Consider the following 54,445-nt stretch of genomic DNA (forward strand, 5'->3'; position numbering starts at 1 on the left):
GCCTGACCTGAGTTACTGGGCCAACGGAGCTGGCGGTGGTGGCGGCGGCTACGTGACCGGCAATGTTGCGGTTACGCCGGGACAGACTTTGACCGTGACGGTGGGGCAAGGCGGCGCGGCGGCAAGGACTGCCCGAGCACTTGATCCCAACGGTACTTTCGGTGGAGGTGGTCCAGGCGGCTCAGCCTCGGGGACTGCGCCAGCCCCGACAGGGGCCAGTGGCGGCGGCTTCTCAGCGGTGTGGACAGGGACGGGCCGGGGCACACCTCAACTGGTTGCCGGCGGCGGCGGTGGATCTTCTCCGGGGGCCGACTACATCGCTGGCGGCGGCGGGGGCGCCACTGGCGGGGCGGGAGATACAGGCAACACCGGTCAAGGGGGCACCCAGACCGCCGGGGGCGCGGCGGCTACCAAGGGTACTGTGGCCGCATGCGGTGCAGCGGCTACCGCTGGCACTTCCTACAAGGGTGGCACGGGTGCAGGCAACACATCTCTCAACACGGGCACGGGCGGCAACTATGGAGAAGGCGGCGGTGGCGGCGGTGGTGGCTACTTTGGTGGTGGAGGTGGCAGTTGCCAGAGCAACCTCAGTACGCAGAACAACGGCGGCGGCGGTGGCGGCTCCAGCTTCACGGGCGGGGCGGCTGTGTCTGCGCTCTCGGCTAGCACGTCGCCAGGCGCAAATTCGGCTTTAGCTGGCGGCGGCGGTGCTGCTGGCAACAGCAGCGATAGTCTCAATGGCGGAGCTGGCCAGGGTGGCAATTCCGGCGATGGCGCCAATGGTCGCGTGGTGATTCAGTTCAACACGACGCCTGCCAGCGCCTATACCTACTGGGACAACTCCACCACCATCGACGGCGCCGTGGGCGGCGGGGGGCCGGGGACCTGGGATTCAACCACGCTCAACTGGACCATTAGCAGTGGTCTGCTGAATGGCGCTTGGTCGGGCGGGACTAATATTGCCAATTTCGGCGGAAGCACCGGTGGCACGGTGAGCGTGAGCGGGACGCAAAGCATCGGTGGCCTGAATTTCACGACCACTGGCTATACGCTGACGGGTGGCACATTGAGCCTGGCAGGGACAACAAACACCATCAGCACCGCTGGAACAGCCAGTATCGGTTCAGTGATATCAGGCGGTAGTTCAAATTCGCTGGCTTTTGCCGGACCGGGCACTACCACGCTGACTGCCACGAATACTTATTCAGGCGCAACCGCAGTCAACGCTGGCACGCTGAACATCGCTGCGCCTACTGACGTCGGCAATGGAGCTGGCTTCCTCAGCAAGCAGTTCACGGTGGGCAGTAATGCAAATTTGACGTTTACCGCTACCAATCGCCTCAACATCGGATATGGCGGCGCAACGACCATCACGCTAGGAAACGGTTCCACAATGGACGTGACCGGCACAGATGGAAACGGTGGTATTCCTTTGGTCAGCGCGCTGACCATTGGTAGCCAGTCCGGTGCGTCCTCGACCTTCAAGTCGACGTCGCAAATCGGCATGAATTTGAATGGTCAAACGTTGACCTTGGATACTGCATCTGGTTCGACGTTGACGACTAGCGCGCAGCTCTGGAACATTTCTCCGCTCGTCAAGTCCGGTGCGGGAACGGCGGTACTGACGGCCAGTAACTCGTACCAAGGTACGACGACCATCAATGCCGGGACCCTGCAAATTGCCGGTGCAGGGTCATTGGCAAGTGGGGCAGGCAATCCATACAGTGCCAATATCGCAAACAACGGGACATTGCAGTATTCGAGCAGCGCCAACCAGACGCTTTCGGGTGTGATCAGTGGAACTGGCTCGCTGATCAAGGACACGAGCAGCAGTTCGACGCTCACGCTGACCGCCAACAGCACTTACGCGGGTGGCACCACGGTCGCCGCCGGTACATTGCGCATCGACAGAACGACCAACGGCTGCGACAACTCTGGCACTTCTTCCTTGGGGACGGGCGTCGTCACCATCGAATCCGGCGCCATTCTGGACGTCAATCCTACGACCACTGGCGGCAGTGCTGACAATTCGCTAGGGTGTGCCTTCACCTATCCGAGCACTGGGCCTTCTCAATACATCGTCCGGGGAACGCTCAAGCAGAACGCCGCGCAAACGGCGCAGATGGCGCCCATCGTCCTGGATGGCGGCGACTTGTCTTCGTATAACGCCGTGGCGGCGAACGCTTTGACCTGGGGGGTCTACGCTTTGAAGAGCGTCACCGTTTCGAAGGACAGCACGATCAGCGCACTGAATGTGGTGAACAGCCAAAGCGGAGGTGTGACCTACTCGGTGCCTTCAGGCCTCACGCTGAAGGTGACTGGCTACCTTGGGACTAGCGCCTCTGAATCGGCAATGACGCTTTCGGGCGGCGGAACGATGGTGTTCTATGGTCCAAACAACACGGCTACCAAAGCCATCACAGTGAGCGATGGCAAGCTGCAAGTGGGCAATGGCGGGACCACGGGCGACATCAGCTCTCACGCCAGCGTAGCACTGGCCACCAACACGGCCAACCTGAGCTTCAAGCGCAGCGACAACTACACCTTCGGTAAAGCCATCGGCGGCTCGGGCAACGTGAGCCAGGACGGCAGCGGCACCACCACGCTGACGGTTGTCAACACCTACAGCGGCACGACCAGCGTGAATGCGGGTGTCCTGACCATCGGGGTGACCAACGGGCTCAACAAGAACAGTGCCGTGACGGTCGCCTCTGGCGCCAAGCTCACCCTGGGCACCAACATCAGCCTGGAGCTGTCCAACGGCCTGAGTGCCGAGGCAGGCACCCTGGTGCTCAATGGCGGCACGCTCACGCTCTCGGGCGGCACCAACAACATCGGCGCGGTCACGGGCTCGGGCACCATCGTCGTGGGAGCGGGCGCCACGGTGAACCTGAAGGCACCCCTCGCCAACACCGGCGTCAACATCCAGATGGCGGGCGGCCTGCTGAGCCTGACCGGCCTGACCCACAGCCTGGGCACACTGACGCAGACCGTCAGCAGCAGCATCGACTTCGCGGGCAGCGGCAAGCTCACTGTGGCCAACATCGGCGCGACCTTCACGGGCACCCTCACCGCGACCAACTGGACGAGCACCACAGGCAACTTCTACGCCTCGGCCGTCAACGGCGGCCCGGCACGCAACACAGCGGCCTTGGCGCCGTTGAACCAGATCCAGCTGGGCACCAGTGGCAACGCCGCGCTGACGTACTGGGCGACCGGCACGCCCGGCGAGTTGCGCGCATCCAGCGGCAGCTTCACCTACTGGGACAAGATCGCCGGCAACAACCAGATCGACGGCGGTGCCGGCACCTGGGATGGCACCCTCCCCAACTGGGCCAACAGCACCGGCTCGTTCAACGGCACATGGGCCGGGGGAACCAGCGTGGCGACCTTCGGCGGCACCGCAGGCGACATCGTGATCCTGGGGGACAACTACAGCCCCAGCATCGGAGGCCTGACGTTCAGCACGGGGGGCTACACCATCGCCCGCAACGTCAGTACCAGCGGAACCCTGTCCCTGGCGAGCAACGCCACCGTGACGCTGCCCGGCAGCGGCACGACGGCGATCAACGTGCCCATCAGCGGCGCATTCAGCATCACCACGGCAGGGACGGGAACGCTGACCCTGGGCGCCACCAATACCTTCTCAGGGGGGCTCACCATTCCCAATGGTGTTTCCGTCATCAGCACCGCGGTCCTCATGGACCCTGCGAGCCCCCTGACGCTGAGCGCTGGCGGGACGCTGTCATTCAACAACAGCGGATACAACGTGTACAGCGCGCCGTGGAACGTTGCTGGGACGCTGGAGTACAACGGTGCGTCGACTTCGACCATTGCCACGTACATCTCGAACATCACCTTCAACCAGGCGACGGTCAACGTGACCGGCAGTTCGACGATGCCGAGCGGCGCGCTACCTGGCAGTGGCAACTACAACGACCGTCTGGTTCTGAAGGGGACGGTTGCAGGCACGGGGCAGGCCAATGTGCGCAACTACGGAACGCTGTGGATCGAGAACGGGACGACCAACAACAAGCTGGCCGTTGCCGTTGACGGCACCAGCCGCCTGTCCTTCTATGGCAGCGGCAACATGTACATGGGCAGCCTGTCCGGCGCTGGCACGATGGGCGTGGGGGACACCGGCGCAGGGACGCCGAATATCTCGGTCGGCAACGACAACGGCAGCACTACCTTCTCGGGCGTGTTGACCAATGCCGCATGGCTCAGCAACAACACCAGCAACTGGGGCCTGACAAAGGCTGGGACCGGAACGTTCACGCTGACGGGCAGCAACACCTACACAGGCTCCAGCACGATCAGTGGCGGGACGTTGCAGATCGGCGGCGCTGGCTCGCTGGGTTGGAATGGCACCAGCGGCGCCTATGCCGGTGCGATCACCAACAACGCCACCCTGCAGTACTCCAGCACCGCCAACCAGACGCTGTCGGGCACCATCACTGGCACTGGCTCGCTGGTCAAGGACACGGGCGGCAGCGCGACCCTGACACTGAGCAGCACGGGCAACACCTACAACGGCGGCACCACCGTCAACGCCGGCACCCTGGCGCTGGGCGCGGACAACGCTTTGCCTGGGGCGGGTGCCGTCACGGTCGGCAACAACGCCACGCTGGCAATGGCTGGTTTCAATCAGACCCTCACCGGCAACCTGACCGTCAACGGCACGCTGGACATGGGCAGCACGGGCACCAACACCCTCACGCTCAACGGCGGCACCCATAGCATCGCCGCCATCGCCGGCAAAGGCACCATCAAGCTCACCGGCGGCGCCACCCTGACGCTGGGCGGCACGCCCGGCATCAGCAACAGCAATGTCAACATCCAGCTCGACGGCGGCACCCTGGCGCTGGGCGGCAAGACCCACAGCCTGGGCACCCTGACGCAGACGGCCACCAGCACGGTGGACTTCGCAGGTGGCAACAGCAGCCTGACGGTGGCCACGCTCGGCAGCCTGGGCACGGGCCTGACGCTCACGGCCAGCAACTGGACGCAGGGCACCACCCGCTTCTACGCCACGGCCGTCACCGGCAGTCCGGCAAAGAACCAGGTCGGTCTGGCGCCCATGAACCAGATCCAGCTGGGCAGCAATGCCGCCACGGCCACCTACTGGTCCGGCACCGGCAACGAACTGCTGCCCATGACCACGGGCACCTACACCTACTGGGACACCAACGCCAGCAACACCACCGTCGATGGCGGTAGCGGCAACTGGGACGGCAGCACCCTCAACTGGACCACCAGCAGCGGTACGCCGCGCGGCACCTGGGCCGGCGGCACCGAGACGGCCTACTTCAATGGCTCGGCGGGCTCCGTCACGCTTGCCAACAGCTACGCGGCCAACATCGGCGGCCTGAACTTCGGCACCTACGGCTACACCATCAATGCGAATGCCGGGGGTCTGTTGATGCTGACCAAGGACGCCACGATCACCGTCAACTCGTCAAGAGGCCAGGCCGTGGCGATCAATGCGCCCATCCAAGGCAACTTCGGCGTCACGGTGACCGGCGGCGGGACCTTGCAGCTGTCCTCGCCGAACAACAGCTACACCGGAGGAACCACGCTCAGCAATGCGGGCATCGACCTCGTGGGTCCGGCGATCGCCTGTTCGAGCAGCAGCACGAGCACGCCCCTGGGCAAAGGCACGCTCTCAATCGGCTCGAATTCCGGCATCTGGCTCGGCACCGACAACCAGCTCGGCTGCCCTGCCTCCGCGGGCACGGGGGTCACGGGTGTTGTCATCCAATCCGGTGGGGGCGTCAACACGACGGCTGCGGCTTCGACCGAAATGCCTGCCTTGACGTTGAACGGTGGATCGCTCATGTCGCTCAATACCGTGTCCGGCACGGGCGTCACGAACGGCGTCTACAGGATGTCGGGCGACGTGCAGGTGACGGCCGACAGCGCGATCAGCGCCGCCAACGTCAACAACGTCAAGGCCGGCGGCACAACCTACAACGTGCTTTCGGGCACCAAGCTGACCATCGGCAGCACGGGCTACTTCGGATACGGCACCGGCCCTGGCCAGGGCGACACCGGCTTCATCCTGACCGGCGGCGGCACGATGGTGTTCTCCGGCGCGAGCAACACCGCTACCGGCCCCATCCAGGTGACCAATGGCACGCTGCAGGTCGGCGACAGCGGCAGCACCGGCGACATCGCCTCGCATGCCAGCGTGAGCTTGGGCAACAGCGGCGTGCTGAGCTTCAAGCGCAGCGACGCCTACAGCTTCGCCAAGGTGATCAGCGGCTCGGGCACGGTGAGCCAGGACGGCGGCGGTACCACCACTCTGAGCGGCGCCAACACCTACACCGGCAACACCAGCGTCAACAGCGGCACGCTGCTGGTGACGGGCAGCACCGCCAGCGGCAGCGCCGTGAGCGTGGCCGGCAGCGCCACGCTGGGCGGTACGGGCACGGTGGCGGGCACCGTGACGGTCTCGGGCACGCTCAGCCCCGGCGCTGCGGCGGGCGCAGCAGGCACCCTCACCACGGGCGCCCTCACGCTGGGCAGCACTGCCACGCTGCGCATGGACCTGGCCGCGCCGGGCACCACCGGTGGTGGCGTCAACGACCTGGTCAACGTGGCGGGCAACGTCACCCTGGGCGGCAACCTCGTCATCAACAAGCTCAGCGGCTTCAGTACCACTGGCAGCTACACCCTGCTCAGCTACAGCGGCACGCGCACCGGCACCTTCTCGGCCAACAACCTGGCGGCCATCGGCTACCAGGGCGTGATCCAGTACGACGATGTCAACAAGAAGGTGGTGCTGGTGGCGATTCCGCGCGTGAAGATCACCGAGGTCAGCAACGGCGCCACCGGCACCTTCAGCTTCGTCATGACGGGCCTGGACACCGCCAGCGCCAGCCTCACGACCACCGCTGCCGGCACGGGCGTGAGCAGCAGCACCTTCAACGGCAGCGTCGGCACCCAGGTGGTCATCAACCAGACCATCCCCAGCGGCTGGCCCGCCACGCCCAGCAGCATCAGCTGCGTGGACGCCAACGGCGCCAGCACCGGCAACGGCACGGGCGCCCTGGGCACCGTCTCGGGCGTTCAGGTCACCCTCGGGACTGCGCAGATGGTCGCCGGTGCGGACATCACCTGTACCTTCACCAACACCCGCAACGGCATTTCCGGGGTGGTGTTCAACGACGGCGGTGCCCCGAGCAGCGGCACCAACACCGGCACGCCCAACGACGGGCTGCAGAACGGCGCGGAATCGGGCGTCGGTGGCATCACGGTCAATCTGACCAGCTGCAGCGGCACCACCTACGCCAGCACCACCACCGACGGCAATGGCGCCTTCGGCCTGAGCATCCCGACGGCGCAGATCGGCCAGACGGTGTGCGTGCAGCCGGTGCTGCCGGCCAACACCCTGGCCACCGGCGCCAACGCGGCCGGCACGGTGCTGCCCGACGGCAGCGCCACCAGCGTGGGCGGGGTGGGCTACACCTACACCCGGGCCAGCCAGCAGGCGAGCTTCACGGCCCCCGCCTCGGGCACGGTGGCGCTGAGCTTCGGGCAGGTGCCGGCCAGCACGCTGAGCCCGGCGACCAGCGCGCGGCAGACGCTGCCCGGCGTGAAGGCGGTGCACACGCACAGCTTCACCGCCGGCACGGGCGGCAGCCTGCAGGTGCAACTGGGCACCGCCACGGCCAACCCGGCCACGGTCACGGGCTGGAGCGAGATCGCCTACCTGGACACGGGCTGCACCGGCACCGTTCAGGCCAATGCCACGCGGCTGTACCCCTCGGGCACGCCGCTGACGGTGACGCAGGGCCAGGTGGTGTGCTTCGTGGTGCAGGAGCAGGTGCCCGTGCAGGCGGGCACGGGCAACAGCAACGCCGTGCCGGTGACGGCGGCGCTGACCTTCACCAACGCCGCGCCGACCCTGAGCGCGAGCTACACGGCGACGGACTCGACGACGGTGAGCAACTCGGCGCTGCAGCTGACCAAGGAAGTGCGCAACGTGACGCAGGGCGTGACGACCTTCGGCACGAACAACCAGGCGAAGTCGGGTGAAGTGCTGGAGTACCGGATCACGTACACCAACACGGCCCCGTCGCCGCTCAGCAGCCTGGTGATCAACGATTCGACGCCGACGTACACGAGCTTCGTGAGCGCGAAGACGGACACGACCCCGGCTAGCCTGACGGCGTGCACGAAGGTGACGCCGGCGAACGTGGCGCCGGCCCCGGTGGTGGGCTGCGACGTGGCCCAGGCCGCGGGCGGCACGGGGGCACTGAGCTGGACCTTCACGGGCGCGCTCAATGGCGGCGGCACGGGGGCTGTGCTGTTCCAGGTGAAGGTGGACTGAGGGCGCGGCGTCCGCCGCCGACTGGCTTGGAGCCGGTCGGCGGCTTCTTGCCGGCTCGCCAGCGCCTTGGCGGCATGTCCGGCAGAACTTTGATGGATCCGCATGGGAGCCTCCATGGACGCGTCAGGGACCTCGGCCAACGAATGCGCCGCCCTGGATCGCCTGCATGGCGGGCGACATCACAACCTTGATCCATGCAGTCGCGAACTTGATCCGGGAAGTGAGGAACTTCACACGAAACGCCGGTTTAGGCAGCCACAGCTCCCCGAGTCGGGCGAAGGGCTCGGATACCGTACCGCGATCACGAGTGCGGGGGCTCACAGGCGAGCAACGTGGCGATCAAGGACGCCACCTTGTCCCTTTCCGCGTCGCATCGGGCCGGCGCGACGCCACGCGGGCCGCCCGGGCGAGCCGCAACCTGCGGCCCCCTGCCGATGCCCTGCCACGGCCGCCGGAGTGCGACCTCCCGCAGCCGACTGGCGAGAGGGCAGTCCAGCGAAGCGGATCGATCACGGAACGATGAAGAAGACAAACCACCATTCGGCATTGCAGGATGAGCCGAAGCCGGTGCTGCACAGGGATGGTCAAGGAGAAGGCGGCAAGGTGCCCTGGCGTGCCGTGCTGGCCCATGTCGTGCTGGTGGCGGTGCTGCTGCTTCTGGCGCTGGTGCAGCCGGCCGGTGCGACCACCATTCCGGTCATCAGCTGCAACTCGACCGGGTACCTCTTCAACACGGCCTACAGCGGCAACCCTGCCGGTCCGCCCAAGGCCTCGGGCACGCGCGACACCTACTGGCAGGTGAATGCATCCGCCCGCGACGCGGCGTCGCCCTACACCGTCGACAGTTCCCAATGGGTGGATGCCTATGTGGTGAGCCAGCGGGCCGGTTGGGCGACCTCGCCGTTCAACAACGCGGACTGGATCGCGCACAACACCGATGGCTCCAGCCCCGCGACCTATCGGCGCTACACCTATTGGTACCGGTATCTCTTCGACCTGGACTCCCAGCTGGACCCGTCGGCGTTCTACATGAAGCTCAGCTTCTTCGCGGACGATTCGCTGGGATCGGTGTATGTCAACGGTGTGGCGCAGGCGAGCCCCAACATCCCGGACAACATCGACGGCAACAACTACTCGCCCGGGCAGGGCGCCACCCTCGTGCTGGACAACAGCTGGAAGGTGGGCCGCAACGAGATCCTGGTGCGCATCGCCGATCGCGGCGGCTGGTCGGGCTTCCTGGTGCAGTACGACAGCCAGTCGTCGACCATCTGTTCGACGCGCACCACGGTCAATGCCGTCAGCAATGGCGGCACGAGCACCTTTGGCTACACGGGCACCAACGGCATCGCGAGCCAGTCCGTGTCCACGACGGCGCCGGGCACGAGTGCCGCCGGCCCGATGCAGACGCTGACCGCCGTCAACGACAAGACCACGCTCACCCAGGCCACGACGCCACCGGGCTTCCGGCTCAGCGCCATCGCTTGCACCGGCCAGGCGGCGGGCGCGACGATGGCCTACAACACAGGCGCGACCACCGACGCCGCGGGCACGCCGGCCCGATCGGCGCAGTTCTCGTTCGCGGGCAATGGCCGGGCCGTTTCCTGCACCTTCACCAACCAGGCGGTGGGCGACGGCGGCGCGTACTGGGACGGCAATGGGGCGGCCAACAACAGCAACGTGGCCGGCGGCGCCGGAACCTGGAACGCGACCAACACCAACTGGACGGACGCCAACGGCGCCCAGAACGGCGCATGGGCCGCCAACGGGCTGGCCGTCTTCACGGGCACGGGCGGGGCGGTCAATGTCACGGCGGCGCAGACCATCGGCGGGCTGGCGTTCCGCGGCAGCAGCTACAGCCTGGGCGGCTCGGCGCTGACGGGTGGGCTCGCCACCAACACGCTGACCGCCGATGCCGGCGTGAGTGCCACGGTGGGCAACGAACTGGCCGGTGGCAACGCCTTCGACAAGACCGGCACGGGCACGATCCGCCTCACGGGCCGCAGCAGCTTCACGGGCCCGCTCACGGTGAAGGCGGGCACGCTGGTGCTGGCAAATGGCAGCCAGGCCGTGACGCCCGCCAGCGGTTCCATCGCGGTGAACAGCGGCGGCACGCTGGCCTTCGGGACCAGTGACAACTGGGGTGTGCACACCACGACCTCCTCCGCTGCGATCAAGGTCAACGCGGGCGGCACGCTCGACTCCGGCGGCTACTACAACACCCTATGGAACCTGGCGCTGAACGGCGGCACTGTGGCCGCCAATGGCGGCATCAGCGCGTCCTATGGCGCCTTCGGCCTGGCGGGCACGGTCAGCGCGACGGGCGGCGCCTCCAGCATCACGGCGAGCGGCGCCAATGCCAGCATCGCGCTGGGCTCCAGCGCGGGCGCATCCACCACCTTCAGCGTGGTCGACAGCACCGACAGCCTGTCGATCGCAGCGCCGCTGCAGAACTTCGCGGGCACCACGGCGGCGGCCATGGTCAAGGCCGGCGCGGGCACGCTGACCCTGAGTGGTGCCAGCACCTACACCGGCAGCACCACGGTCAATGCCGGCAAGCTCTCGCTGGGCGCGAACGGTGCGCTGCCGTCGGCGAGCGCCGTGACGGTGAATGGCGGCACGCTGGACCTGGGCGCCTACAGCCAGACGCTTTCGGCGGGGCTGACCGTGGGCAGTGCCGGCACGCTGTCGATGGCGGGCGGCACGTTGACGCTCTCCGGGGGCAGCAGCAGCATCGGCAGCATCAGCGGCAGCGGTACGCTCAAGGTGGGTGCGGGCGCCACCCTCACCTTGACCAAGGCGCTGGTCAACAGCGGCATCAACATCGTGATGGATGGCGGCAAGCTCACGCTGGGTACGTTCTCGCACAGCCTCGGTGTGCTGTCGCTGACCTCGGCCGACAGCATCATCGACTTCACCGGGGCCAGCCTCAGCGTCGCCACGCTCGGGCCGATCGCAGCGGGAAAGACGCTGACGGCCAGCAACTGGACCGCCGGCACCACGCCCTTCGTGGCTGCAGGCGTGAACGGCAATCCCGCGCGGAACCAGACCGGGCTGGCCACGCTGAGCCAGGTGAAGCTGGGCAGCAATCCGGCCGGCGCGACCTACTGGGCCGGCACGGCCGGCGCTGCCGGCGCACTGATGGCGGCCGGGACCTTGAACAACTGGGACATCACCCCTGGCAACAACCAGATCGACGCCGGCGCCGGAACCTGGGACGGCATCAGCGTCAACTGGGCCAACAGCGATGGCACCGCCAATGGCACCTGGGTTGGGGGAACGGGCACCGCCGTCTTCGGCGGCACGCTGGCGGCGCCGGCCACGGTCGCGGTGTCCGGCACGCAGAGCATCGGCGGGCTCACGTTCAATGCCTCCGGTTATACGCTGGGCGGCGGCATCCTGAATCTGGCCGACACCACCAACACCGTGGGCACTTCAGGCGCGGCGGTCACGGCCACCATCGGCGCCGTCATCGCCGGCGGCACGGGCAACGCCCTGGTGTTTGCCGGCCCGGGCACCACCACGCTCACGGCCAAGAACACCTTCACCGGGCCCACCACGGTGAACGGCGGCACCCTGGTGCTGGCCAACACCGCCAATGCGGTCACGCCGACGGGCAACACGATCACGGTCAACAGCGGCGGTACGCTGGCATTCGGCGCCACGGGCAGCTGGGGCATCGATGCCGCCACCACGGCTTCCGTCGTGCTCAACGGTGGCCGGATGAGCGCCAATGGCTACTACACGACGCTCAAGGACCTCGTGCTCAAGGATGCGACGGTCGACGCCAATGGCGGCGCCAATGCGACGTATGGCGCGTTCGGACTGCCGGGCACGGTCACGGCCACCGGCCAGTCGGTCATCAACGCCAGCGGTCCCTTCGCCACGATCAACCTGGGCTCGGGCCTGGTCCAGACGACGACCTTCAGCCTGCCTGGGGCGGCCGACAGCCTGGTGATCGCGGCGCCTCTGCGCAACTACCAGAACGCCCTGAGCGTCACGCTCAGCAAGACCGGCGCCGGCACGCTCACCCTGACCGGCGCGAACACCTTCACCGGCCCCATCGGGCTGTCCGCGGGGGTCCTCCGGATCGGCGGCGCCGGCACCCTGGGCGCTGGTGCGGTCTACAACGGCAGCATCACCAACGACGGGACGCTGCAGTATTCGAGCAGTGCCAACCAGACCCTCTCGGGCAACCTTCTGGGTGCGGGCGCGCTCGTCAAGGACACGGGCAGCGGCACGCTGATGCTGTCGGGCGTGGGCAAGACCTACACGGGCACCACCACGGTCACGGCGGGCACGCTCGCGGTGGGCGTCGACAACGCATTGCCTGGCGCAACGGCACTGACCATCGGAGGCGGCGGGACCGTCAGCCTGGGGGGCTTCAGCCAAGCCCTGTCGAAGGTCGTGACCGTCGACAGCGGCGGCACGCTCGAGCTGGGCACCGGCACGCTGACGTTGTCGGGCGGACTGACGGTCAACGCGGGAGGCTGGCTCGACCTGGGCAGCAGCGGCAAGCTGGTGCTCGGCGGTGGCACGAGCAACGTGACGGCCATCAGGGGCGCCGGCACCATCACGCTGAACCCGGGCGCGACGCTCAACCTGAGCGCCGCCGTCGCGGCACCCGGTGTCGATGTCGTGATGGCGGGCGGCACGCTCAACGTGGGCGTCAATGCCCACAGCCTGGGCACGCTCACGCAGACAGCCAGCAGCAGCATCGGCTTCGGCAGCGGCGGCAAGCTGACGGTGTCCCTGCTGGGCGACCTGGGACCAGGCCTGACGCTCACGGCGAGCAACTGGGTGGCGGGCAGCACCGGCTTCTACGCCACCAGTGTGAGCGGCTCGCCAGCGCCCGCGCGCAACACGCTGGGCCTGCCGACGCTGAACCAGGTCAAGCTGGGCAGCAACGATGCCTCCCTGACGTACTGGTCGAGTGGCGCCAATGAACTGCTGGCCGGTCCGCCACCCGGCGCCTACACCTACTGGGACACCAACCCCACCCTCGCCAGCATCGATGGTGGCGATGGAAACTGGGACGGCACTTCAGCCAACTGGACCACCAGCAGTGGCTCACCCAACGGCAACTGGACGGGCGGCAACGTGGCCACGTTCGGGGGCACGGCCGGCACGGTCGCCGTCACGGCGGCCCAGAGCATCGGTGGCATGACCTTCGCCACCGGCGGCTACATCCTCGGCGGCAGCCAGGCGCTGACCCTCGCGGGTGCCAGCAACACCCTGACCAGCAGCAACGGCGTGGCCACCATCAATGCCGTGATCGCCGGCACGAGTACCCAGGCGCTGGTCATCGAGGGCCCCGGCATCGTCACGCTGGGCGGCGCCAACACCTATGCGGGCAGCACCAGCGTCAACAGCGGCACCTTGCGGGTGACCGGCAGCACGGCCAGCGCCAGCGCGGTGAGCGTCGCCAGCAGCGCCACACTCGGCGGCACCGGCACGGTGGCTGGCACCGTGAACGTCGCAGGCACCCTCAGCCCCGGCGCCGCATCGGGCGCGGCGGGCACGCTGAACACGGGCGTCCTCACGCTGGGCAGCACCGCCACGCTGATCCTGGATCTGGGCGCGTCGGGCACCATCGGCGGCGGCGTCAGCGACCTGGTGAACGTGACGGGCGATGTCTCCCTGGGCGGCAAGCTCGTCATCAACAAGCTCAGCGGTTTCAGCACCACGGGCACCTACACGCTGCTCAGCTACAGCGGCACGCGCAGCGGCGCCTTCGCGTCCACCAACCTGGGCGCCATCGGCTACCAGGGCATGATCCAGTACGACGACGCCAACAAGAAGGTGCTGCTGGTGGCGATGCCGAGGGTGAAGATCGCCCAGGTCAGCAATGGCGGCACCGACAGCTTCAACTTCGTCATGTCCGGCCTGGACACCGCCAGCGCCGCACTGAGCACGGCCATCGCCGGCACAGCGGTGACCAGCGCCACCTTCAACGGCACCGCTGGCACCGCCGTGAGGATCACCCAGGGCATACCCGGCGGCTGGCCCAGCACACCCACGAGCATCAGCTGCGTGGACGCCAACGGCACCAGCAGCGGCAACGGCACCGGGGCCCTGGGCACCGTCGTCGCCTCGGGCATCGCGATCGACCTGTCGACGACGCAGATGCGCGCGGGTGCGGACATCACCTGTACCTTCACCAACACCCGCAACGGCATCGCCGGTGTGGTGTTCAACGACGGCGGCGCGCCCAGCGGCAGCACCAACACCGGCACGCCCAACGACGGCTTGCGCAACGGCTCGGAAGCCGGTGTCGGCGGCATCACCGTCCACCTGACCGACTGCGCCAGCACCACCTACACCAGCGCCACGACGGACGGCAACGGCAGCTACAGCCTGAGCATCCCGACGGCGCAGATCGGCCAGCCTGTCTGCGTGCAGGCGGTGCTGCCGGCCAGCACGGTGGCCACGGGTGCCAATGCGGCAGGGACGCTGCTGCCCGACGGCAGCATCACCACCGTGGGCGGCGTGGGCTACACGTACATGCGGGCCAGCCAGCAGGCGGCTTTCACGGCGCCGTCCTCGGGCACGGTGACGCTGAACTTCGGCCAGGTGCCGGCCAGCACGCTGACGCCCACGGCGAGCCGCCAGCAGGGGCGTGCCGGCGGCCGCGTCGTCCATCCGCACATCTTTGCGGCCGGCACCGGTGGCGTGCTGAAGGTGCAGTTGGGGACGCCGACGGCCACGCCGGGCAGCGTCACGGGCTGGACGGAGATGGCGTACCTGGACGCGAACTGCACGGGCAAGCTGGATCTGACGGCGCAGCAACTGGCACCGACGCCGACGACGCTGACCCTGGTGCAGGGGCAGCAGGTGTGCTTCTTGGTCCATGAACTCGCGCCGGCCACGGCGCCCGAGGGCAGCAGCAACGCCGTGCCGGTGACGGCGACCCTGGCTTTCTCGAACGCGGCGCCAGGCCTGAGCGCAAGCTACACCGCCACCGACACCACGACGTTGAGCAACGCGGCGCTGCAGCTGACCAAGGAGGTGCGCAACGTGACGCAGGGCGTGACGACCTTTGGCACCAACAACAGGGCGAAGTCGGGCGAGGTGCTGGAGTACCGCATCACCTACACCAACAACTCGCTGTCGCCCATCACGCGCCTGGTGATCAGCGATGCGACACCCACGTACACGAGCTTCGTGCAGGCCAGGACCGAGACGACGCCATCGAGCCTGACCGCCTGCACCAAGGTGACGCCGATGAACGCGGGCACGTCCTCGGCACCGGCCACGCCGGTGGGTTGCGATGAGGTTCAGTCCGTGGGAGGCACGGGGCCGGTCGTCTGGTCCTTCATGGGCACCCTCAACGGCGGTGGCGAGGGCAGCGTGCTGTATCAGGTGAAGGTGGATTGAAGAGGGGCGGCCCGATGCGGAATGGCGATGTGCCAAAAGCCGCTGGATTTCAATGCCGGAATTTCCGTCACCGTCCTTTGCGTCCAGTTGCAACGAATTGTCTGAGAGGTGCAGCACGCCAATGGATGGGGCTCTCCGGCCGCCGGTCCGCCTCTTCGCAGAGGACGGACCGCGTGCCATTCAAGCTCTTGCGGTGATCGCGCGCACGAGGTGGCGCTTGAGCGTGCGCGGGTGCACCTTGTATTGGTCTGCCGCCTTCTCGATGTCGATGAAGCCCGATCCGGCCATCTCGATCAGGGACGCGAGCTCGCCCTCGGGAATTGATGGCGGCCTGCCGATGCGTCGCCCTCGCTTTCTGGCGGCGGCAAGACCGGCGCGCGTGCGTTCGCTGATCAAGGAGCGCTCGAATTCCGCAAGTGCCGCCATCAGGTGGAAAAGGAATGTGCCCCCCGGCGTGGCGGTATCGATCGCTTCCGACAGCGACGCGATCTCCACCTGCTTGCTGCGCAGCACCCCGACCACCTGAACCAGTTTTCCCAGGGAGCGTCCCAGCCGGTCCAGTTTCCAGACGACCAGGGTGTCGCCCCTGCGTACCCGGCGCAGGGCCCGCGTGAGCCCTGGCCGCTCGAAGATCGCCCCTGACACACCCTGGTCGCTGAACACCACATCGCATCCAGCGCCCTCCAGCGCTTGAAGCTGCAAGTCGAGATGTTGCTCGTCCGTAGACACGCGCGCATATCCAACCTTCATGTTCTTGCTCTGCTCGCCACTAGATGCTTGCGATCTCGAAAGCCAGCGGCGCGGCGGACGCGCTGTAAATAGGCGGCCGAGCGGCCGTTGAATTTCTCTCGCGATGCAGTCCTGTGCGCCAAAGAAGTTGCAGGCCCGGAACCGCCGGCACGCAAGCTATTGCCGGTATCGGCGCGCGCGGATTCCAGGGACCGTGCGCGCAGCAAGCCGCGTGAGTCGGCTTTGAAGAAAGGGGTGTTTGAACGTCCACGGATACGCTCCTCTTACAGGGTTGCTTTGATGTATGTCATGGATCTTGCGAGGTATCCGGAGCGTTGTTTGCTTCCCTCCGATGGCCGCATCATTTGCAAGGTTCCCGACGTTTATTTGCAGTTCGCATGGTTCCGTTGGACCCCGGCAAAGTCAAATGCATCAGAATCATCGGTCGGATAAATCTGAGAGCATCAATGCTCGTACCCAACCGCTATCTCCGACACGCCCTGGCTCTGGACGAGCACCGTCATTACGCCCGTGCCGCCGATGCGCTGCACATCACGCAGCCCGCACTCAGCCGCAGTATTCAAGGGCTGGAGCAATTGCTGGGCGCCCGCCTGTTCGACCGCGGGCGTGGCGAGGTCGAGGCGACACCCATCGGTCTGATCCTGCTGGATTACGCACGCAAGGCCGTGCTCAATGCCCACGACCTGCAGCGTGCCGTGGCGCTGGCCAAGGGGGCCGAGCTCGGCACGTTGCGCGTGGGTGCCGGCCCGGTGGCCGGCGCGGCGCTGATCGGTCCCGTGCTGGGGCGTCTATGCCATCTGCACCCCCAACTGCGGGTGGAGGTAGTGTTCTCCGCCTGGCAGGAGTTGCCGCAGCGGCTGCGCGCCCGTGAGATCGACCTGATGCTGTCGAACGTGGGCGACACCGAGGGGCTGGACGATCTGGAGATCCTGCCCTTGCGGCCTCATGCGGCCGTGCTCGTCGCGCGCACCGGCCATCCGCTGGACCGGGCAGAGTCACCGGAGACGCCGGAGGAGTGGCTGGCCTATCCCTGGGTGGGCCCGCACTTTCCGCTGCGCTCCGCGCGGCAGTTCCTGGGCCGCGTGCTCGGTGCGGAGGCCTTGCAACAACGTGCGGGACGGCTGCTCAGTGTGGTGTGCGACAGCCAGGGCGTGCTGGAAGATGTGTTGCTGCGCAGCGATGCGATCGCGCCGATGTGCATGTTCATGGTGGCCGACGCCCTGCGTGCCGGCCGGCTCGTGGTGCTGCCGACCCCGCCGCTGGGCGACTATGGCAATTTCAGCGTTGCGCGGCTGGGTTCGCGCAGTCCCAGTGCCCCGGAAGCTGCCTTCATTCAACTGCTCCAGGAATGGGACGAGGAAGCGGTGGCCGAAGAGCGACGTCTGCTCAGCCTGACCCAGCGGCGGCGCAGATCGCGCCGCAAGGCGCCGACGCACGCCCAACCCGCCTGAGCCGCGCAGCGCTGCTGGCATGGCAGCGCTGCGCTTCAGAAGGACTTCTTGAGCTGTCGATCGACCGACCAGATCCCGCCACCGAAGGCCGCGAAGAACAGGCAGCCGAAGGCCCAGATGCTGGACAGCTGCACGGCCTTGCCTTGCAGCAGGTCCGTGAACGCGACACCGGCGTCCATGAGCCGCTTCGTGCCATTGGGCGTCAGGAACTCCGGATGGGCCTTGATCGCTTCAAGGCCGGCGCTGGTCAGCAGCGGCTGGGCGTTGTACGGGAAGTGGAAGTGGAACCACACCGTCACGAACAGCATGACCGCGTTGGCCAGGGCGAAGGGCCGGGTGAGAAAACCCAGCAGGATGGCCGCACCGCCGACGACCTGCATGACGGCCAGCAGTGGCGAGAACAGCCAACCCGGATGGAAGCCGATCATCTCGACGAACTGCACCTGGCCCATCGGATCGAGGATCTTCGGCCAGCCCTCGTGGAGCAGCCAGCCGCCCAGAACCAGCCGGAGCAACAGCCATCCCAGAGGCTGCGCGAGGTTCTCGTAGAAGGGGGCCAGCGCCGGTATGAACAGACTTTCTCTGGAAACGCTGGAATCGAAGGAGCGACGCATAGGAGCCTTGCAGAATTTTCGGGGGTGCCGCACTGGTCGGAGCACGTGTGTCCGGGTGCACGACGATCTTCCCAGGCACTCATCCAAGGCTTTTGATGCATGTCATGGTTGGGTCCAGTGGAACGGCCGGACATCCATCGAGACGGCGTCGTCCGCGTCCAGGGTCGCGCCATGGGCCTGAACGCAGACCTTGCCGATCATTCGCCCTTGGCCGCGCGCAGGTTGGCCTTGAAGTGTTCCGGCACGCGCTCGTCGAAGCCGAGCGCCACGCGGCGCACTTCGGGGCTGTCGGTGGGCGCATGGCCCACGCCCAGGGCCGCCGCGCGCGGCGCGTCGATGGCCACCACCGTGCCTTCCACGCGGCCGATGCCGGTGATCTCGCAGGCCACGACGTTGCCCGGGTTCACGCTGCGCGAATGGCAGGGCGTGCCCATCAGGATCACGTCGCCGGGCATCAGGGTGATGTGGCGCGCGATGTCGGCGATCACGTAGTGCGGGCCCCAGATGGTCTCTTCGCCGATCTGCGCTTCCTGCACCACCAGGCCGTCCACCGTGGTGCGCAGCGTCTGCGCGAACAGGTCGACGCCGCGCACGATGCCGGGCCCGATGGGCAGCAGCGTGTCCGCACCCTTGACGCGCAGCATGCTGCCCTGGTCGGTGTCGCGGAAGTCCTGCAGGCCCATGTCCAGCGCCGGGCAGAAGCCTTCGATGCAGTCCCAGGCTTCGTCGGGCGTCACGTTGCGGCAGGTGCGGCCGATGACGACGGCGTACTCGCCCTCGTAGTTGAGGTACTTGCAGTCCGCCGGCTTGAGGATCTGGCCCTTGTGGCCGTTGAGCGAGGTCGGCGGCTTGGTGAAGTAGGTGGGCGTCTCGGTGGGCTTGGGCTTGTTGCGCGTCTCCATGCTGCGCGAGCTGTAGGAGATGTGCACCGCGATGATCTTGCTCGGGTTGACCGGCGGCAGGTAGGTCTGCGCGTCGGCGTCCAGCAGGCGGCCGTAGTCCAGGCGCAGGCGGCCGGCGTCGGCGCCTTCTTCCACCATCGTGCCCCAGAAGGCGCTGCCACCGATGAGGACGCGGCGTCGCTCGACGCGGGGGCCCTGCATCACGGCGGGCAGGCTCTGGAGGGGAAATTCGAAGTTCATGGCGATTCTTGTGGGGCTCAGGCAGGGAACCAGATGTGGATGTTTCCGGTGCCGCGCGCGTTCTCGTAGGCGGACAGGGCCTCGCCCTTGGCGCGGCAGTCGGCGCCGCCCATGGCGCCCAGCATCTGCAGGTAGTGCGCGCCGAAGGCCTCCCAGGGCTTGCGTCGGTATTCACCGTCCCAGCGCTCCAGGATCAGGTCGTGGCGGCCTTCGGCCATCAGCGCGATGGCGCCCTTGTCGCTTTCGATGTTCTCGGGCGAGGAGACGTTGCTCTCGTGAAAGATGCGCGGATGGTTCGGCTTCCAGTCGATGCCGTTGAACTTGTGGCTGAGCGCGCCCGAGGCCAGCAACACCACGCGCAGGCCGCTGGCGCGGATGCCCTCGCCGATGTCCTCGCCGGACTGGACGAACTGCTCCCAGCGGCAGTTCTGGCACGAGCTCACGGTCACCACCGGCGTGTCGTCCAGCTCCAACCGCAAGTGCTTGACCAGGTTGACGGTGGCGTAGTGCCGGCCCAGATCGGGGTGGTCGATGACGCGGACGTAGCCCTGGCGTGCGCGCGAGGCGGTTTCCAGCGCCCGGGCCAGCCGCGGATGGCCGCGGTAGGCGAAGGGCACGCCGTGCAGGTACCAGGGCATCTCGTCGGAGATGTAGGTGCCGCTGTAGCGCGCGCCGCCGTCCACCAGGTGGTAGCCGGTGGTAAACCAGTGGCTGTCGAAGATCATGACCACGTCCGGCTTCGCTGCCGCGATGCGCTCGCGCAGCCGGGCATAGCCGGCGATCAGGTCCGAGTCCTCGCCGGCGCCCTGCAGGCGGCGGAATTCCTCGCACTGCATGAGGCCGGGGTGATGCGACACGATGGCCGATCCAACAATCTGTCCCATGGGAATGTCTCCTGATGGCGTTCAGCGGTGGCTGAAGCTCGCCTTGAACGGCTTTTTGGGGACCACGACATCCTTGACGTCGCAGAAGAATTCGAAGCTCCAGTCGCCGCCTTCGCGGCCCACGCCGGAGCGCTTGATGCCGCCGAAAGGCGCGGCCAGGTCACGGATGCCGAAGCTGTTGACCCAGATGAAGCCGGTGCGCACCTGCTTGGCGATCTCGGTGGCGTGCTCGGTCTCGCCGTAGCAGACGCCGCCCAGGCCGTAGTCGGTGCCGTTGGCCAGGGCAATGGCCTCTTCGTCGCTGGCGAAGGTCTGCAGCGTGAGCACGGGGCCGAAGACCTCGTTCTGCACGATCTCGCTGTCCTGCGCCACCTTCGTGAGCATGGTCGGCTTGAAGTACTGGGCGCCGAAGCCGTGGCGCTCGCCGCCCCACAGCAGCTCGGCACCGGCAGCCACCGCGCGCTGCACGAAGCCTTCGACGCGGTCCACCTGGCGCGGATGGATGATGGGGCCGACTTCGGTGGCTTCGTCGCGCGGATCGCCCACGGTGAGCTTCTCGACGTGGCTGCGCATGGTGGCGATGAAGCGCTCGGCCACCTTCTCGTGCACCAGGAAGCGCGTGCCCGCCAGGCAGACCTGGCCTGCGTTGCGGTACATCAGCGCGCCGGTGGCGGCGGCGCCGTCAAGGTCGGCATCCTCCAGCACGATGAAGGGGCTCTTGCCGCCCAGCTCCAGGCTGCAGGGCACCAGGTTGGCGCCGGCCGCTTGTGCGATGAGTCTGGCCGTCGGCACGCTGCCGGTGAAGGAGACGCGCGCGATGCGCGCATCGCCCACCAGCCGTGCACCGGTGTTGGCGCCCGTGCCCTGCACCACGTTGAAGACGCCCGGCGGCAGGCCGGCCGCGTCGGCGCAGTCGGCCAGCAGCGAGCAGGTCAGCGGTGCCCACTCCGGCGGCTTCAGCACGCAGGTGTTGCCCGCGGCCAGGGCCGGGCCCAGCTTCCAGGTGGAGAGCATCAGCGGCGCGTTCCACGGCGTGATGATCACCACCACGCCGGCCGGGTCGTGGCGCACGATGTGGTGGGCCTGCTCGGTGTCGATGGGCCGGTTCTGCAGCTCCAGCGCATGCTGGGCGAACCAGCGGATGTTCAGCATGGCACGCGACACCACGCCGTGGCGCATGCGCGAGAGCAGCACGCCGGCATCGGTGCTCTCCAGCCGGCAGAAGTCGTCGGCACGCTTGCCGATCTCTTCGGCGAAGCGCTCCAGGTAGGGCAGGCGCTCGGCCGCGCTCAGGGCACTCCAGGCCGGGAAGGCGCGCTGCGCGGCCTGGATGGCGGCCTCGGTGTGGTCCTCCAGGCCTTCGGCGATGCGGCCCAGCGGCTGCTGGTCGATGGGGCTGAAGAGCTCGAAGGTGGTGGCCGAGGGCACGCGACGGCCGTCGATGTAGTGGTCGGGCGAGACCTTGACGCCCGCCACGTCCAGCAGGGAAGTGGTCATTCGGAATGCTCCTGGTTGGGTGGCAGCAACTTGCCGGGATTCATGAGGCCGTGCGGGTCGAGTGCGGCCTTGACGGCCTGCATCAGGCGCAGTTCGACCGCCGACTTGTGGCGCGCGGATTCGTCGCGGCGCAGCACGCCGAGGCCGTGCTCGGCCGAGATCGAGCCGCCATGGGCCACGACCGCGTCGTGCACGCACTGGTTGATGGGCTTTTCGAGCGCCTCGAAGGCGGCCCGGTGCTCCGGGCCCAGCCGGTCGGCGGCGGGCGAGAGGTTGTAGTGCAGGTTGCCGTCGCCCAGGTGGCCGAAGACGACCAGCCGCTCGCCCGGCCAGCGCTGCGCGATCTCTTCGCCCATGTTGGCGATGAAGTCGGCGATGCGCGAGATGGGCAGCGCGATGTCGTGCTTGATGGTGCGGCCCTCGGCACCCTGCGATTCGGAGATGTCCTCGCGCAGCGCCCACAGGGCCTGGAACTGCGCCAGCGTGGCCGAGAGGGCGGCGTCCGTGGCCAGTTCCTGCTCCAGCGCGGCTTCCAGCAGGCCCTCGATGGCGGCGCTGGCATGGGCTTCGTCCACGTTGTCGCTGACTTCCAGCAGCACGTACCAGGGCGAGCGCTCGGCCAGCGGCAGCCGGGCACTGTCCACGTGCTTCTCGACCAGCGCGATGCAGGTGTCGCTCATCAGCTCGAAGGCCGTGAGGCCGGCGCCCAGGCGCGACTGGGCCAGCTGCAACAGCTGCAATGCGGCAGCCGGATCGGGCACGGCGACGAAGGCGGCCACCTGCGCCGCGGGCAGCGGGTGCAGCTTGAGCACCGCGGCCGTGATGACGCCCAGCGTGCCTTCGCTGCCGATGAACAGGTCGCGCAGGTCGTAGCCGGTGTTGTCCTTGCGCAGGCCGCGCAGGCCGTCCCACAGTTCGCCTTGTGCCGTCACGGCTTCGAGGCCCAGGCACAGCTCGCGCGCATTGCCGTAGCGCAGCACCTGCACGCCGCCGGCATTGCTGGCCAGGTTGCCGCCGATGGTGCAGGTGCCTTCGGCGGCCAGACTCAGCGGGAACAGCCGGCCGGCTTCGCGTGCGGCGTCCTGCACCTGCTGCAGCGTGACGCCGGCTTCCACCGTCAGCGTGTTGTTGATGGTGTCGATGGCGCGCACCTTGTTCAGGCGCGTGAGCGACAGCACCAGTGTGCGGCCGGATGTGTCGGGCGTGGCGCCGCCCGACAGGCCCGTGTTGCCGCCCTGCGGCACCACGGCGACGCGGTGCCGGGCGCACCAGCGCACGACGGCCGCCACGTCGGCGGCCATGTCGGGCTGGGCCACGGCCAGGGCCTGGCCGGTCCACTTGCGGCGCCAGTCGGTCAGGAAGGGCGCCTTGTCCGCCTCGTCCACCAGCAGGCGGCCGGCGAAGGCTTGGCGCAGTTCGTCCAGTGCGGCCTGCATGCTCAGTAGCCCGAGGCGTTGCCGGCGGCGGGCGCCGGGGCTTCCTTGAAGCGGCGGGCGAGGGCGCGGCTGGCCTGGGCCAGCAGGGTCGCGTCCACGCCCACGGCGATGAAGCGTGCGCCCTTGCCGATCCAGTGGCGGGCGACCGTCTCGTCGGTGGCCAGGATGCCCGGCGCCTTGCCGGCGGCCAGGATGCGGGCGAATGCATGCTCGATGGCCGCGCGCACGTCCGGATGGCCGGGCTGGCCCAGCAGGCCCATCGAGGCCGACAGGTCCGCCGGGCCGATGAACACGCCATCGACGCCTTCCACGGCCGCGATCTCGTCGATGCGCGACAGGGCGGAGGCCGTTTCGACCTGCACCAGCAGGCACATGCGGTCGTTGGCGGTCTGCAGGTAGTGCGCGTCGGCGCCCCAGCGCGAGGAGCGCGCCAGGCCGCTGCCCACGCCGCGGATGCCCTGCGGCGGATAGCGCATGGCCTGCACCAGGCCGCGGGCCTGTTCGGCGTCTTCCACCATCGGCACCAGCAGTGTGGTGGCGCCGATCTCCAGCACCTGCTTGACCAGCGCCGCGTCGCTGTGCGGAATGCGGACCACGGGGTGGGCGGGGTAGGGCGCCACCGCCTGCAGCGTGCCCAGCATGGAGCGCAGGTCGTTGGGCCCGTGCTCGCCGTCGACCAGCAGCCAGTCGAAGCCGGCGGTGGCGCACAGCTCGGCGGTGTAGGGCTCGGCCAGGCCGAGCCAGAGGCCGATCTGAGCGCCGGGTGCGGCCAGTGCGGCCTTGAAGGTGTTCACGGTGGAGGTCATCAGACGAACTTCAGGGAGATGGAGCCGAGCGAACCGTAGTCCGCGTGGAAGGTGTCGCCGGCGGCGCAATGCACCGGCCGGGTGAAGGAGCCGCCCAGCACGATCTGGCCGGCCTCCAGCCCCTCGCCGTGCGGAGCCAGCTTGTTGGCCAGCCAGGCCACGCCGTTGCCCGGGTGGTTGAGCACCGCGGCGCCCAGCCCCGATTCCTCGATCACGCCGTTCTTGAAGAGCAGCGCGCCGGCCCAGCGCCAGTCCACCTGGTCCGGCCGCATGGGCCGGCCGCCCATCACGATGCCGGCGCTGGCGGCGTTGTCGGCGATGGTGTCCAGCACCTTGCGCGGTGCCTTGCTCACGCGGTCGAACTGCTCGATGCGGGCATCGATCAGCTCCAGCGCGGGGATCACGTAGTCGGTGGCGTTGAGCACGTCGAACAGCGTGACGTTGGGCCCACGCAGCGGCTTGGCGAGGATGAAGGCGAATTCGACTTCGAGCCGCGGCACCAGGAAGCGGGCGGCCTCCACCTCGGTGCCGTTGTCGATCACCATGCTCTGCAGCAAGACGCCGTAGTCGGGCTCGGTGATCTGCGAGGCGATCTGCATGGCCCGCGAGGTCAGGCCGATCTTGCGGCCGACGATGGTGTCGCCGCCGGCCAGCTTGAGCGCCGTCCATTCGCGCTGGATGGCGTAGCTGTCGGCGATGGTCATGCCGGACAGGCGCTTGCTGAAGTGCTCGACGGGCTGGCGGCTGCGCTCGGCCTCGATGAGTTCGTGGGCGAGCGCGCGGTTGCGCGCCTGGGAATCCTGGAAATCGGTCATGGGTGTGTCTCCTGGGCTGCCCTGTCATGAAGGGCAGGAGGCCGTTTTGATGAAGGTGAAGTCTCGGTAGGGCGGCCGTCCACCACAAGCAATGAATTTGGAACAGTGATCAAGCAGCGCTTGATAATCGACCGATGGCCCTGACGCGCTACACCCTTCGCCAGCTCGAGGCTTTCGTCGCCGTGGCGGAGCAGCGCAGCTTCACCGGGGCCGCGCAGCGCATGGGGCTGACGGCGCAGGCCGTGAGCCAGCTGATCGCCGAGCTGGAGGCCATCGTCGATTTCCGCCTCTTCGAGCGCACCACGCGGCGCGTGGCGCTGTCCAGCGCGGGCCAGCACTTTCTGGGGCCCGCCGAGACGGTCCTGCGGCATGTGCAGGCCGCGGAGATCGCGGCCTCCGACGTGCGCAATCAGGCGGCCGGCATCGTGCGGGTCGGTGCGCCCCAGGTGTTGGCCGGCACCGCCATCCCTGCGGCCATCGGCGCCTTCCAGGCGCTGCGGCCTCGTGTTGTCGTGCGGGTAAAGGATCTGCCGGTCGACCAGCTGGTGGATGCGGTGACGGCCGGCGACGTCGATCTGGCGGTCGGGCCGGATCGGCCCACCGGCGAAGGTGTGCAAGGTACCGCCGTCTTCGACAGCCGGTGGGTGCTGTGGTGCGCCCCGGACCATCCGCTGGCACGCCGCAGGCAGCTGCGGTGGACCGACCTGCACGGCCATGCCCTGGTGGCGGCGGGGCGCGACCATGAGCGCAGCGTTTCGCAGATGCATGTGAATGCGCCAGCGGATGCACGGGTGGAGCCGGTCGACGTGGTGGACAACGTCTCCACCGCCCTGGGCATCGCCGCCCAGGGGCTGGCGGCCACGCTCGCGCCGGCCTACGTGGGCGTGGTGGCGCGGCCCCTCGGCCTTGTGATGCGCCGCGTGGTCGAGCCCGAGACGGTGCGCACGGTCTGCCTCTACCGCTCGACGGTGCGCACCCTGCCGCCCGCGGCCGAGGCTTTCGCCGAGCACCTGCTGCAGTGGTTGCCCGGCTGGCAGAAGCAGGACGACTGAGTCCTCAGCCGCGCGCGGCGGCCAGCAGGCGGATCTCCGCCAGCAGGTCGGCCAGACCCGCCTGGAGCATCTCCAGCGTCGTAGCGTCGCTCAGCCGGCCATCCTGAAAGCGGGAGGCGATCAGCGGAATGGCCACATGGGGCCGCGACAGCGGCCGGGCCAGCGTGGCGGCCAGTGCATCGCGAATCTGGGCCTGGGCCCGCACCCCGCCCAGGGCGCCGGGCGATGCAGTAATCACGAGCGCGGGTTTGCCCTTGAGCGGCGACACGAAGGCCGGGCGCGAGGCCCAGTCGATCGCGTTCTTCAGCACGCCGGGCATGCCGTAGTTGTATTCCGGCGAGCAGATCACCAGTCCATCGGCCTGGGCAATGGCATCCTTCAGCTCCGCGACGGCCGCGGGCGGCTGGGGGCCGTCCAGGTCGCCGTCGTAGGGCGGTATCTCCTCCAGCGTGAAGAGCCGCTGCTGGACGTCTGCGGGCAGCAGCGTCGCCATGTGGCGCAGCACCGCGGTGCTGTGCGAGGCGCGGCGCAGACTGCCGGAGATGGCCAGCAGGCGAATCGCCGCAGCCGGCTGGGTGTCGGAAAAAACATTCATCGATCAATCCATTGAACTATGCACGGAAGAAAAGTTTATGCATAAAATCGTGTCCATGCAGAAAACGGATGTCGTCTTGCGCGAACCCACGCTGGTGGACCAGGCCTTTGCCCGGCTGCGGCAGGACGTGCTCAGCGGCACCTACGCCGGGGGCGTCAAGCTGAAGGTGGACGAGCTGCAGAACGCCTACGGCTTCTCCAGCAGTCCGCTGCGTGAAGCCCTCAGCCGGCTGGCGCAGGAAGGCCTCATCCGCGCCGACGAGCGCCGGGGCTTTCGCGTCGCGCCGCTGTCGGCCGAGGACATGGCCGACATCACTCGCATGCGCCTGATGCTCGACGTGCCGGCCCTGCGCGATTCCATCCAGCACGGCGACGATCGCTGGGAGAGCGAGGTGGTGGCGGCCTTCCACCGGCTGGAGCTGGTCGAGTCCCGCCTGCCCGACGGCCCGGTGATCCTGGACGACCAATGGTCCGACCTGCACCGTGCCTTCCACCTCTCTTTGCTGGCTGCCTGTCCTTCGGAACGGCAGCGGCGCTGGGGCGAAAGCCTGTTCGACCAGGCCGAGCGCTACCGGCGCTTCAGCGGGCGCTTCCGCAAGGTGGCCAAGCGCAAGACCAACGAGCACCGCCGGCTCATGGACGCCACCCTGCGGCGCGACGCCGACACCGCCTGCGCTCTGCTCGAAGAGCACATGCGCAGCACGCAGCGCAACGTCGAGAACATCCTGAAAGACCTGCCGCCGCCCTGAAGCGGCTTGGCCGGCGATCCATTCGAGACAACAACGGAGACAAGACCCCAAATGCTCAAAGTCCTGCGGCCCACGCCTTCCCACTTCGGCATCTTCGTGACCGACCTGGAGAAGATGGTGGCCTTCTACACCGAGACCTTCGACCTCACGATCACCGATCGCGGCGTGGGCAGCACCTTCAAGAACGAGCTGGTGTTCACCAGTGCCAGCGAGGACCAGCACCACCAGCTGGTGCTGGCTTCGGGGCGGCCCGCCGACGCCACGTTCAGCACGGTGATGCAGATCTCCTTCGTCGTGCCGAGCATCCAGCACCTGCGCGAAGTCACGCAGCGCGCCCGGGAGCGGGGCGCCACCGAGGTGCGCGGCCTCAACCATGGCAACGCGCTGTCGATGTACATGCGCGACCCCGAAGGCAACACCGTCGAGGTGTACGTGGACATGCCCTTCTACGTGGCCCAGCCGCACGGCGATCCGCTCGACCTCGACAAGGACGACGAGACGCTGATGCGCGAGACCGAGGCCATCTGCCGCGCCGATCCCACCTTCATGCCGCTGGACCAGTGGCAGGCCCGGTTCCAGGCCAAGGCCCCCGCTGCTGCGGCATCGGCTGCCCGCGCGTGATCCACGCGGTGCCGGTTCTGGCACCGCACCCTCGACTCACCTCTTTCCCACTCGAATGGAGCACCCATGAAACTGCTGTCCTTCCTCCACCAAGGCCGTGAAACCTGGGGCGCCGTCGTCGGCGACGGCGTCGTCGACCTCGGCCAGGCCCGCCCGCAGCAGCCGACGCTGGCCGACTACATCGCCTCCGGCGACTACCTGCAGGCGGCCCAGCATGTCGAAGGCCTGCCCGTGGTGGCCAAGCTGGCCGACATCACCTACCTGCCGGTGATCACGCGGCCCGAGAAGATCGTCTGCGCCGTGCGCAACTACATGGACCACCACCAGGAAGTGCTGGCCGCCGGCATGCAGCGCGAGCTGTCGGAGATGCCGCCGATCTTCCTGCGCGTGTGGCGCTCGCAGACGGCGCACAACGCGCCCATCGTCAATCCGAAGGTGTCGGATTCGCTGGACTGGGAAGGCGAGCTGGCCGTCATCATCGGCAAGGGCGGCCGTGACATCCCCAAGGACAAGGCCTACGAGCACGTCGCCGGCTACTCTTGCTACAACGACGGCAGCGTGCGCGAGTGGCAGTTCCATGCGAAGCAGATCGCCTCGGGCAAGAACTTCGAATCGACCGGCGGCTTCGGCCCCTGGATGGTCACCGCCGACGAGATCGCGCCCGGTCGCCAGCTCAAGCTGGAGACCCGCCTGAACGGCCAGGTGGTGCAGTCCAGCCACACCGGCCACATGATCTTCGACATCCCGACGCTCATCAATTACGCGTCGACCATCTTCACCCTGAGCCCCGGCGACGTGATCGCCACCGGAACGCCGGCCGGCGTGGGCTGGAGCAAGAAGCCGCCCCAGTTCATGAAGCCGGGCGATGTCTGCGAGGTCGAGATCGAGGGCATCGGCATCCTGCGCAACCCCATCGTCCAGCAGGCCTGAAGCCCTGCATCGGCAGGCGCTGACGGCGCCTGTCGATGCCCCTGAGTGCGGCGCATCCCGGCCGGGATGCGCGACACATCGCCCACCGGCAGCCCGGTGGTGCGAGCCATAAGAAATTCAATGGAGACAACCATCATGCGGCGTAGAGATGCTCTCGCTGCAGGCCTCGGCTTTGCCTGCAGCTTTCCCTTCACAGCCCGGGCGCAGGGCTATCCCGACAAGCCCATCCGCGTGCTGCAGGGCTTTGCGGCCGGCGGCAATGCCGACACCATCGCCCGCGTGGTCGGCGCCGAAATGGGCAAGACCCTGGGCCAGCCCTTCGTGGTCGAGGCGCAGACAGGCGCAGGTGGCACCCTCGCCTCGGCGGCGGTGGCCCGGGCCAAGCCCGACGGCTACACGCTGCTGCTGGCCACCGGCGGCCATGCGGTGGCGGGGGCGCTCTACAACAAGCTCAGCTACCAGACGGTGGCCGACTTCGAGTGCATCTCCACGATCACCTTCTTTCCCTTCCTGATCGTGGTGAAGGCCGATTCGCCCTATGCCTCGCTGGCCGACCTGCTCAAGGCGGCGCGTGCGCCGGGCAGCCAGGTGTCGTACGGCACGGCCGGCATCGGCTCCACGCACCACCTGGCCGGCGAACTGCTGGTGAAGATGTCCGGCGCTCGCATGCTGCACGTGCCCTACCGTGGCGACGCGGCCTCGGTCACGGCGCTGCTGTCGGGCGAGGTGCCCTTCATCATCGCGCCGCCCACGGCCGCGATGGGCAACATCAAGGCGGGCAAGATGCGCGCCATCGCCACCACCGGCGCGCGCCGCTGGGGCCAGATGCCCGAGCTGCCGACGGTGGCGGAGCAGGGCGTGCCAGACTACGAGGTCACATCCTGGGCTGGCCTGATGGCGCCGGCAGGTACGCCCCGGGCCATCGTCGAGCCACTGAACGTCGCGGTGCAAAAGGCGCTGCAGCAGCCGCAGGTGCGTACGCGCCTCGAAGACATCGGTGGCGAGGCGCGCGGCAGCACGCCCGAAGAGATGACGGCCATGGTCCAGAGCGAACTCAAGAAGTGGACCGTGGTGGTCAACGAGGCCCAGATTCCCAAACAATGAACGAGCGAGGTGCTCCCATGTCCCTGATCCAGATCCGCAAGCGCAGCCTGACCGTCGAGACCATCTACCACGAGGGCGGCCCGCCGGTCGACCGGCCGCTCAAGCTGGCGGCGGCATGCGCGGTCATCCGCAACCCCTATGCCGGCCGCTACGAGCCCGACCTGATGCCGTTCATGGCCGAGCTGCGCTCGCTGGGCACATTGCTCGCGACGGAGCTGGTGGAGACGCTGGGCCGCGACCAGGTGGAGGTCTACAGCAAGGCCGCCATCGTGGGCGTGAACGGCGAGATGGAGCACGGTGCCGTCTGGCATGAGGCCGGCGGCTGGGCCATGCGCGCGGTGCTGGGCGAGCCCAAGGCCATCGTGCCGGCGGCCAAGGCCGTGGCCGCCACCGGCTACCGCCTGATGGTGCCGCTGCACTACATCCACGCCGCCTACGTGCGCAGCCACTTCAACAGCATGGAGGTCGGCATCCAGGACGCACCGCGCCCGGACGAGATCCTGTTCGCCCTGGTCATGGGCACCGGCGGCCGGGTGCATGCCCGGCTCGGCGGCCTGACCAAGGAACAGGTCTCGGTCCACGACGGCCAGCGTTGAGTGCGGTGCCAGCAGCAGGAGCAAGACCCACGATGGCGACGACGATGAAAGCGATCCAGCTGCGGGTGCCTGGCGGCCCCGAGGTGCTGGAGCCGGTGGAACTGCCCGTACCGGCCTGCGGGCCGGGCCAGGTGCTGGTGCGTGCGCGCGCCATCGGCGCGGGTGGGCCGGACGTGCTCATCCGCAAGGGGATCTACAAGTGGATGCCGCCCATGCCGGCCATTCCCGGCAACGAGATGGCCGGCGTGATCGAGGCGGTGGGCGAGGGCGTGCCGGCCGACCGGGTCGGCCAGCGCGTGTTCGTCAGCGCGCGCGAGCTGCCGCAGCGCGGTGGCTGCTATGCCGAATACATCGCCGTGCCGGCCGATGCGCCCTTCGTGCTGCCCGATGCGATCTCGGACAGCGAGGCCGTGAGCCTGGGCAATGTGCAGCTCGCGCAGGCCATGCTGCTGGGCACGCAGGGCTGTCTGCCCGTGCGCTCGATCCTCGTGCCCGGTGCGGCGGGCGGCGTGGCCACGGCGTTGACGCAACTGGCGGCGCACCATGGCATGACGGTGATCGGCACCGCCTCCACACCCGCCAAGCAGGCCCATGCACTGGCCCACGGCGTGACCACGCTGGTGGACGGCGATCCGGCGGGCCTGCCCGAGCGGGTGATGGCCGCCACCGGCGGGCGCGGTGTGGACCTGGCCTTCGACCACGTCGGCGACCGGCTGCTCATCGCCTGTATCCGCGCGCTGGCGCCCATGGGCACGGCCATCTCGTACAACATCGCGGGCGGCCCGCCGGCCGAGGATGTGTTCCAGACCCTGCGCTCGCTGCTCAGCCGCAGCCTGGCGGTGCGCACCTTCTCCATCCACACCTTCGACGCCGACCGCACGCAGCGACGCGCACTGATGGAGACCGCCATCGGCCTGATGCGCGACGGCGCCGTCAAGGCTTCGCCGACGACGAGCTATCCGCTCGCACAGGCGTGCGAGGTGCACGCGCTGCTCGACGCGGGGTCGGTGCAGGGCAAGCTCGTGCTCGTGCCCTGAGAACCTGCGTGGCCATCTCCGCACGGCTGCGGCTGCGCGAATGAAGGGATCTTGGCGCTCGTGTCCTGGCTGCCATCAAGCGTTCGCCGGCACCCCTGGAGGTGGCGCACCGCTTGTTCTAATCCGTCGCAGGGATCACCCGCAATGCGGCGCACATGGATGGTGGAGACGACGTTTGGAGAGAACGGCCGACCTGTTTCTGTTTCGACTGGCCAAACTGGCCTCGGTGAGCGGGCAGCCCCTGGTGCGGCTGTGCGAAGGCAAGTACGGCATCACCCGGCGCGAGTGGCGGCTGATCGTGGTCCTGAGCCAGGAGGGGCCACTGCTGTCCACGACGCTGGCGCGGCGTGCCAGCGTCGAGCCCGCGCGCACGTCGCGCACCGTCACGCAGTTGGCGGCGCGCGGCCTGGCCGAACGGATTCCGCGTCCGAACGACCGGCGCTGCATCGAGATCCACCTCACGCAGCGGGCGCGGGACATCTATGAGGACCTGTATCCGGTGGTGCAGGAGATCGAAGGCGCGCTGCTGGCAGGCCTTTCGGCGCAGGACCGCGCCGAGCTGGGGCGCCTGATGTCCATGCTGGAGTCCACCGCCGGCGCGCTGGTGCCGCCCGGGCAACTGCCGAATGCGGATCGCCGCAAGTTCCATCGGAAGTAGGCAAGGGCGCGCAAACCCTAGGAATGGTTCATTTTTGCAATCATCTTGTCGTGACCTAGATTCGCCCGGCGCACACGGTGTGCCTGGGCCAGGGCTGCATCGAGAGCGTTGAAAACTTTGCCTGTCGGTGAGACGGGTGTGGAGACGACGATGAAACGACAGACGACGAGGCGGGCATTGGGTGCCCTGTTGGCAGGGCTGTGCATGGCGGGCGGCGCTGCGATGGCGCAGACCTGGCCCACCAAGCCGGTGACGATCATGGTCGGCGTGCCGGCGGGGGGCGCGCTCGACCCCTTCGCCCGGGCCCTGGCCGATCAGCTCAACAAGACCACCGGTGGCACCTTCATCGTCGACAACCGGCCCGGCGCCAACGGCAATCTCAGTGCCGAGATGGCCCTGAAGGCCACCGACGGCAAGACGCTGTGGATCGGCACGCAGTCCATGATGACCATCAACCCGGCGGCCTTTGCGCAGCTACGGTGGAAGCCGTCCGATTTCGTCCCGGTCCTGAAGGCCGTCGAGGCTCCGCTGGTGCTGGTGACGAATCCCTCGGTCAAGGCGAAGAACTTCGCGGAGCTGGCGCAGTGGATCAAGGACCCGGCCAACAAGGCGGCCTATGCCTCGTTCAGCCCCGGCACGCCGTCGCACTTCCTCGGCTACCAACTCAACGAGAAGCTGAAGACGAAGATGGTCCACATTCCGTACAAGGGTTCGGCGCCGCAGATCACCGACATCCTGGGCGGCCAGGTTCCGTTCGGTTTCACCCAACTGGCAGCGGCGACGCCGCAGATCAAGGAAGGCAAGCTGCGGGCCATTGCGGTGACCGGGCCGAAGCGCTCGCGCTACCTGCCCGACGTGCCGACGCTGCAGGAGGTCAGCCAAGGCGACCTGACGACAACGATCTGGTTCGGCGTGTTCGTGCCGCGCAGCACCGATCCGAAGCTCGTGGAGCAGATCCGCAGCGCCGTGATGAAGGCGCACAAGGATCCGGCCTACCGCGCTCGCCTGGAAATGCTGAACTTCGACGTGCCCGACGTCTCGATCCCCGAATTCGAGAGCGAGATCGCCAGCGACACCGCCCGTTGGGCCGCGCTGGTCAAGGCGACCGGCTTCAAGGCAGCCGACTAGGACGGACGAGGTTCTTCCGTGGTTTGGCGCCCGGCGGGGCGCCATCTTTTTGCAGGGCCTGCGGCACCGCATTTGCCGGAAATCCGATACGTTGGATTTTCTTTGGACGCCGCAGAGATTGAACGAGATGCGTGTTAATGCGCTGCTTGCGCCGGGCATCGGGCGCAAAGGGGCACTCCGGTTCGATGCGTGCAGACTTGATCATGCGCCCCCACTTCTGCGCATCCGCTGCCTGGAAGCGCGCCAGGACTTGCGGGGTCGTTGTCCGCGGTTCGATCCTTCATTTCCATCACCGCACCATGCGTTTGCAGTCCGACCCAGCTCCTGCTTCCCGCGCGCCCGCAACGTTCCCGCGGCCTGACGCCAGGGAGATCCTCGCCACCGGCTCCGGCTCCGGCTCCGCTGGCGCGGACTTCTGCCTCGCTCCGCTGCTGTTCGGGAACTGGCGTGGGCATGGTGGCGGTCCGGGACTGGTGGGCGCGTTGGCCGGCCACAGTCTCACGTTGCCGCTGCTCGTCATGACGGCGCTGCCGATGGTGGCGATGGTGGTGCTTTGGCGCTGATCCTCGCTCAACAGCTGGTGCGCCGACTGCGTTGGCCTCCGCCGCGGTGTCGAGCGGCCAAACCAGTTGTGGGTCAGCGACTTCACCTATGTCCCGACCTGGCAAGGCTGGTTGTACGTGGCCTTCGACATCCCGCCGGCCGAGGCCGAAGCAAACGACTACCGGCAACTCGCCTGTCAGGCCACCACCGTGGCGGGGTGACAGAAGCCAAACAGCCGCCACGGAAACCGGGCCGATTCAATTTCTTTGGATGGCCTGCCCAGAGGGACTCGAACCCCCGACCTGCTGCTTAGAAGGCAGCTGCTCTATCCAGTTGAGCTATGGGCAGTGAAGAAGGGCTGCGTACAGGCCGGCACAAGGTCTGGACGAGTGGCCGTAGGCGGCACGGTTTCGCAGGTGAGCGCGAAGCCGCGCATTCTAGTGGCAGGGGCCTCGTTCCACGGTGACCGCTCGCGGCGCTGCTCGCGCTCTCCGGAGGACCGCATGGCGTCGCTTAGGCCATCCGCAGGGCGATCAGCACCACCAGACAGACGGCAAGCACGGCCAGGATCGTCTTGCCGATGCGGTCTGCCCTCCGCCGAGCCGCGTACTGCTTGTGGTCCATGACGCAAATGTCCTCTCGCGATGTGACAGGGGTCTGACGCCGCATGGGGCGCAGCGGGCGGGTTGACCGTCCAAGCCGCAAGGCAGGCGGCTGAAGCGATCTTTGTGCCAGCCGCCGCCGGGCTCGTCCGCCCCCCTGCGGAATTCGCCGCAAAGACAAGCGCCCCAGCAAACCACGCGGATTTTAGTGACACAATTTGTCACGATCTCTGAGTTCTTCGTACTTCGAGGGTTTTGCGCGCATCCAGCCGCTGCGGCCGTGGCGGCCTTGCCACGCGGCGCAGTGCTTCCGCAAAAGCAAGGACGACAGGCGGGCGCTGCAGGTCCTCTTGCCGCATGAACAGCCCGAAGGAGGGCAGCGGTACGCGGGGCGTGACCTCCACGCGGTGCACGCCGCCACGCGCCAGTTCGTCGGTGGCGTGCTCGCGGCGAACAGCGCACAGCAGGGTGGGATCGGCTCGCAGCAGCGCCCCGATGGTCACGGAGGACATGACCTCGATCTCGGGTGTCGGCGGCGCCGCGGCCTCATTGAGAAAGGCGGTCATGAAGGCCTGACGCACCAGCGTGTCGCGCGGAGGCACCATCCATGGCGCATCCCGCAGGTCGGTCCAGCGCAGGCGTCCCTTATCGGGGCGAGGCAGGGGCCCCGCCGTCAGCACGTGCAGCTCGTCCTCCAGCATGAGCACGGGCTCCAGCCTCGGCATGATGTCGGCGGCCAACAGCTCGGGCGTGACTGCGCCGAACACACAGTCGAGTTCACCCGCCAGCAGCCGCTGGATCAGCTCGTGCACGCGTCCTTCGCGAATCTGCACGACAGTGCCGGGCACCTGGCGGCGCAGCTCGGCCACCGCGGCGGGCACGGCAGCCGTCACCGACGGCGCGCCGACGCGCAGCAGAGCCACAGCGCCGCTTTTCAGTGCGGCCACCTCCTCGGTCGCGCGTTCCAGTTCATGGAGCACCGCCCGCGCGCGGTAGGCGGCGCTCGCGCCCAGCGCATTGGGCTGCATGCCCTGGTGGCTTCGCTCGAAGAGGCGGGCGTCGAAGCAGGCTTCGATCTCGCCCAGCATCTTGCTCAGCGCCGGCTGGCTCAGGTGCAGGCGGGCGGCCGCCCCGCGCATGGTGGCGGTCTCGCTCAGCGCGACCAGCAGTTCGAGGTGGCGCAGGCGCAGCTTGCGCACGAGGTGGTCGGTCCGGCTGTCCATGGGGGTGGTCGGCGATAGCGCCTGGTGATCACGACCTCACGATTATTGAATTTTCAAGAATGGCCGCCGCCGGTAACTTCGCGGTCCATGAGCTTCCAAGAGACCGAGACAGTCCGCGCCGCCGCTCCCCTCGAAGGCGTGCGCGTGATCGACATGGGCCAGTACATCGCTGGTCCCGGCGCCGCCATGGTGCTGGCCGAGCTGGGCGCGCAGGTCATCAAGATCGAGCCGCTGGCCGGCGACCAGGCGCGCCACATCGGGCGCTACGGCGAATCGATGCTGCGGGCCTACAGCCGCGGCAAGCAGTCCATCGCGCTGGACCTCAAGCACGAGGACGGCCGTGCCGTGGCCTGGCGGCTGATCGGCGCCAGCGACGTGCTGGTGCAGAACCTGCGCCCGGGCGCGGTGGAGGCGCTGGGCTTCGGCCCCGATGCGGTGCGGGCGCGTCATCCGCGGCTGGTGTACCTGTCGATTTCGGGCTTCGGCCTGCAGGGGCCGTCGCGCGGGCGACCCGGCTACGACATCGCGGCCCAGGCCGAAAGCGGCCTGATGTCCGTCACCGGCGAGCCCGACCGGCTGCCGCAGAAGGTGGGCGTGCCCATCGTCGATGCGGCGGCGGCGCATCTGGGCGCGCAGGCCGTGCTGGCCGCGCTCTATGGGCGGGAGCGCAGCGGGCAGGGCGCCACGGTGCGCACCTCGCTGCTGGAAGTGGCGCTGCACCTGCAGGCCACCACCTGGAGCGACTACCTGGGCGGCGCGCCCGAGCCCACCCGCATCGGCGACGGCCAGCCTCACAACGCGCCGGCCGCCGAGGTGGTGCCCACGCGCGACGGCCACATCGTGCTCTCGGCCTATGCCGACGAGCACTGGGCCCGCTTCTGCCGCGTGGTGGGCCGCGAGGCGCTTGTCGACGACCCGCGCTTCTGCAGCAATGCGCAGCGGGTGCGCCATCGCGCCGAACTGCGCACCGTGCTGCGCGAGTGCCTGTCCGCCTTCAGCAGCGAGGAATGCGTGGCCCTGCTCAGCCGCAACCAGATCGTGGTGGGCGCCGTGCGCAGCTACGGCCAGGTGCTGCAGAGCGCCGACGTGCAGGCCAGCGGCATGCTGGTCGAGGCGGTGGCCGCCGATGGCAGCCGCTACACCACGCTGGCCTTGCCCTACACGTTGGACGACGCCCCGCGCGCCGCCCCGCCCGCGGCGCCGGCCGTGGGCGCCGACACCGAGGCCGTGCTGGCCGACCTCGGCTTCTCGCCCGAGCAGATCGACGCCCTGCGCCGCGACGGCGTCGTCGGTGGGTGCCGCAAGAACAACGAGACGGAGACGACCCGATGAGCCCTGACACCCACCTTGTCCATCCGGATGCCGCCGAGCAGGCGGTGATCCAGACCCTGCCGCTGTTCGAGATGATGCGCATGCGTGCCGCCACCACCGCCCGGCGTCATCCGCAGCATGGATTCGCGGCGCCCGAGCGCGACTCGCACTGGCGCTGGGTCAACCAGTTCACCCACACCCACCGCCGGCTCGGTCCGCAGGACAAGGAGGTGGTCAGCCCCAACAACGACACCGTCTACAGCAATGCCTGGCTGGACCTGTCCGAGGGGCCGGTGCTGATCGAATCGCCGGACATGGGCGATCGCTACTGGACGCTGGGCCTGCTCGATGCCTGGACCAATCCCTTCGCCTACGTGGGCCGCCGCACCACCGGCAACCGGCCGCAGCGTACGCTGGTGCACGGCCCGGGCTGGCAGGGCACGGTGCCGCCGGAGGTGACGCAGGTCATTGCCGCCCCGGGCCACGACGTCTGGCTCATCGGCCGCATCCTGGTGGAGGACGACGGACCGGATGCGCAGCAGGTGCAGCGCCTGCAGGCCGCGCTGCGCATGCAGCGGCTGGACGGCAGCGACGCCGCGATGCGTGTCGACACGGGCATCGACGGCCGCGACATCCGCGTACCCGACGCCACCACTTACCGGCGCGTGGTGGATGCCGCGCTGGCCGGCAACCCGCCGCCGGAGGGCGAGACATTGGCCTGGCCACCCGCGTGCGAGGCCCTGGCCGCCGCGCTGCCGGCGGTGTACGAGCACCTGCGCACCGCCGGCCAGCCGCACGACCTGGGCGGCGGCTGGGCCATCCCGGTGATGGTGCGCACGCACTGGGGCGACGACTGGCTCACCCGCGCCCGCATCGCGCGCAACTTCATCGGCGCGCTGGGCATGGACGAGGCGATGTACCCCACTGCCGAGGTGGACGCCGACGGCTCCGTGCTCGATGGCGCCCACCGCTACGAGCTGCGCTTCGCCCCTGGCTGCGGGCCGCAGGTCGGCGCGTTCTGGTCGCTCACCATGTACCGCCGCAGCGACTGCCTCTTCGTGGCCAACCCCATCGACCGCTATTCCATCGGCGACCGCACGCCGGGCTTGGTGCATGGCCCCGACGGCAGCCTGGCGATCCGCCTTCAGGCCGAGGACCCCGGCCCGGGGTTCAATTGGCTGCCGGCGCCGGCCGGCGAGCCCTTCTACGTGGTGCTGCGCCTCTACCAGCCGCAGGAGGCGCACCTGGCACTGCGCTTCGACTACCCGCCGATCCGGCGGCTCTGAGCGACCCGACGACAAAGCAAGAACGGAGACAACGACATGAGCCAGAACCTTCCCCGCCGCCTTTTCCTGGCCACCGCCGCTGCCGGCCTGGCGCTGCCGTGGTCGCTTGATGCCGCTGCGGCCGATGCCTGGCCCGCGCGGGCCATCCGGCTCGTCTCGCCCTACGGCGCGGGCGGTTCCAACGACATCCTCACGCGGGTGCTGGCCGACTTTCTCGGCCGCCGCCTCGGACAGAGCGTGGTGGTCGAGAACAAGGCGGGCGCCGGCACGCGCATCGCCAACGACTACGTGGCCAAGGCCGCGCCCGACGGCTACACGCTGCTGCATGCCGCCGCGCCCATCGCCATCGGCGAGGCGCTCTACAAGGACCTGCCCTACGACGTGCACAAAAGCTTCGCCGCCATCGGCAGCACGGCCATCGCGCCGCTCTTCCTGGTGGTGAATGCGCAGGCGCCGTACAAGACGCTGGCGGAGTTTGTGCAGTACGCCAAGTCCAATCCCAAGGGCGCGACCTTCGGCTCACCGGGGGCGGGCTCGGCGCCGCACCTCACGGCCGAACTGCTGCTGCGCGCGGCCGGCGCCAAGGGCATCGTGGTGCAGTACCGCGGCGATGCGCCGGCCTACACCGAGCTGCTGGCCGGGCGCATCGATGCCACGCTCACCGCCATCTCCACCGCGGTGCCGCACATCCAGGCCGGCAAGCTGCGCGTGCTGGGCGTGGCCAACGAGACGCGCACGCCGCTCTACCCCGACGCGCCCACGCTGCGCGAGCAGGGCCTGGCGCAGGTGGTGGGCTATGGCTGGTACGGCCTGCTGGCGCCGGCCGGAACGCCGGCGCCGGTGGTCGAGCGGCTCAATGCCGAGATCAATGCGGCCATCGCCGACGCCGATGTGCGGCGCAAAGCCGAGGCTGCCGGGCTGGAACTGCGCGGCGGCACGGCCGAGGCCTTCAGCGCCTTCATCGGCACCGAGACGCGCAAGTGGGCGCAGATCATCAAGGCCGCCAACATCACGGCCGAATCATGAGCCGCGTCATTCTTGGGGCCGGGCCGCTGGCCCGCGTGCTGCGCCTGGCGAGCGTCGTGGCGACCATCATCGGCGTGGCCGCCTGTGCCGACCTGGGCGCGGGCTCGGGCGCGAACGCCCTACGGCGCGACACCACCTTCGGCCCGGTCGCCGGGCGCGATGACGCCACGCAGAACGGCACGTGGCGCTGGACGGGCGTGCCGTATGCGCAGCCGCCCATCGGCCCGCTGCGCTGGCGCGCGCCGCAGGCGCCGCAGCCGTGGACCGCGGTGCGCGACGCCACCCGCTTCGCCCCGGCCTGCGTCCAGACGCAACGGCTGTACGGTCCCGGTCTGAACAACCGCTACGACGAGACCGTGGGCACCGCCCTCGGCCGCACCGTGGGGTCGGAGGACTGCCTCTACCTCAACATCTGGACGCCTGCCTCCCGTCCGGTAGCGCCGCGGCCGGTGATCGTCTTCGTCCACGGCGGCAGCAACATCAGCGGCTACACCGCCGACCCGGTCTATGACGGGGCGGCGCTGGCGCGCTCGCAGGACGCCGTGGTCGTCAGCGTCAACTACCGGCTCGGCATCTTCGGCTTCCTGGATGCAGCGCCGCTCAAGACCGGCCAGCGCGAGGAGGACTCGGGCAACTTCGCGCTGCTGGACATCGTGCGGGCGCTGGGCTTCGTGGCCGACAACATCGCGGCCTTCGGCGGCGATCCGGAGCGCGTGACGCTGATGGGTCAGTCCGCCGGTGCCGTCAACGTCGATGCGCTCATGGTCTCGCCGATGCTGGTGGCGCGCGAGCGGCCGCTGTTCCACCGCGTGGCCGCGCTGAGTGGCGGGCTGTCCACGGCGGCGACGCTGCCGCGCGGTGCCATCGCCGGCGTGCTGCCCCGGACCGTCTGGGCAGCGCGCGCAGAGGCCTTGATGCTCGAAGGTCTGGTGGCGGGCGGCCATGCGGCGAACGAAGCGCAGGCCCGTCAGCTCGCACGCGATGCTGCTCCGGCCCAACTGGCAGCCTGGCTGCGCGCCATGCCGGCCGACACGCTGCTCGATCTGGTCCGCACGCGACTCGCCGCCCGCGGCATGGCTGCCTCCAATCCCGTTCCCGACGGCTGGGTGCTGCCCCCGGACCCGATCGCCGCGGTGCGCGCCGGCCGCTATGTGAAGGTGCCGGTGCTGGCAGGGCATGCGCGCGACGAGACCAAGCTCTTTCCCCAGCTCTTCGCGCTGCGGCCGGACCTGGGCGGCACCAGCGGCCGGCTGCTGGACGATGCGGCCGTCTTTGCGCTGGCCTACCGCTACGACCCCGACGGGTCGCCGCAGACCCGCATCGAGCAATGGATTCCACCCGCGTACCTGCCCACCGATGCGCCGCGCACCGGCTTCGACGCCCGCGCGGCCGAGCTCGACCGGCTGTGGTTCACGGCCATCCGCGACGACATGATGAATGCGCTGCACGGCCGACAGCGCGAGCTCTGGGCCTACGAATTCGAATGGGACGAGTTGCCCGCGCCCTTCGACCGTATCTTCGGTGCGGCCCATGCCTTCGACCTGCCTTTCGTCTTCGGCAACTTTGGCCCTTCGCTGTTCGCCAACATCTCGTTCAGCCGCGCCAACGTGCCAGGGCGGCTGGCGCTGTCGCAGGCCATGATGGCCAGCCTGGGCGCCTTCGCGCGCAGCGGCGATCCCAACGATCCGTCGCTGGGCAAAGCCTGGCCGCAGTGGCCGGGGCGACTGGTCTTCGACGCCACGGCCACGGACAAGGCCATCGGCGTGCGATGAGCGTCCGCCATCCGGCGCAACGCACCGCGGCGCGTGCGCCTCAGCCCCGCGGCCGGTAGACCTGGAAACCCAGCCCCGTCGAGCGCACCGTGGTCTCTCCCTCGGTCAGCGCCACGGTGCCGATGCAGCCGTTGTCGGCCGCCTCGCGGCTGAATTCGGCGATGGTGCGCAGTCGCGCGGCGGGGGCGCCGGCCTGGCTGATCGCGGCTTCGAGTTCGGCGGCACCGCGCGCTGCAATCGCACGGGCCAGCGCCGCTTTGAGCGCGGCAGGGTCGAGCGCCCGCACGAAGCTCACGGGGCCGCCTGCATCCAGCGGCTGCGCGAACACGGCGGGATCGCGAGCCAGATGGCCCAGGCCCAGCACCTGCAGCACGGCCTGCAACTGGCGCGGCGTGTTCGCGCCGATGGCGAGCCATCCGTCCTCGGCCTGGAAGAAGTCGGCCGCGGGGCTGCCCGAGTAGCCCTGGTTGCCCACGCGCGGCGGCACGCTGCCGGTGGTGAGCGCGTCACAGGCCAGCGGGTACATGAGCTGCAGCGCCGCGCCGGCCATGGAGACATCGACCAGCGCGCCGCGGCCGCTGCGCTCGCGCTCCCGCAGCGCACTCAGGATGGCCAGTGCGGCCAGCAGGCCGGTCGCCGAGTCGACGACGGGAAAGCCGGTCTTGACAGGCGGATCGCCCTCGGCGCCGGCCATCCAGGCCATGCCGCTTGCTGCCTGGATGACGTGGTCGTAGGCCGGGCGGGCGCGCCATTCCTCCGCACCCCGGCCGTAGCCGGAGATGGTGCAGTACAGCAGGCCCGGATGCTGCGCCTGCAGGGCCGCATAGCCCAGCCCGAAGCCTTCGAGCACGCCGGGCCGCAGGTTGTCGACCACCACGTCGCTGGCCAGGGCCAGCGCCTCGGCCTGGTGCCGGCCTTCCTCGCTGCGCAGGTCCAGCCGAAGGTGGTGCTTGCCGGCGTTGAGGGCCAGGAACTTGTCGCAGCCCTGGCCGGCCCGGCGCATCACGTCGCCGTCAAGGCTCTCGACCTTGGTGACCTGCGCGCCCAACTGCGCCAGAAGGAATGTGGCAAAGGGGCCGGCGATGACATGCGAGAAGTCCAGGATGCGCACCCCGGCAAGCGGGGCGAAGTCGGTCACGGGCGCGAGCGATGCGGGGGAGGGCATGGTGGCGGTGCTCATGGAAGGCTGATGCGGTTGCGGGCGATGAGCGTGCGGTAGCGCACGGTCTCGCGCTCGACGAAGCGGCTGAATTCGGCGGGCGACTCGGATACGCTGGGCACCGTGCCGTCGCGTGCGTAGGCGGCGCGCAGGCCTGCGTCCTGCATGGCCGCGCGCACGGCGCCGAACAGGCGCTGCACCAGAGGATCCGGAAGGCCGGGCGGCCCCCAGATGCCGGACCACGACACCAAATTCAGGTCCTGACGCCGCAGGGCCTCGTTGAGCGTGGGCACCTGTGGCAGGGCCGGGTCGGGCTCGCCGGCCGTGACGGCCAGGGCGCGCAGCTTGCCGTCACGCACCTGGGGCAGGGCGGTGGAGATGACGGGGAAGGCGAACTGCGCATCGCCGCGGATCAGCGCCAGCCCGATCTCCACCGAGCCGCGATAGGGCACATGGGTGGCCTGCACGTCGGCCGCCGACAGGAAGGCCGCCGCGAACAGATGGGCTGCGCTGCCGATGCCGCCCGAGGCGTAGTTCAGCCGGCCGGGATCGCGCCGTGCGGCCTCCAGCAGGTCGTCCACGCTGCGCAGCGGCGAATCGGCGCCCACCACCAGCAGGCAGGCGCTGGTGCCGGTGCGGCAGATGTGGCTGAAGGCCTGGGGATCGAACTTGACCGAGGGCTGAAGCAGCTTCTGCGTGACGTGGGTGGAGCTGCCCAGCAGCAGGGTGTAGCCATCGGGCGGTTGCTGGTTCACGTATTCGGCCGCCAGGATGCCGCCAGCGCCCACCTTGTTCTCCAGCACCATCGCCTGGCCGAGTTGCTTGCCCAGCACGGGGCCGAGCAGGCGGGCCTGGATGTCGGGGCCACCGCCCGCGGCGTAGGGCACGATGAGCCGCACGGGCCGTTCGGGGTAGCGCGCCGTCGCCTCGGGCGCGGCCGCCAGGGCACCGCGACCGGCGGCCAGGCCCAGGGCGCCGAGCAGCAGCCGGCGCCGACGCAGGGTCGTCTCGTTCATTGCTGTTGTCTCCATCGTTCGATGCGCCGATTCTGGAATCGCGGCCCATGCCACACAATTATTGGTTTCGAAAGAAGCCATCACCGATCGATATGGCCCAGCCAGGATCCGAGCCCGCCTCCACCGCCCGCGATGAGGAGCGCCGTGCCCGGCGCATGGACCGCCTGCGCGTGCGGCACCTGCGGCTGCTGCACTGGGTGGCCGAGACCGGCTCGCTGAGCGCAGCGGCCGAACGCCTGCAGGTGAGCCAGCCCGGCGCCACCAAGATGCTGCAGGAGATCGAGGCCGCGCTGGGCGTCGGCCTGATCGAGCGCAGCGCCCGTGGCGCCCGGCTGAGTCCCGCCGGCCGCGTGGCGCTGGACCGGCTGCGTGTGGCGCTCGGCGCGCTCGATGCCGCGGCAGGCGCGGACGCGGCGCTGGCGACGCCGGTGCTGCGCATGGGCATCCTGCCGCTGGTCGCCGTGGCCGTGCTGCCCGCGGTCACGGCCCACGTCGATGCAGCCGGGCAACTGCCCCGGCTGGTGCTGCGCGAGGCCAACGTGGACCAGCTCATGCGCCTGCTGCGCGACGGTGAGGTCGACTGCGTGATCGGCCGCCTCGAGGCGGGCGAGGACGCCCCGGGCGACCTGCAGATCGAGCGGCTGTGGGAAGAGCGCATGGCCATCGCGGCCGCGCCCGGCCATCCGCTGGTCGGCCGACGGCGGCACACCCTGGCGACGCTGCAGGCCGAGCGCTGGATCCTGCCGCCGCCGGCCACCAACACGCGGCGCAACGTCGAGCGCTGGTTCCTGGAGAGTGGCCTGCAGCCGCCGGCGGCGGCGGTGGAATCGACCTCCTTCCACACCAGTCTGGCGCTGGCCGGCGCCGGCCGTCTGCTGGCCGTGGCACCGCAGACGGCCGTCGAGCACTACGAGGCACGCGGCGTGGTGAAGGCGCTGGCGCTGCAGCGGCCCCTGCCGTCGGGCCCCATGTTCTTCATCACGCGCGCCGAGCTGGCACCACTGCCGCAGGTCGTCCAATGGCGCGCCGCGTTGGTCGGCCATGTCCGGCAGGCGGCGGCGGGCGCATGAGCGACGATCCGCGCTCCGTTTTTTGACCTTCCCTGGGACGACATCGCTTGGACTCCCTCACCCAGATCGTTCTCGGCGCCTCGGTCGCCGCCGTGGCCGTGCCGGCCCGCGACCGGCGCGTGGCCCTCGTCGCCGGTGCCGTGCTCGGCACGCTGCCCGACCTCGACGGTCTGCCGCTGGCCTGGATGGGCGTCGATGCCGTGACCAACGTCACCTGGCATCGCGGCCCTTCGCATTCGCTGCCGGTGCTGCTGGTGGCGGGCTGGCTGATGTGGCTGCTGGCGCGGCGCTGGAGCGCACGGGTACGCGAGGCGCCGCGTGGCTGGCTCGTCGCCATCTGGCTGGCCTTGATCACGCATCCGCTGCTCGATGCCTTCACCGTCTATGGCACCCAGCTGTGGTGGCCCTCGCCGACGCCGCCTGTGATGGGCGGCAGCGTGTTCATCATCGATCCGCTCTACACCCTGCCCTTGCTCATTGCCGTGATCGTGGCCGCGGTGGCGGGGCCGCGTCCACGCGGCCGGCGATGGCTGTCTGGCGCGCTGGTGCTCAGCAGCCTGTACCTGGGCTGGAGCCTTGTCGCACAGCAGTGGGTGGACCGCATCGCGGCACGCGCGCTGGCGGCGCAGGGTCTGCAGGACGCGCCACGGGTGGTCGTGGCGTCGCCGCTCAACACGCTGTTGTGGCGCGTGGTGGTCATGACGCCCGATGGCTTCCTGGAGGGCGAGCGTTCGCTGGTGGCCGACAGCGGCCCCATGCGCTTCACGCACCATGCCAGCGAGGTGCAGGCGCTGGAGGCCTTGTCGCAGGAGCGCGCCGTGGCGCGGCTGCGCTGGTTCACCCATGGCTTCATGAAGGCGGCACGGGACGGAGACGACCTGATCGTGTCGGACCTGCGCATGGGCGCGGAACCCGACTACAGCTTCAATTACCGCGTGGCGCGTTGGGACGACGGGACGTGGCGGCCGGTGCCCGTGGCATTGCAGGGCGGCATCCGGAATGCAAGGGGCATGCTGGGTCGCACTTGGCAGCGCATCTGGGCGTCGCCCGGCTGACCCATGTGGGCGGCGCGTCCGCTCCGTTGAAACGGGCGTCGCCCCCGCTCAGCTCAGGCGCGCGGCCGGGTGGACCGGCCGCGCTTCTGTGGTGCGCCGACAGCGGAGGTCCAGGGTGACAGCACCGCCGTGATGCATTCGGCGAATGCCGTGAGCAGGTCGCTTTCCTCTCGGCCTGCCTTGGTGATCTCGAAGAAGTCGACGGGCACCACCGGCTGCCGCAGTGCATGCAGCGCGACGCGATAGCGCGCCGCGGCGCCAGCCACGAAGGAGGGCAGCACGGCCGCCCCGCGGCCGGCCTCGACCATCGCCAGCAGCGTGTGCAGGTGATTGAAGCTCTGCACGAATTGGCCGGGCTCGCCGCTGTCGCGCAGAGAGGCCTCCACCTGCTGCTGGATGGGGTTGGTGGGCGGCAAGCCCAGCATCCCGTGACGAGGAGCTTCCTTCCAGCGCAATGGGGCAGCTTCCGTTGGTGACTCGTCCGCCGGCAGGATCAGCAGCAGCTGCGCATCGAGCAGCTTGCGTCGGCGCACCGCCCGCGAGGTGGTGAGGAAGGCGCCAAAGCCGGCATCGAGCACCCCGCTCTGCACCCGTTCGTAGATCAACGCGCGGTCCAGGTCCTGTACCTCCACCTCGACGTTCGGATGGGCCTGCGCGAAGACCGCGCAGGCCTGCGGCAGCACCGACGAGGCAATGACCGGCGTGGCACCCACCGACAGCCGACGCTTCTGCGTGGCTGTGATGCGGCCCAAAGATGCAGCGGCATCGTCCAGCTCCCTCAGCACGCGCGTGGCCGTGGGCAGGAAGGCCATGCCCTGCGCCGTGAGGGCCACGCTGCGCGTGGTGCGCTCGAAGAGGCGGCAGTCCAGCTGGGCCTCCAGCTCTCGGAGCATCGCGCTCAGCCCCGGCTGGGTGACGTGCAACTGCTCGGCCGCGCGGGTGAAGCTCTGCACCCGCGCGGCGGCCACGAAGGCCCGCAACTGCCGAGCCGAAAGGTTCATGGCCCGACTTTTCTTTGATAAAGATCAGTCATCAATTGATTTTATTTCTGACTTTTACTTTGCTGGCCATGCCGCTTCCAATCGGGCATCGGACCGGCGGGATGTGCCGGTCGCCCCTTCAGGAGACAGACCCATGACTTCCCTTGTGCGCCGCGCCCTCGCGGCCTCGCTGATGGCCTTGCCCGTTGTGTCGGCGCTGGCCCAGGCTCCCTATCCCTCCCGCGCCATCACCATCGTCGTGCCTTTCCCGGCGGGCGGTCCCACCGACGCCAGTGCCCGGGTGTACGGCAAGGCGCTGGGCGAGACACTGGGCCAGCCTGTGATCATCGACAACCGTGCGGGGGCCGCCGGCACCGTCGGCAGCGCCTTCGTCGCTCGCGCGCCTGCCGACGGCTACACGTTGCTGTGGGGCGGCACCAGCACGCTTGCCGTGGCGCCGGGCCTCTACAAGAACCTGCGCTACGACGCCCAGTCCTTCGTGCCCATCGGGATGGCCCTGCGCGGCCCGATGATGCTGGCGGCTTCGCCGGCCAGCGGCATCGCCTCGCTGGCCGACCTGCCCCGCAAGGCACGTGACGGACGCCTGACCGTGGGCACGGCCGGCACGGGCTCCATCGGTCACCTCTCGACCGAGCTGTATGCCGACGTCGCCGGCATCAAGCTGACCCACGTGCCTTACCGCGGTGGCAGCCCGGCGATCACCGATGCCATCGGCGGACAGGTCGACCTGGTGTTCGACACCGCGGCTGCATTGCAGCCCTTCGTCAAGACGGGAAAGCTGCGCGCCCTTGGCGTGGGCGGCACCCAGCCTTACGCGCCGCTGCCGCAGACGCCGACGCTGCAGTCCGCCCTCGGCAAGCCGTATGAGGCCTACTCCTGGTTCGGCCTGGTGGCGCCCAAGGAAACGCCGCCTGCCGTGCTGGAGACGCTGCGCAAGGCCATGGCGCAGGTATCGCGCACGGCCGAGATCCGGCAGGTATTGAGCGATCAGGGCGTGGAGCCCGGCGTGGATGGGCCCGAGGCCTTCGGCCAGGTCATCGCCACCGATGCCGCGAAGTGGGCGCGCATCATCCAGCAGGCCGGTGTCACGGGAGAGTGAGCGATGCCTGACCCGATCCTCATCGCAGGCGCCGGCCTCGGCGGCCTGACCGCTGCGCTGGCGCTTCTGCGTCGCGGCCATGCCGTGCGCGTCTTCGAGCAGGCCGCGCAGCTTGGCGAGGTGGGCGCGGGCCTGCAGCTGAGCGCCAACGCCACCCGCGCGCTGCATCTGCTGGGCCTGGCCGAGCCGCTGGCCCGCGTGGCGGCCGAGCCGGTGGGCAAGGAGATCCGACTTTGGAGCACCGGCCAGACCTGGAAGCTCTTCGACCTGGGCGACGCGTCGGTGGCGGAATACGGCCATCCCTACTACACGCTCTACCGGCCCGACCTGCATCGGGTGCTGGTGGAGGCGATCCGCGCCCTCGCGCCCGACGCGCTCTGCCTGGGCGCGCGTTGCGAGCGCTTTGTCCAGACTGCCGACGGCGTGACGCTCACGCTGGCCGATGGCTCGGAGCACCGCGGGCGTGTGTTGATCGGCGCCGATGGCGTGCACTCGGCCGTGCGCCGCCAGCTCTTCGGCGACGGGCCCGCCGTCTATTCGGGCTGCATGGCCTGGCGCGGCGTGATCCCGATCGGCCGCCTGCCGGTCGAACTGGTGCGCCCGGTCGGCACCAACTGGGTCGGGCCCGGGCGGCATGTCATCCACTACCCCCTGCGCGGCGGCCAGCTGATGAACTTCGTTGGCATCGTCGAGACCGACCGCTGGGTGGCCGAATCGTGGACGCAGCGCGGCACGCATGCCGAATGCCATGCCGACTTCGAGGGCTGGCATGACGATGTGCATGCGCTGATCCGCCACATCGACGTGCCGTACCGCTGGGCGCTGATGGCGCGGCCCGCCCTTGCGCGCTGGACGCAGGACAGGGTGACGCTGCTGGGTGATGCGGCGCATCCCACGCTGCCCTTTCTGGCGCAGGGCGCCGCCATGGCCATCGAGGACGGCTTCGTGCTGGGTCGTGCACTGGCCGAAATCGACGACGCGCCTGAAGCGCTGGGTCGCTACGAAGCCGCACGCCTGGACCGGACGACCCGCATCGTGGAGAAGTCGACCGAGAACGGACGCCGCTTCCACAACCCCGAACTGGCCAGTGCCTCTGGCGCGGCCGCCTACGTGGACCGCGAGTGGCGACCGGAGCGCGTGCACGAGCGCTACCACTGGCTGTTCGAGTACCGGGTGGACGAGGTTGTGCTGTAGCCGCGGGCGGTGGAGTTGGCGAAGCACGGCCATGCAGAATGGCCGCCGTGTACCTGCTCAAGACCTTCGGACTCTTCGTGCTCACGGCCCTGGCCGAGATCGTGGGCTGCTATCTGCCCTGGCTGTGGCTGCGTCAGGGCCGCTCGGCCTGGCTGCTGCTGCCGGCTGCGGCCAGCCTTGCGCTCTTCGCCTGGTTGTTGACCCTGCATCCCACCGGCAGTGGCCGCGTGTATGCGGCCTATGGGGGCGTGTATGTGGGCGTGGCGATCCTGTGGCTGTGGCGGGTGGACGGCGTGACGCCCACCGGCTATGACCTGGCCGGCGTCGCGCTGTGCCTGGCCGGCATGGCGGTGATCATGCTCGGTCCGCGCGCCTGAGGGCCTCGGCCGCCACGCTGGGCGGCACCGCGATCGGCATGTCCAGCAGCATCTGCGCCATGCCCTTGCCCAGCGGGTCCATGCGCATGGACGAAGGACCGCCGCCGTCGAGGGCATCGTGGATCAGCAGGTTCATCGCATCCGTGCCCGGCAGGTGGTAGCGCGTGACGTGCCCGGCAGGCAGGTGCCTGAACCAGGCCTCCACCACCGCCGGCTGCAGCGCGTGCCACAGCAGCGGCAGCCACTGCGGCCGGCGCGCCACCACGCCGATGTTGGACAGGTTGCCCTTGTCGCCGCTGCGCGCCCAGGCCAGGTCGATCAGGCGCACCGTCTCGGTGGCGGGCTCGTCGGCGCTCCAGTCGGCCGGGGCGGGCAGGGCAGGCATGGGCGAGGCCTGCGCGCCGGCAGGAATGGCCACTGCGTGCCGCACGTCGTCGAGCACGAAGCCCGGCTGCACCGCGCCCTTGTCCAGCAGGAAGGCGAAGGGCTTGACCAGGGGCGACACTGCCGGCCGCCCGCCGCCGGGGCTGGTGGTGCCCGGCGACCATGACGTGCCGGAAGGCGCGATCTCACGCGCGAACATGGCCAGGGCCGCCTTCTGAGGATGGTTGGCCACCACGCGCATCATCACCTCGCGCGCCTGGCGGGTGCGGGAGTGCGGGCCGTAAAGCGTCTCGGCGCCGATGACCTCGATGTAGGTGGACGTGAAGGGCGGCAGGCCCTGGACCTGCAGGATCTCGCCGGTGCGCTCGAGGATGGCCTCGGCCGTGCGCCGCGCCTTCTTCTCGGCGTCGAGGCCGATGATCACCATGCTGCCCGCGCAGCGGAAGCCGTCCAGCTGCGTGGCCGACACCTTGTAATGGGGCGTCGGCGCGCGTCCCTTGGCCGGGCTTACGTGCACGCGGTTCTCGCCCTGCTGGGTGACACGCACTTCGCGGAAGTCGCAGCTCACCTCGGGCAGCAGGTAGGCGCCCGGGTCGCCGATCTCGTAGAGCAACTGCTCCACCACGCCTGCGCGGATCACCTTGCCGCCGGTGCCCTCCGGCTTGGTGACGACGAAGCTGCCGTCGGCGTGGCATTCCACGATGGGGTAGCCGATGTGCGCCCAGTCCGGGATGTCCTCCCAGTCGGTGTGCAGGCCGCCGGTGGCCTGGCAGCCGCATTCGATGATGTGGCCGGCCAGGCTGCCCGACGCGAGCAGGTCGTGCTGAGTGGCCGTCCAGCCGAACTCGTGCATCAGCGGACCCAGCGTGACCGCGCTGTCGACGCAGCGGCCGGTGATGACCACCTCGGCACCGGCGGCCAGCGCGGCGGCGATGGGCGCGGCGCCCAGGTAGGCGTTGGCGCTCAGCACCTTCTCGGGCAGGGCCTCGCCGGTGAACATGTCGCGCACGCCCTCGGCGCGCAGGCCGGGCATCAGGCTGCTCACGTCGTCGCCCTCGATCACGGCGATGCGCAGTGCGATGCCCTGCGCCTCGGCCACGGCCTTCAGCGCCGCGGCGCAGCCGTGCGGGTTGATGCCGCCCGCATTGCTGACCACCTTGATGCCCTGGCGCTTGACCTCGGCCAGCACGGGCTTCATGGCGATGTCGACGAAGTCGGTGGCGTAGCCCAGCTCGGGGTTCTTGGCCCGGGCCGCGGCCAGGATGGCCATGGTGGTCTCGGCCAGGTAGTCGAAGACCAGGTAGTCGAGCCGGCCGCCCTTCACGAGCTGCGGCGCGGCCACCATGCTGTCGCCCCAGAAGCCCGAGGCGCCGCCGATGCGGACCGTGCGGGAGGCGTTGTTCGGCGTGTCTGTCATGCGCGTTTCCTCTGAAGCGGTCAGCGTAGCGAGGTGGCCGGTGCCGGGCTTGCGCCAACTCGCTGTCTCGGCCGGGCGCTCCATCCGCTCGTGTGGCGGCATTGGCGCAGCCAGTTCGCACAAGACCGGTCGCGTTTCTGACGCTAGCCTTGCAGCGACATCAGGAGACCTGCATGGACCTGCTCGAAGCGCCGCCGCTTCCCTTCCATTTCACGCCGGAGCATGAGCAGTTCCGCGCGAGCTTGCGCGACTTCATCGCCCGCGAGGTCACGCCCCATGTGCACGAGTGGGACGAGGCCGAGACCTTTCCGCGTGCGCTCTATGCGCGCATGGCTGAGCTGGGTGTGCAGGGCCTGGGCTACCCGGAGGCCTATGGCGGCACGCCGGCCGACCTGTTCTACCAATTGATCGTGGCCGAGGAGTTTGCGCGCTGCGGCGGGGGCGGGGTGCAGGCCTCGCTCAACTCGCACAGCATCGCGCTGCCCCCCGTGCTCAAGGCGGGCAGCGAGGCGCTGCGCCAGCGGGTGATTCCCCCCGTGCTGGCAGGCCAGAAGATCGCGGCCCTCGCCATCACCGAGCCCTCCGGCGGCTCGGACGTGGCCAGCCTGCGCACGACGGCCGTGCGCGACGGCGACCACTACATCGTCAATGGCGAGAAGACCTTCATCACCTCCGGCGTGCGCGCCGACTTCATCACCACGGCCGTGCGCACCGACCCGACGGCCAAGGGCGCGGGCGGCATCTCGCTGCTGGTGATCGATGGCGACACGCCCGGCCTGACGCGCACGCCGCTCAAGAAGATGGGCTGGTGGAGCTCCGACACCGCGCACCTGCGCTTCGACCAGTGCCGGGTGCCGGTGGCGCATCGGGTGGGCGAAGAGAACCAGGGCTTCAAGCTGGTGATGAACAACTTCAACAGCGAGCGCCTGTTCATGGCGGTGCTGGCCTGTGGCTACGCCGAGGTCTGCATGCAGGAGGCGCTGGACTGGACGCGCCAGCGCAGCGTGGGCGGCAGCGTGCTGTCGCAACGGCAGGTGGTGCGTCACAAGCTGATGGACATGGCCATGCGCATCGATGCCACGCGTGCGCTGCTCTACGACCTGACCTACCGCATCGAACACCAGTTGGCGCAGCCGGCCCAGCTGGTGGCCCGCGTCTGCCTGGCCAAGGTGCAGGCCACGCAGACGATGCAGTTCTGCGCCGACCAGGCGGTCCAGCTGCTGGGCGGCATGGGCTTCATGCGCGGCACGAAGAGCGAGCGCATCTACCGCGAGGTCAAGGTCATGATGATCGGCGGCGGTGCCGAGGAAGTGATGAAGGACCTGGCTGCGCGGCAACTGGGCATCTGAACGCGACGAACCGACAAGACGACGACCACGATGAACGACACCATCGACGACCTGCGCGCCGAGTACGCCGAACTGGCCGGGCTGGTGCGCGGCCTGAGCCCCGAACAGTGGCGCCTGCGCAGCGACTTCTACGGCTGGACGCCGTGGGACGAGATCGCGCACCTGCTGTACTTCGACGAGACGGCGCTCCTGGCAGCTACCGACGCCGAGGCCTTCGCACGGGATACCGCTGCGCTGACGGCTCAGTTGGCGGCTGGCCGTGAGATCAGTGCCATCGCCCGCGAGAAGTACGGCCATCTCGATGGCGCGGCCTTGCTGGCGCACTGGGAGCCGGTGTCCGCGCAACTGACCGACGCCCTGGCTGCGCTGGACCCGAAGGCCCGGCTGCCCTGGTACGGCCCCAGCATGAGCGCGCGCTCCTTCGCGACGGCCCGCCTGATGGAGACCTGGGCCCATGGCCAGGACGTGTGGGACGTGGTGCGGCGTCGCCGCCCGGCCGGTACGCGGCTTCGCCACATCGCGCACATCGGCGTGACCACCTTCGGCTGGAGCTTCGTCAACCGCGGCCTGCCCGTGCCGGCGGTGGTGCCGTACGTGGAACTGCAGCCGCGACCCGGCGGCGCAGAAAGCGAGGGTGCCTGGACCTGGGGCGATCCGGCCTCGTCCGAGTGGGTGCGCGGCACGGCCGAGGACTTTTGCCTGCTGGTGACGCAGCGCCGCAATGTCGCCGACACGGCGCTGCGCTACAGCGACGGCGCCGCGCGCGAATGGCTGCAGATCGCCCAGTGCTTTGCCGGCGAGCCGGCCAGCGCGCCGCCGCCCGGCGTGCGCCGCGTGGACTACCTCGACCCCGTCGCTTGAACGGCCTGCCGATCACGCTGGACCTGCAGCCGCGCATCGACGCGGCGCTGGCGGCCTTGCGTACGGGGCAGGGCGCGCAGGCGCTGTCGGACCATGCCTTCTCCAACCTGTACCTGTTCCGCGAGGCCCATGCGTACCGCTTTCTGCCCGGCGAGTGGCCGGGCGTCGCGGGCCGCACGTATGACGGTGCCACGCACTTCATGCCGCTCTTCGACATCGGCACTGCGCCGTTGCCGGTGCTGGATGCCTTGATCGAGACGCACGGCTGTCTCTATCCGGTGGCCGAGCATCAGACCCAGGTCTTGCCGGCCGGACGCTTCGTGTGGAGCGCCAACGAAGACGATGCGGACTACCTCTACGCGGCCGAGTCCTTCCGCGACTATGCGGGGCGGGCCCTGGCCAAGAAGCGCAACCTGGTGCGGCAGTTCCTGGCCCATCATGTGCCCGAGGCCGTGCCCTTCGGTCCAGCGGTCGAAGCGGCAGCGCGCGAGGTGCTTGCGGGCTGGATGGTCCAGAAGGGCAAGGGCGCCGGCGAGGCCGACGAGCACGCGTGCCTGGAGGCCATCGCGCATGCCGGACGCTTCGGCCTCGAAGGCTTCGTGTACTTCGTCCAATCGCAGCCGGTGGCCTTCGTGCTCGCGCAGGCGCTGGAACCGGGCGTGTTCGCCATCCGCTTCGCCAAGGGCCTGGACAGCCATGTGGGCATCTACCCGTTCATGTTCCAGCACTTCTGCCGGTCGTTCGCGCGTCCGGTGCTTTGGTTGAACTTCGAGCAGGACATGGGCAATCCTGGGTTCCGGCGGAGCAAGCGGTCTTATGCGCCGCAGGCCTTGCTGGCGAAGTGGCGGGTGTCGAAGGTTGGGTGATTGGCGTTTGATGTCGGCCGGCCGTTCGTTTGTTCCGATGGTTCGCTTCTTGCGGTGGACTGGTCCCGACGATGGTCCGGTTGTGGGCGGTGGTTCGGCCCTGGCGCCGGTGAGGGCGTGTCGGCGCTTCAAGTGGGGCGGTCGGCGCTGCGCGCCGACTCCCCTCCGGTGCTCGGGCAGACGGGCCGCGGCAGAACTCGCTACGCGCTTCGCGCTGCGCTCAAACAACTGCCGCGAGTCAGTTCACGAAGCGGGCCTGTC

General features: G+C 69.0%; 40 protein-coding genes, 1 tRNA gene and 1 pseudogene (1 of these 42 only partly in view). 26 read left to right on the forward strand and 16 right to left on the reverse strand.

The window, feature by feature from the left end:
• Together ABIC63_RS10915 and ABIC63_RS10920 are read left to right on the forward strand one after the other, a co-directional pair.
• Positions 1-8,335: the 3' portion of an autotransporter-associated beta strand repeat-containing protein gene (locus ABIC63_RS10915; protein ID WP_354319794.1), read on the forward strand. Its footprint begins 176 nt before the window's first position; the window shows 8,335 of its 8,511 coding nt (coding positions 177-8,511); its start codon lies beyond the left edge, outside the window; its stop codon occupies positions 8,333-8,335.
• A 519-nt stretch (positions 8,336-8,854) separates the two neighbouring features.
• Positions 8,855-15,709 carry a beta strand repeat-containing protein gene (locus ABIC63_RS10920; protein WP_354319755.1) on the forward strand — a complete coding sequence of 2,285 codons (6,855 nt, stop codon included), beginning with the start codon at positions 8,855-8,857 and terminating at the stop codon, positions 15,707-15,709.
• 180 nt (positions 15,710-15,889) lie between these two features.
• Here ABIC63_RS10920 and ABIC63_RS10925 read toward each other — a convergent pair whose 3' ends face one another.
• Positions 15,890-16,459: a recombinase family protein gene (locus ABIC63_RS10925; protein ID WP_354319756.1), complete on the reverse strand. Its 570-nt coding sequence runs from the start codon at positions 16,457-16,459 to the stop codon at positions 15,890-15,892.
• 446 nt (positions 16,460-16,905) lie between these two features.
• On the opposite strand from ABIC63_RS10925, the gene ABIC63_RS10930 reads away from it, so the two are divergent.
• Complete coding sequence (locus ABIC63_RS10930; RefSeq protein ID WP_354319757.1) at positions 16,906-17,910, forward strand: LysR family transcriptional regulator; 1,005 nt, start codon at positions 16,906-16,908, stop codon at positions 17,908-17,910.
• A 35-nt stretch (positions 17,911-17,945) separates the two neighbouring features.
• On the opposite strand, the gene ABIC63_RS10935 is transcribed toward ABIC63_RS10930, so the two are convergent.
• From ABIC63_RS10935 to hpaH, 7 genes are all read right to left on the reverse strand, one after another.
• On the reverse strand, positions 17,946-18,425 hold the full coding sequence (locus ABIC63_RS10935; RefSeq protein WP_354319758.1) for a DoxX family protein: 480 nt from the start codon (positions 18,423-18,425) through the stop codon (positions 17,946-17,948).
• 296 nt (positions 18,426-18,721) lie between these two features.
• A complete protein-coding gene (locus tag ABIC63_RS10940) occupies positions 18,722-19,666 on the reverse strand; it encodes a fumarylacetoacetate hydrolase family protein (RefSeq protein ID WP_354319759.1) in 945 nt (314 codons plus the stop codon).
• 17 nt (positions 19,667-19,683) lie between these two features.
• Entirely contained in the window at positions 19,684-20,550 is an 867-nt protein-coding gene (locus ABIC63_RS10945; RefSeq protein WP_234193762.1) for a DODA-type extradiol aromatic ring-opening family dioxygenase, read from the reverse strand.
• A gap of 21 nt (positions 20,551-20,571) precedes the next feature.
• Entirely contained in the window at positions 20,572-22,047 is a 1,476-nt protein-coding gene (locus tag ABIC63_RS10950) for an aldehyde dehydrogenase family protein (RefSeq protein WP_354319760.1), read from the reverse strand.
• Positions 22,044-23,483: an FAD-binding oxidoreductase gene (locus tag ABIC63_RS10955; RefSeq protein WP_354319761.1), complete on the reverse strand. Its 1,440-nt coding sequence runs from the start codon at positions 23,481-23,483 to the stop codon at positions 22,044-22,046. The genes ABIC63_RS10950 and ABIC63_RS10955 overlap by 4 nt, the downstream gene beginning before the upstream one ends.
• A 2-nt stretch (positions 23,484-23,485) precedes the next feature.
• A complete protein-coding gene (hpaI, locus tag ABIC63_RS10960; protein WP_354319762.1) occupies positions 23,486-24,289 on the reverse strand; it encodes a 4-hydroxy-2-oxoheptanedioate aldolase in 804 nt (267 codons plus the stop codon).
• Complete coding sequence (hpaH, locus tag ABIC63_RS10965) at positions 24,289-25,104, reverse strand: 2-oxo-hept-4-ene-1,7-dioate hydratase (RefSeq protein ID WP_354319763.1); 816 nt, start codon at positions 25,102-25,104, stop codon at positions 24,289-24,291. The genes hpaI and hpaH overlap by 1 nt, the downstream gene beginning before the upstream one ends.
• Before the next feature lie 134 nt (positions 25,105-25,238).
• On the opposite strand from hpaH, the gene ABIC63_RS10970 reads away from it, so the two are divergent.
• Positions 25,239-26,156: a LysR family transcriptional regulator gene (locus tag ABIC63_RS10970; RefSeq protein WP_354319764.1), complete on the forward strand. Its 918-nt coding sequence runs from the start codon at positions 25,239-25,241 to the stop codon at positions 26,154-26,156.
• A 4-nt stretch (positions 26,157-26,160) separates the two neighbouring features.
• Here the strand turns inward: ABIC63_RS10970 and ABIC63_RS10975 are convergent, their stop codons facing one another.
• Entirely contained in the window at positions 26,161-26,751 is a 591-nt protein-coding gene (locus ABIC63_RS10975) for an NADPH-dependent FMN reductase (RefSeq protein WP_354319765.1), read from the reverse strand.
• Between the two features lie 37 nt (positions 26,752-26,788).
• Here ABIC63_RS10975 and ABIC63_RS10980 point away from each other — a divergent pair, with 37 nt between their 5' ends.
• The 8 genes from ABIC63_RS10980 (at position 26,789) to ABIC63_RS11015 (ending at position 33,573) form a co-directional block, all read left to right on the forward strand.
• Complete coding sequence (locus tag ABIC63_RS10980) at positions 26,789-27,499, forward strand: GntR family transcriptional regulator (RefSeq protein ID WP_354319766.1); 711 nt, start codon at positions 26,789-26,791, stop codon at positions 27,497-27,499.
• Between the two features lie 51 nt (positions 27,500-27,550).
• Positions 27,551-28,120, forward strand: coding sequence for a VOC family protein (locus ABIC63_RS10985; protein WP_354319767.1), 570 nt, complete (start codon positions 27,551-27,553; stop codon positions 28,118-28,120).
• A gap of 66 nt (positions 28,121-28,186) precedes the next feature.
• A complete protein-coding gene (locus ABIC63_RS10990) occupies positions 28,187-29,050 on the forward strand; it encodes a fumarylacetoacetate hydrolase family protein (protein ID WP_294372956.1) in 864 nt (287 codons plus the stop codon).
• A gap of 135 nt (positions 29,051-29,185) precedes the next feature.
• Entirely contained in the window at positions 29,186-30,154 is a 969-nt protein-coding gene (locus ABIC63_RS10995) for a tripartite tricarboxylate transporter substrate binding protein (protein ID WP_354319768.1), read from the forward strand.
• Positions 30,155-30,171: 17 nt separating this feature from the next.
• Positions 30,172-30,750 (forward strand): amino acid synthesis family protein, encoded by a 579-nt coding sequence (locus tag ABIC63_RS11000; protein WP_294372959.1) that lies wholly within the window; start codon positions 30,172-30,174, stop codon positions 30,748-30,750.
• A 44-nt stretch (positions 30,751-30,794) separates the two neighbouring features.
• Entirely contained in the window at positions 30,795-31,787 is a 993-nt protein-coding gene (locus ABIC63_RS11005) for a zinc-dependent alcohol dehydrogenase family protein (protein ID WP_354319769.1), read from the forward strand.
• Between the two features lie 226 nt (positions 31,788-32,013).
• Positions 32,014-32,445 carry a MarR family transcriptional regulator gene (locus ABIC63_RS11010; protein WP_354319770.1) on the forward strand — a complete coding sequence of 144 codons (432 nt, stop codon included), beginning with the start codon at positions 32,014-32,016 and terminating at the stop codon, positions 32,443-32,445.
• A gap of 150 nt (positions 32,446-32,595) precedes the next feature.
• Positions 32,596-33,573, forward strand: coding sequence for a Bug family tripartite tricarboxylate transporter substrate binding protein (locus ABIC63_RS11015; RefSeq protein ID WP_354319771.1), 978 nt, complete (start codon positions 32,596-32,598; stop codon positions 33,571-33,573).
• Positions 33,574-33,748: 175 nt separating this feature from the next.
• Here the strand turns inward: ABIC63_RS11015 and ABIC63_RS29920 are convergent.
• Positions 33,749-33,847 (reverse strand): annotated as a pseudogene (locus ABIC63_RS29920) (tripartite tricarboxylate transporter substrate binding protein); the annotation flags it as partial.
• 25 nt (positions 33,848-33,872) lie between these two features.
• On the opposite strand from ABIC63_RS29920, the gene ABIC63_RS11025 reads away from it, so the two are divergent.
• Positions 33,873-34,136, forward strand: coding sequence for a hypothetical protein (locus tag ABIC63_RS11025; RefSeq protein ID WP_354319773.1), 264 nt, complete (start codon positions 33,873-33,875; stop codon positions 34,134-34,136).
• A 66-nt stretch (positions 34,137-34,202) separates the two neighbouring features.
• Complete coding sequence (locus tag ABIC63_RS11030) at positions 34,203-34,337, forward strand: hypothetical protein (protein WP_354319774.1); 135 nt, start codon at positions 34,203-34,205, stop codon at positions 34,335-34,337.
• 50 nt (positions 34,338-34,387) lie between these two features.
• Here the strand turns inward: ABIC63_RS11030 and ABIC63_RS11035 are convergent.
• Positions 34,388-34,464, reverse strand: a tRNA-Arg gene (locus ABIC63_RS11035).
• 475 nt (positions 34,465-34,939) lie between these two features.
• Positions 34,940-35,941 carry a LysR family transcriptional regulator gene (locus ABIC63_RS11040; RefSeq protein ID WP_354319775.1) on the reverse strand — a complete coding sequence of 334 codons (1,002 nt, stop codon included), beginning with the start codon at positions 35,939-35,941 and terminating at the stop codon, positions 34,940-34,942.
• Between the two features lie 87 nt (positions 35,942-36,028).
• Here ABIC63_RS11040 and ABIC63_RS11045 point away from each other — a divergent pair, with 87 nt between their 5' ends.
• Genes ABIC63_RS11045 through ABIC63_RS11060 form a run of 4 tightly spaced genes read left to right on the forward strand, consistent with a single transcriptional unit; the run spans position 36,029 to position 41,336 of the window.
• On the forward strand, positions 36,029-37,273 hold the full coding sequence (locus tag ABIC63_RS11045; RefSeq protein WP_354319776.1) for a CaiB/BaiF CoA transferase family protein: 1,245 nt from the start codon (positions 36,029-36,031) through the stop codon (positions 37,271-37,273).
• On the forward strand, positions 37,270-38,538 hold the full coding sequence (locus ABIC63_RS11050; protein ID WP_354319777.1) for a DUF1254 domain-containing protein: 1,269 nt from the start codon (positions 37,270-37,272) through the stop codon (positions 38,536-38,538). The genes ABIC63_RS11045 and ABIC63_RS11050 overlap by 4 nt, the downstream gene beginning before the upstream one ends.
• A 36-nt stretch (positions 38,539-38,574) precedes the next feature.
• A complete protein-coding gene (locus tag ABIC63_RS11055) occupies positions 38,575-39,564 on the forward strand; it encodes a Bug family tripartite tricarboxylate transporter substrate binding protein (protein ID WP_354319778.1) in 990 nt (329 codons plus the stop codon).
• A complete protein-coding gene (locus ABIC63_RS11060) occupies positions 39,561-41,336 on the forward strand; it encodes a carboxylesterase/lipase family protein (protein WP_354319779.1) in 1,776 nt (591 codons plus the stop codon). Before ABIC63_RS11055 ends, ABIC63_RS11060 begins: the two co-directional genes overlap by 4 nt.
• A gap of 40 nt (positions 41,337-41,376) precedes the next feature.
• Here the strand turns inward: ABIC63_RS11060 and ABIC63_RS11065 are convergent, their stop codons facing one another.
• Both ABIC63_RS11065 and ABIC63_RS11070 read right to left on the reverse strand, forming a co-directional pair.
• Positions 41,377-42,516: a CoA transferase gene (locus ABIC63_RS11065; RefSeq protein WP_354319780.1), complete on the reverse strand. Its 1,140-nt coding sequence runs from the start codon at positions 42,514-42,516 to the stop codon at positions 41,377-41,379.
• Positions 42,513-43,511: a tripartite tricarboxylate transporter substrate binding protein gene (locus ABIC63_RS11070; protein ID WP_354319781.1), complete on the reverse strand. Its 999-nt coding sequence runs from the start codon at positions 43,509-43,511 to the stop codon at positions 42,513-42,515. Before ABIC63_RS11070 ends, ABIC63_RS11065 begins: the two co-directional genes overlap by 4 nt.
• A 92-nt stretch (positions 43,512-43,603) precedes the next feature.
• Here ABIC63_RS11070 and ABIC63_RS11075 point away from each other — a divergent pair, with 92 nt between their 5' ends.
• Positions 43,604-44,581 (forward strand): LysR substrate-binding domain-containing protein, encoded by a 978-nt coding sequence (locus ABIC63_RS11075; RefSeq protein WP_354319782.1) that lies wholly within the window; start codon positions 43,604-43,606, stop codon positions 44,579-44,581.
• 47 nt (positions 44,582-44,628) lie between these two features.
• Positions 44,629-45,636, forward strand: a complete 1,008-nt coding sequence (locus ABIC63_RS11080) for a metal-dependent hydrolase (protein ID WP_354319783.1) — start codon at positions 44,629-44,631, stop codon at positions 45,634-45,636.
• A 53-nt stretch (positions 45,637-45,689) separates the two neighbouring features.
• Here the strand turns inward: ABIC63_RS11080 and ABIC63_RS11085 are convergent, their stop codons facing one another.
• A complete protein-coding gene (locus ABIC63_RS11085) occupies positions 45,690-46,637 on the reverse strand; it encodes a LysR family transcriptional regulator (RefSeq protein ID WP_354319784.1) in 948 nt (315 codons plus the stop codon).
• Positions 46,638-46,770: 133 nt separating this feature from the next.
• On the opposite strand from ABIC63_RS11085, the gene ABIC63_RS11090 reads away from it, so the two are divergent.
• The 3 genes from ABIC63_RS11090 to ABIC63_RS11100 are packed head-to-tail and all read left to right on the forward strand — an operon-like array spanning position 46,771 to position 49,307.
• Positions 46,771-47,736: a Bug family tripartite tricarboxylate transporter substrate binding protein gene (locus ABIC63_RS11090; protein WP_294372990.1), complete on the forward strand. Its 966-nt coding sequence runs from the start codon at positions 46,771-46,773 to the stop codon at positions 47,734-47,736.
• A 3-nt stretch (positions 47,737-47,739) separates the two neighbouring features.
• A complete protein-coding gene (locus tag ABIC63_RS11095) occupies positions 47,740-48,930 on the forward strand; it encodes an FAD-dependent monooxygenase (protein ID WP_294372992.1) in 1,191 nt (396 codons plus the stop codon).
• A 38-nt stretch (positions 48,931-48,968) separates the two neighbouring features.
• On the forward strand, positions 48,969-49,307 hold the full coding sequence (locus ABIC63_RS11100) for a YnfA family protein (RefSeq protein ID WP_354319785.1): 339 nt from the start codon (positions 48,969-48,971) through the stop codon (positions 49,305-49,307).
• Here ABIC63_RS11100 and ABIC63_RS11105 read toward each other — a convergent pair.
• Positions 49,285-51,108: an acyclic terpene utilization AtuA family protein gene (locus ABIC63_RS11105; RefSeq protein ID WP_354319786.1), complete on the reverse strand. Its 1,824-nt coding sequence runs from the start codon at positions 51,106-51,108 to the stop codon at positions 49,285-49,287. The genes ABIC63_RS11100 and ABIC63_RS11105 overlap by 23 nt on opposite strands.
• Before the next feature lie 173 nt (positions 51,109-51,281).
• Here ABIC63_RS11105 and ABIC63_RS11110 point away from each other — a divergent pair, with 173 nt between their 5' ends.
• From ABIC63_RS11110 to ABIC63_RS11120, 3 genes are read left to right on the forward strand one after another with little or no spacing between them, the layout of a single operon-like run.
• The gene (locus tag ABIC63_RS11110; protein WP_294372997.1) at positions 51,282-52,457 is read left to right on the forward strand and encodes an acyl-CoA dehydrogenase family protein; all 1,176 of its coding nucleotides are present in this window, start codon (positions 51,282-51,284) and stop codon (positions 52,455-52,457) included.
• 30 nt (positions 52,458-52,487) lie between these two features.
• A complete protein-coding gene (locus ABIC63_RS11115; RefSeq protein WP_354319787.1) occupies positions 52,488-53,318 on the forward strand; it encodes a TIGR03084 family metal-binding protein in 831 nt (276 codons plus the stop codon).
• Complete coding sequence (locus ABIC63_RS11120; protein ID WP_354319788.1) at positions 53,315-54,184, forward strand: DUF2156 domain-containing protein; 870 nt, start codon at positions 53,315-53,317, stop codon at positions 54,182-54,184. The genes ABIC63_RS11115 and ABIC63_RS11120 overlap by 4 nt, the downstream gene beginning before the upstream one ends.
• The last annotated feature ends 261 nt before the right edge of the window (positions 54,185-54,445 follow it).

Origin of the sequence: Pseudacidovorax sp. 1753, assembly GCF_040544975.1 — a bacterium.
GTDB lineage: Bacteria > Pseudomonadota > Gammaproteobacteria > Burkholderiales > Burkholderiaceae_C > Xenophilus.

Excerpts from the sequence above, each read along its gene's own strand:
- ABIC63_RS10930 (WP_354319757.1), top strand. The coding sequence starts at position 16,906 with ATGCTCGTACCCAACCGCTATCTCCGACACGCCCTGGCTCTGGACGAG.
- ABIC63_RS10970 (WP_354319764.1), top strand. The coding sequence starts at position 25,239 with ATGGCCCTGACGCGCTACACCCTTCGCCAGCTCGAGGCTTTCGTCGCC.
- ABIC63_RS10955 (WP_354319761.1), bottom strand. The coding sequence starts at position 23,483 with ATGCAGGCCGCACTGGACGAACTGCGCCAAGCCTTCGCCGGCCGCCTG.
- ABIC63_RS11070 (WP_354319781.1), bottom strand. The coding sequence starts at position 43,511 with ATGAACGAGACGACCCTGCGTCGGCGCCGGCTGCTGCTCGGCGCCCTG.
- ABIC63_RS10945 (WP_234193762.1), bottom strand. The coding sequence starts at position 20,550 with ATGGGACAGATTGTTGGATCGGCCATCGTGTCGCATCACCCCGGCCTC.
- hpaH (WP_354319763.1), bottom strand. The coding sequence starts at position 25,104 with ATGACCGATTTCCAGGATTCCCAGGCGCGCAACCGCGCGCTCGCCCAC.
- ABIC63_RS11105 (WP_354319786.1), bottom strand. The coding sequence starts at position 51,108 with ATGACAGACACGCCGAACAACGCCTCCCGCACGGTCCGCATCGGCGGC.
- ABIC63_RS10985 (WP_354319767.1), top strand. The coding sequence starts at position 27,551 with ATGCTCAAAGTCCTGCGGCCCACGCCTTCCCACTTCGGCATCTTCGTG.
- ABIC63_RS10980 (WP_354319766.1), top strand. The coding sequence starts at position 26,789 with ATGCATAAAATCGTGTCCATGCAGAAAACGGATGTCGTCTTGCGCGAA.
- ABIC63_RS11090 (WP_294372990.1), top strand. The coding sequence starts at position 46,771 with ATGACTTCCCTTGTGCGCCGCGCCCTCGCGGCCTCGCTGATGGCCTTG.
- ABIC63_RS11005 (WP_354319769.1), top strand. The coding sequence starts at position 30,795 with ATGAAAGCGATCCAGCTGCGGGTGCCTGGCGGCCCCGAGGTGCTGGAG.
- ABIC63_RS11040 (WP_354319775.1), bottom strand. The coding sequence starts at position 35,941 with ATGGACAGCCGGACCGACCACCTCGTGCGCAAGCTGCGCCTGCGCCAC.
- ABIC63_RS11110 (WP_294372997.1), top strand. The coding sequence starts at position 51,282 with ATGGACCTGCTCGAAGCGCCGCCGCTTCCCTTCCATTTCACGCCGGAG.
- ABIC63_RS10920 (WP_354319755.1), top strand. The coding sequence starts at position 8,855 with ATGAAGAAGACAAACCACCATTCGGCATTGCAGGATGAGCCGAAGCCG.
- ABIC63_RS11000 (WP_294372959.1), top strand. The coding sequence starts at position 30,172 with ATGTCCCTGATCCAGATCCGCAAGCGCAGCCTGACCGTCGAGACCATC.
- ABIC63_RS10925 (WP_354319756.1), bottom strand. The coding sequence starts at position 16,459 with ATGAAGGTTGGATATGCGCGCGTGTCTACGGACGAGCAACATCTCGAC.
- ABIC63_RS10975 (WP_354319765.1), bottom strand. The coding sequence starts at position 26,751 with ATGAATGTTTTTTCCGACACCCAGCCGGCTGCGGCGATTCGCCTGCTG.
- ABIC63_RS11075 (WP_354319782.1), top strand. The coding sequence starts at position 43,604 with ATGGCCCAGCCAGGATCCGAGCCCGCCTCCACCGCCCGCGATGAGGAG.
- hpaI (WP_354319762.1), bottom strand. The coding sequence starts at position 24,289 with ATGACCTCCACCGTGAACACCTTCAAGGCCGCACTGGCCGCACCCGGC.
- ABIC63_RS11095 (WP_294372992.1), top strand. The coding sequence starts at position 47,740 with ATGCCTGACCCGATCCTCATCGCAGGCGCCGGCCTCGGCGGCCTGACC.
- ABIC63_RS11115 (WP_354319787.1), top strand. The coding sequence starts at position 52,488 with ATGAACGACACCATCGACGACCTGCGCGCCGAGTACGCCGAACTGGCC.
- ABIC63_RS11085 (WP_354319784.1), bottom strand. The coding sequence starts at position 46,637 with ATGAACCTTTCGGCTCGGCAGTTGCGGGCCTTCGTGGCCGCCGCGCGG.
- ABIC63_RS11045 (WP_354319776.1), top strand. The coding sequence starts at position 36,029 with ATGAGCTTCCAAGAGACCGAGACAGTCCGCGCCGCCGCTCCCCTCGAA.
- ABIC63_RS11060 (WP_354319779.1), top strand. The coding sequence starts at position 39,561 with ATGAGCCGCGTCATTCTTGGGGCCGGGCCGCTGGCCCGCGTGCTGCGC.
- ABIC63_RS11100 (WP_354319785.1), top strand. The coding sequence starts at position 48,969 with ATGGCCGCCGTGTACCTGCTCAAGACCTTCGGACTCTTCGTGCTCACG.
- ABIC63_RS10990 (WP_294372956.1), top strand. The coding sequence starts at position 28,187 with ATGAAACTGCTGTCCTTCCTCCACCAAGGCCGTGAAACCTGGGGCGCC.
- ABIC63_RS10940 (WP_354319759.1), bottom strand. The coding sequence starts at position 19,666 with ATGAACTTCGAATTTCCCCTCCAGAGCCTGCCCGCCGTGATGCAGGGC.
- ABIC63_RS11025 (WP_354319773.1), top strand. The coding sequence starts at position 33,873 with ATGCGTTTGCAGTCCGACCCAGCTCCTGCTTCCCGCGCGCCCGCAACG.
- ABIC63_RS11015 (WP_354319771.1), top strand. The coding sequence starts at position 32,596 with ATGAAACGACAGACGACGAGGCGGGCATTGGGTGCCCTGTTGGCAGGG.
- ABIC63_RS10950 (WP_354319760.1), bottom strand. The coding sequence starts at position 22,047 with ATGACCACTTCCCTGCTGGACGTGGCGGGCGTCAAGGTCTCGCCCGAC.
- ABIC63_RS11065 (WP_354319780.1), bottom strand. The coding sequence starts at position 42,516 with ATGAGCACCGCCACCATGCCCTCCCCCGCATCGCTCGCGCCCGTGACC.
- ABIC63_RS11050 (WP_354319777.1), top strand. The coding sequence starts at position 37,270 with ATGAGCCCTGACACCCACCTTGTCCATCCGGATGCCGCCGAGCAGGCG.
- ABIC63_RS10995 (WP_354319768.1), top strand. The coding sequence starts at position 29,186 with ATGCGGCGTAGAGATGCTCTCGCTGCAGGCCTCGGCTTTGCCTGCAGC.
- ABIC63_RS11055 (WP_354319778.1), top strand. The coding sequence starts at position 38,575 with ATGAGCCAGAACCTTCCCCGCCGCCTTTTCCTGGCCACCGCCGCTGCC.